Below are 57671 nucleotides of genomic sequence, written 5' to 3'. Positions count from 1 at the left end.
CGTTTATAGGCGTATGCTTAAACTGAAATTCCGCCGGGCAATAGAACTGACAGATATAATCCGACTTCAATGTCCCGTACAACGGATCGTAGAACTCACCCAACAGGCCCGTATCCGCCCGGGCATAAACAGACTCCATAAGAACGGTAGAAGCTTCGATATAGAAACTGTCTACGGAGACCGAGATTTTATCACTGTCACCCTGAATACTCGTTCCAACCCTTGTCAAATCATCATCACAACTTCCCAGGCAGAATATAAACGCCAGAAAAAGTCCAAGTACTATACGTTTCATACCCATCTTTATTTGTTACTTCTTAGGTTCTAACACGACATCATAAAATTCATTAAAAGCATCCATATAAGATTCCGGCGACCGATAGGAAAGGAAAGGGGTTTCCTTATTTTGCGCATACTCCAGCAACGCCGGATCAATCACTTCACTGCCCTGGATAATGCCATCGGCAAAGTCCATCGCCAGTTTGGAGATACCAACAAAGCTGGTATCTTCTTTTATGCCTTCCACATCAGCTTCCAAAGCGCCATCCATCATCAGTTTCTTGGAGAAGTCTTTCCGGAAGGGCGTATTGAATTCATCATTATAGATCGAATACACAATCTTTGCATCTTTCAAGCACGGATCATCCGCATACATTCTCTTTATATAAAGGGCTGTCGGCGCCGCGATCCAGCCGTGGCAATGAATCACATCCGGGATCCAGCGCAATTTCTTTACCGTCTCCAATACCCCGCGCACATAAAAGATCGAGCGGTCATCGTTATCTTCATATTCAACGCCGTTATCATCCATGACGGTGTTCTTGCGTTGAAAAAAGTCTTCATTATCGATAAAATAAACCTGCATACGTGCAGATTGAATGGATGCCACCTTGATTATCAGGGGATGATCCGTATCATCGATAATCAGGTTCATACCGGAAAGACGGATTACCTCGTGCAACTGATTACGTCGCTCGTTGATATTCCCGAATTTAGGCATAAATGTTCTGATTTCGCGACCGCGTTCCTGTATCCCTTGAGGTAAGTTTCTACAGATTGTTGCGATCTCTGATTCTGGAAGGTAGGGAGTGATTTCTTGAGTGATAAACAAGATTTTTTTTGCGTCCATTCTATACGTTTCAATAAATTTAGTCGTTTTGTGTGACCTGACATCATCCTAAGTAAATTGGGTTTCTGCGCTCACTACTTAAAACATTACATTTTGTAAAAACGATACAAAGATAATAAATTTCTTTCATTTACCGTAATTATTTATTTGCTTTGCACCTTCATTTAAGCATCTTTCAGATGAAAGTCATACATACGATCGCTGATCTTAAGAATTATTTGCTAAAAGAAAGGCAAAATAAGAAGTCCGTCGGTTTCGTTCCGACCATGGGCGCTTTACATGCGGGACACCTGAGTTTGGTCCACGCCTGCACAAAAGAAAACGACATTTGTGTCGTCAGTATCTTCGTCAATCCGACCCAGTTCAATGACCCGCGCGACCTGGAGACCTACCCGCGCACGTTGAACAAAGACCTGGCTCTGCTCGAGCCGGCCGGGTGCGACTATGTCTTCGTCCCCCGCGTCGAAGAGATGTACCCCGAACCGGACACGCGCGTCTTTGACTTCGGCACGATCGCCGAGGTGATGGAAGGTGCACACCGGCCCGGGCATTTCAATGGCGTAGCCCAAATCGTCAGTAAGTTATTCACCTTTGTCGAACCCGATGATGCGTATTTCGGTGAGAAAGATTTCCAGCAGATCGCCATCATACGCGCCATGGTCAGACAGTTGCAGATGAACGTGCGGATCCACGCCTGCCCGATCTTGCGAGAACCGGACGGCCTGGCCATGAGTAGCCGCAATGTACGTTTATCCGACGAACAGCGTCAAAAAGCACCGCTGATTGCGCGCACGTTAAAAGAAAGTATTAACTTTGTGCCCGGTAAAAAGGTGCAGGAAGTCATCGACTTTGTCGTTACGACATTGAATGAAGAGCCTGTGATGCGTGTAGAATACTTTGAAATTGTAGATGGATACTCGTTAGAGTCGGTGCGTGACTGGTCGGAATCGGATTACATCGTGGGATGTATCACGGTCTACTGCGGAGAAGTCCGACTGATCGATAATATGACATATAAAAGGTAAAGGCGATTGCAAAACAAAACAACAATGTTTATAGAAATAGTCAAATCAAAAATTCACCGGGTGACGGTAACGGAAGCGAATCTGAATTATATCGGAAGTATCACGATTGATGAAGATTTGATGGACGCTGCCAACCTGATTCCTTTTGAGAAAGTATCCATTGTCGACAATAATAACGGAGAGCGCTTTGAAACGTATGTGATCAAAGGTGAGCGCGGATCCGGTGTGATCTGTCTCAATGGAGCAGCCGCCCGCAAAGTCCAGGCCGGCGACATCATCATCATCATGTCGTACGCCTCCATGGATTTTGAAGAAGCGAAAGGATTTAAGCCTTCCGTCATATTCCCGGATACAGCGACAAACAAATTGATATAATATCGGTTATTTTACTCGGAAAGAACAGAAACAGTAAAGCCTGCCGATAACATTCGGTGGGCTTTTTTGGCTTTTTATCAGCTAAACAGAAACAAGTAGACGCGATGTACAACAATAAACAAATCTGGCAGGTAAGCTATCCCATATTCCTGAGCCTGCTGGCACAAAATCTCATTAATGTAACGGATACCGCCTTCCTGGGGCATGTCGGCGAAGTGGAATTAGGGGCATCCGCCATGGGTGGATTGTTCTATATCTGCTGCTTTACGATCGCATTCGGCTTCAGTATCGGTTCGCAGATCATGATTGCCCGGCGCAACGGCGAGCGGCAGTACCCGCAGGTCGGCCCGGTCATGATCCAGGGCGTTTTGTTCCTGTTTGTTGTCGCCGCTTTCATGTTCAGCTTCTCCCGTTTCTTTGCCAGGGACATCATGCAACTGATGATCTCTTCCGATACGATCATGGAGGCGACGTTGGAGTTTTTGGACTGGCGGATCTTCGGTTTCTTCTTTTCATTTATCAATGTGATGTTCCGCGCACTCTTTATCGGTATAACCCGGACAAAGATCCTGACCTTGAATGCGCTGGTCATGGCCGTCACCAACATCATACTCGACTACCTGTTGATCTTCGGTCATGCCGGCTTCCCGCAGATGGGATTGCAGGGGGCTGCCGTTGCCTCGGTGATTGCCGAAGCGGCTTCGACATTGTTCTTCCTGATCTACACCCGGTTTACGGTCGATACCGAGCGCTACGGATTGAACCGCTTCCGGTCGTTCGACTTCAAACTGCTCGGGCGCGTACTCAGCATTTCCATCTACACGATGCTGCAACACTTTATTTCCATGGCCACCTTCTTTATGTTCTTCGTCGTTGTCGAGCGTCTGGGACAAAAAGAACTGGCAGTGGCCAATATCGTGCGCAGCATCTACATTGTGATGTTTATCCCGGTCAATTCGTTGTCGACAACGACCAACTCCTTCGTCAGCAACGTCATCGGAGCCGGCCAGATCCAACAGGTGATCCCGATCATCCGGAAGATCTCCCGGCTATCCTTTCTGATTATGGCCGGCTTCGTACTTGTATTATGCTCGTTTCCCCGGGCGATCATCTCGGTCTACACCAACGATCCGTCGCTTATCGCCGCTTCGATCCCTTCGCTGTATGTGATCGCCGCCGCCATGCTGTTGAGTTCGGTCAGCAACATCTTCTTCAACGGCGTTTCCGGCACAGGCAATACCCGTTCGGCATTAGCCATGGAACTGGTCACGTTGTTCTTCTATTGCATTTACCTGTATTGGATCGGCATGATCATGAAAATGCCGGTACAGATCTGCTTTACCACCGAATTTATCTATTATGCCAGCCTGTTGATCCTGTGTTTCTTCTATCTGAAGAAGGCAAACTGGCAGAACAAAAAGATCTAAACGCGAGCGCTAAAGAGTTATAAGAGATTTGCCGCCATCTCCGCCAATGCGCTGCGTTCGCCTTTGATCAGGTTGATGTGGGCAAAGATCTCCTGCCCTTTCATCTTATCGACCATATAGGCCAGGCCGTTACTCTGGGCATCGAGGTAAGGCGAGTCGATCTGCTGGATATCGCCGGTAAACACCATCTTGGTGCCTTCGCCGGCACGGGTGATGATTGTTTTGATCTCGTGCGGTGTCAGGTTCTGCGCTTCGTCGATGATACAGAAGGTCTCCGACAAGCTGCGCCCACGGATAAAGGCAAGGGCTTCGACCACCAGTTTGTTTTCTTTCTGCATCTCATCGATGCGTTTCACTTCGGCGCTGGTGGCTACGAACTGCGACTTGATCACGTTCAGGTTGTCGAACAACGGTTGCATATACGGCGCCACTTTTTGTTTTTCATCACCGGGAAGGAAACCGATATCCTTATTGGCCAAAGAAACGATCGGGCGGGCCAGGAGTACCTGTTTGTACATTCCGGCCTGTTTCAATGCCGAAGCCAACGCCAATAGGGTCTTTCCCGTACCGGCTTTACCAGTGATGCCGACCAGTTTCACATCCGGATCGTTCAACACTTCAAAAGCAAAGCTTTGCTCCGCATTGCGCGGGGTGATCCCGTAGTTATTGCCTTTTTCCACCCGTTCGATCTTGTCGGTGAACGGATTATAGCGGGCCAAAACGGAATTGCGCATACTCTTGAGGATAAAACAATCATTGGGTTCCAGCTTGGACTTGATCTCCAACAGATCGGCATCGATGCCTCCGGGCGTGGAATAGAGTTTATCGATCAGTTCGGGATCCGTTTCATCATAGATATCCTGTGCCCGTTCGAAGATATCGACATTGACTACCTTGTCGTTGATATAATCTTCCACCGCAATGCCCAATGCGCGAGCTTTCATCCGCAGGTTGATGTCTTTGGTGACCAGAATGGTTTTCATCTTCGGTTTCGTCTCCGCCACCCAGGTGGCACACGACAGGATCCGGTTGTCCGGCGTTTTATCCGGAAAAGAGAGCGACACCTTGTCCGTATGTTTATCGCCCGTCACGATATAAAGCGTGCCTTTCCCCTCGCCCAGCGAAGCCCCTTTGAGAAAGAGATCGTTACTGGTCAATGCATCCAATTCGCGCACGAATTCCCGCGCGTTATAATTGATCTGATCGCTTCCTTTCTTGAATTTGTCCAACTCTTCCAACACAACGATCGGAAGATAAATATCATTCTCTTCAAACTTCTCAATACATTTATAGTCGTGTAAGATCACGTTCGTATCCAACACAAAATTTTTCTTTCCCATGGCACTTCATCTTTAATGTTTATCGCTTCCAAGATAAGAAGAATTCTTTTTCGTTCGTCCTTTTCACCGGATAATTATCATATTCCGACCAAAGATCTCCGTGTCTGAACCAGTCAGTCGGACACATAAAAGTTTCGCCCCCCCTTCCACCTTTCACCCGGCAGCCAGATCCCTGTATTGATCCGCGTTTCGGGTGAAGGCTTGGAGAAGGATGGCGGCTTCCCGAAAAAGGCCGGCAGGGTTTTCCAAAAGGCCGGCAGGGTTTTCCAAAAGGCTGCCGGAGTTTTAGAAAAGGCCGCCGGCCTTTTTCGGAAAGTCGCCAGGAGGTCTGCCGTTTTTGTAAGGCACTCCTTTACCTTTCACCCGAAACGCGGATCAATACAGGGATCTGGCTGTCGGGTGAAAGGTGAAGATCGGGGTAAAAACTTTTATGTGGTAAAAACTATTTCCCCAAGCGGGAAGTGTCGACTGCTTTATGTTGTTTCGCCTTGTAGCCGCCGAATTTATAGGAGAAGGCGAGCTGCACGTATCGCAGGTTATTCATATCGTTGATTCGGCTCCACTGGTTGCCGTGGTTGATCTCAATGGTTTTGGGGATACCCGTTTCGAAGATATCATAAGCCGTCAGGGTCAGCGAGGCTTTTTCGCCGGCAAAGATATATTTCAACCCGGCATCCAACCGACGGATAGCGCCCAGGTCGTAAATGCCCTGAATACCGCCGGTGACATACAAACCGTCAAACGTCAGTTTCAGGTTCGGCCGGCTCGACAGATTAAAGGTATTCTGCGTAACGATGGCTCCGACATAATCTTCTTTATTGAAAGACATATCGTGGAAATGATCACTCTTCTGCTGCATACGAAAGCCTTGTACCGTCCAACGGCTATCCCAGACCCTACCGACCTTGAAAGGAATGATAGCCACCAAGCCCGTTTTCAGACTGTAGTCGAAGTTTTCATAGCGAAAGACATTCTTCACCGTCTCATTGCTTTGATAAGGCACCTGCGTGAAGAAGTCCGGTTCGTACGTAGCGAATGCCATCAGGACATACTTCTGCCGGTGGATATACATCAACTGCATATCGTAGGAACGATACGGTTTCAACTGCGGATTACCCACCATCTCCGAATAGGAGTTCAAGGGATGACGCTGCGGGCTGAGGGTCCAGTAGCTCGGATAGGTCTTATCGCTGGTGACGTTGAATTGCAGGATATGATAAGGCGAGAACGTATAACTCAATGAAGCGGTAGGCAATAGGGTCCAATCTTCCCAAAGCGTAAGCTCTTCCGTCAGCGATTGGTAGTCGGAGCGAAAATAATCCGCTTTCAAAGCGACCGTAGCCGAAAAGCGAGAGCCAAACCGGGTCGTTACCTCAACAAACCCGTTCGCATTATAGTCTTTCTGCGTATTATCGACCCGTTCATCCGGCGCTTCCACATAACCGTTGCCCGTATCATAGGCGTAATCGACCCGGTTATCCGACAGGCTGTATCCACCCTGCGCGCCGTAATTCAATCGCCATCCACCCAACGTAAGGGTATGGTTAAGGAAAAGGGATGCGCGGGATACATCCTGCCGGGAATCGTTGAACATATGGGTTTCTTTCGTAGCATCGTTCCACAGGCTACTGTAGGGCAAGGCGCCATTATCGAATTGAAGCGTCGACGGGGCATGGTAATAGGTATAATCGGCACCGGCCATCAGCCCTTTGTGTCCGTCGTATTGCAGGCGGATATTGTGCAACACACTGCGCATATCACTCCGCGACTCGCTTTGTTCGTCTCGGAAGTCACCGTCGATCATATCATCCATCGGCCGATAGCGTGTGGTCGACGTACGTGTTGTTTCCCGATCATCCCAGGCCACATAATAGGCACCGGAGAGTTTATCCTGATTGGAAAAGGTATAATCCATTCCCAACCGGGCGGAAGAATCATAACCCTCTCCGCGCGAACGTCCATACTGCTCGATATGAATAAGCCGGTTGTCCACCGTATGCCGCGCCTCCATATCTTCACCGGTATAGGAACGGCCGGCAGTTGGTTTGACCATCAAGTCTACCGCCAGCTTCGGCGTGGTATATAAAAGGTTGGCATAGACCGATCCGCTGGCGTAATGCTTCTGTTTATAACTTGCACCGACCTCGCCTTGGAAGACAGGCTCTTCCGATTCACTCCCACTCAATACCACATTGATCAATGAGCCTTTCACATTGTAGCGCGCCGGGGCGTTATACATCACTTCGACTTTCTCGACGCGGGAGGCCGGCATAGTTTTCAACAACTGGATCAACTGTTCCATCGACATGGTCGTCAACTGCCCGTTAATCACCAACCGCAACGAGCGGGCACCAACCAGTTCCAATGACGCATCTCCGCCGATCACGCCCGGGATCTCCCGGACCGCCTCGAAAGCATTCGTGGAGGTCTTATTGGCAATCAGTTGCGGCACGTCGTAACTCAACGTGCCCCCTTCGACCCGCACGACCGGACGTTCGCCTTTGACCACAATCTCTCCTAACGCATAATTGCGGGGCGTCAGTTGAATAGTCCCGACATCACCCGAACGGATCTCCATCGCTTTAGGTTCAAATAAGATATGCTGAAACAAAAGACGATAGGTTTGATCCAACGGTCTGGGTATAACAAAAAGACCGGTACTATCGGTCATCACCGCACTCACATAGATTGAGTCCATCGTTTGCATCACGACAGCAACGGCCTCTACCGGCTGCAGCTCATGGTCGAATACAAATCCTTTGATTTCCTGTGCCTGGATCATACCTGGCAAGCATAACAACAAGGTCAAATATAAACAAGTGGTTCGTTTCATCCTTCTATTGCTTTACACTTCGCTAAGCGATTTCCGCTTTGCTCCAATTCTTTATTCTTCATTCTTCGTTCTTCATTTCCTAAGTGCAAAGAAAGAAATATTATCCCAAAAAGTATGTTATTCCGGCCTTACGAAGTGTTACCAAGTCTTACCAAAAGCGCAAATTCCCTTCCTTTTATTAGGTAAGCCCCAAAGGAGATTGTACTTTTGTTGGAATCGAACGCAAAAGAAGACACGCAGTATGGGAAGTCGCTTGCATTTCAGGATCATCGGGATATTGATCGCCCTTGCGTTGGGAGGCATCATCGCTTTCCAGGCCTTCTGGCTGAATGGGTTGTATCATACCTTATACAACCAGATGGATAGCCACATCAAGGAAGCCATGCGCCTGGCCGACTACAAAGAGTTGTTCTACCGGATGCAGGAACTGAAGGAGAAGAACGAAGAAGGGGAAAAAGGACTTACACAGTCTACTCACTTTGACAATCAGACGGAGAAGAACGAGCTACAGGAAGAGAACAGCAATTTTATCCAGAACGACATCAATCTCAACCTGCAGGGCGTCGACCTGCACACACAGATCGAAGAGGTCTTAGCCGAATTGCTGCAAACCCTGGGTAATATGGAAGGTTATCTCCTGCAAGGGATGCACGACGAGATCGACCCGTTGGTGCCGATCCGCTACCACCGCTACGACAGCCTATTGGCCGGCGAATTGAAAGCCAAGAACATAGACACCCGCCACCAGCTCAACCTGGTGTACGAACCGAATGAGAAACATACCGTATTTCAGACCTTAGGCAAAAACCATCCGGGCATGGAAACGGATACAACCGCCGCAGCCTTAGATTGGAAAGGGGGCGTATACTATGATTATCCGGTCAGGCTGAACAGGCACAAGGAATATACGTCTCAATCCCAATCGGGTGAAACCATCGGCGATCCGTACTACTACCGTTTGTATATCAAATCACCCGCAACTATCGTATTGAACCAGATGTTGGGCATACTGACGTCCTCTTTCCTGGTATTCGTCATTATCGTCGCCACCTTTATCTATCTATTACGCACCATCATGCGCCAAAAGACCGAGAAAGAGTTGAAAGAGGACTTCACCAACAATATGACTCATGAACTGAAGACGCCGATCTCCGTTAGTTACGCCGCCGTCGACTCCCTCTTGTTTTTCAGTGATCAGGTCGACGATAAACAGCGCAAATACCTGACCATCGTCAAAGAGCAACTCACCCACCTGACCGGCCTGGTCGAGCAGATCTTAACGCTCTCGATCGAAAACCGGACCTCCTTCCGCCTGCGCCTCGAACCCATCCGGCTGGCTGGATTTGTCGGCCAGCTGATCGAGCAATACAAGGTAAAAGCCAACCAAAATGCCCATTTCACCGTAGATATCCCGGAAGAGCTAACCGTCAATGCCGACAAGACACACCTATACAATATCTTCATCAACCTGATCGACAATGCCATTAAATACACCGATAAAGAGGTTACTGAAATCAAACTACAAGGGGAACAAACAGAGAAAGGCATCTATATTCACCTGTCGGACAATGGCTCAGGAATCAGCCCGACCCATCAGGCACGGATATTCGATAAGTTCTACCGCATTCCCAGCGGTAACCTGCACAATGTGAAAGGCCACGGACTGGGCCTGTATTACGTCAAAGATATCATGCGCAAACATGAAGGCGATGTGACCCTGGAAAGTGCACCCGGCAAGGGTACTACTTTCCACCTAAAGTTTAAAGGATAAGAGATGGAAAAGATTAATGTACTATTAGTAGAGGATGAAGCCACCCTGGCAATGATTATCAAAGACACGCTGGAGGGTCCCGAGTTTACGATCCATGTCGCGGAAAACGGACGGGAAGGACTGCGGCAGTACATAAAGGTCAAGCCCGACATTATCGTGACCGACGTGATGATGCCGGCATTAGACGGCTTCTCGATGGTCAAAGAGATCCGCAGGGCCGATCCGGACATCCCGATTCTTTTCCTCTCCGCCCGTTCATCGGCCAGTGATGTGGTGGAAGGCTTCGAGCTCGGTGGCAATGACTACCTGAAGAAACCGTTCGGCATGGCGGAGCTCATCATCCGCATCAAAGCGTTAGTCCATAAGGTGAACTACCGCAAGCCGGATCAGTCGGTCTTCACTTTAGGCTTTTTCACCTTCGACTCCGTAGCACAGACCCTCGCTTTTCACGGTGAAAAGGAGCAATTAAGCAACCGGGAGTCGGAAATCCTCAAACGCCTGTGCGAGAATAAAGACCAGGTGATGTCGATGAAAGACGTATTGCTCGACCTCTGGGGAGACGATTCGTTCTTCAACACACGAAGCCTGCACGTGTTTATCACCAAACTACGCCATAAACTCGAAAGAGACCCCTCAATCAAGATCCTGAATATACGGGGGATAGGATATAAATTGATAATGGATAATTGAGAGTTGAGAGTTTCAACTTTCAACTTTCAACTTCTTAAGCGCTTGCGCCAACTGATCCGGGCACGAAGTCTTCTTTGAGCCGCAGGTAATACCTTCCAATCGGGAGATCGCTTCATCCACAGCCATGCCTTTGATCAAAGCAGCTACACCTTGCGAATTACCCTGGCAACCTCTTACGATCTCAAGGTTGGTTATCACATCATTCTCAATATCAATAATCATCTGGCGGGAACAGACACCTCCCTGAGGGATGTACGTAAACTGACGTTTATTCATTCTTAATTGCTTTACGCTTCGTTAAGCGAACGTTGTTTCTGAATTCTGAATTCACAAAGGTATAAATAATTTTACTGCTTTTACGAAAAAGTACTATCTTTGCGTTAGTACATAAAAGACAACGCTATGACAACGCTGATAGTGAACATAAAAGACAGTGCCGATGCAAACAAGATCGCTGAAGCGATGCGCTTGATAAAAGGTGTGGTAAAGGTCGAGAACAAAAAACAAACCTTTGAAGAAGCAGCTACCAATTGCAACGCCGTGTCACTGGATACATTCAATCAGATGTTTACCGACGAAATCCGAAAAGCCTACTCTATATGATGCGAAAGATAGTCGTATCGGATACCGTCCAAAATCAACTCGCAGAGCTGGTCGGTTATCTCAAAAACGAACTGAAACTCTCCGAAAAAGCAGCCACAGAATATCAAGGTCGTTTTTTGACCTTCATTGCCTCGTTTAGCGCAAACGTGGATTATCCGCTTTGTCGTTTTAAGCAGTGGCGGGCTTTAGGCTACCGATGTGCGGTGTTCGAGAAAGACTGGATAATAGCCTACGAAACTTTCGGCAAAAACGTCATCGTTCGCGACATGAGCCACGCGAAACTGTTAAAAGAATAACGCTCATAGGATAAAAAAACTTCAATTCACAATATGACCTACGAAGAAACACTGAATTATCTCTATACCAGCACTCCTGTCTATCAACACAGCGGTGCTTCCGCATACAAACCGGGTCTTGCTACGTCTATTGCTTTAGACAACCTGTTAGACCATCCGCACCAAGCGTATAAAACCATCCATGTGGGAGGAACCAACGGCAAAGGTTCCGTCTGTCATACCCTGGCGGCAGTCTTGCAAACGGCTGGTTACAAAGTAGGCCTATACACCTCTCCACACCTGGTTGATTTCCGCGAACGGATACGAGTCAACGGCGAGATGATCTCCGAATACTATGTCGTGGAGTTCGTGCAAAAATACAAAAAGGCATTCGAGCCGCTCCATCCTTCTTTCTTCGAACTGACCTCTTCGATGGCGTTCGACTATTTCCGCGCCATGGAAGTCGATATCGCTCTTATCGAAGTGGGGCTGGGCGGTCGGCTGGACAGCACGAATATCATTACACCTATCCTGAGCATTATCACCAATATCAGTAAGGACCATACCCAGTTTCTGGGCGAGACCATAGGCGAGATCGCCTACGAGAAAGCCGGTATTATCAAAGAGGGAGTACCGGTGGTCACCGGTGAGATGAATCATCTGGTGACTGAAGAGGTCTTTCGCAAGAAAGCAAATGAGATGCATGCGCCTTTGTACACCTCCTACTTCGAAGAGATATTCAATAGCGATGCCCACCTCTCGGAGAAAGGAGAATGGTATTACGACTCGAAAGACTACGGTATTTTCTTCGGCGAACTGATCGGTTTGGTACAGATCAAGAATACCTTAACGGTATTAAGTGCTCTGCGTGTACTCGACGGTTTAGGGATCAAGGTGACGAAAGAGCAAGTGCGCACGGGCTTTGGTCAGGTGACCGAACTGACGGGCTTGCAGGGACGTTGGCAAGAGGTATTATTCACCCCGTACACCGTATTAGACACCGGCCATAACCCCGACGCGTGGGAGTTTCTGGCTCAACATATCAATGCCGAATCACAATCTCGGCCGGCCTTACACATGGTTATCGGCCTGTCCAACGACAAAGACGCCGATGCGATCCTGCAGTTGATGCCGACCAGAGCAATCTATTATTTCACTCAGGCCCGTACCGACCGGGCGATGCCTGCCGAGGTATTGGCGATGAAAGCGAATAAATACGGGTTGAAAGGCGAAGTCTATCCCGCCGTAGTCGATGCCGTCTACCAGATTATGCATACGGCCTCCGACCACGATATGGTCTTTATCGGCGGCAGCAACTTCATCGTGGCCGACGCCCTCCCCCTGTTCAAAGAAGAAGAAGACGATAACTTACATTTAATATCTTTATCATGACAGAACTAATTAAACAAAAACTGAACGATTCATTCGTTGTACGGTGGACAGCGTTAATCCTGATCTCCTCCGTCATGTTCTTCGCCTACATGTTTGTAGATGTACTTTCACCCCTTCAGAGTATGCTCGAGAAAGCGCCGCTCAACTGGAGCGCCGACACCTACGGCACGTTTGCCGGCTCGGAGTATTTCCTGAATGTATTCGCGCTCTTCCTGATCTTTGCCGGTATTATCCTGGATAAGATGGGCGTGCGCTTTACCGCGATCCTGTCGGCTACGGTGATGGTGATCGGCGCCTCGATCAAATTGTATGCCATCAGCCCGGTATTTGCCGAAAGCCAGAACGGGCTTTATACGTTCCTCGACTCTTTCTGGACCTCTTTTCCGGCAACCGCCAAACTGGCTTCGCTGGGCTTTATGATCTTCGGTTGCGGGGTGGAAATGGCGGGTGTAACCGTTTCCAAAGGCATTGTGAAATGGTTTAGCGGCAAAGAACTGGCATTGGCCATGGGACTTGAGATGGCGATTGCCCGTCTGGGTGTGTTTGCCGTCTTCCGTATGTCGCCCTGGCTGGCTGAGAAATATACCTTTACCACGCCGGTAACCCTGTGTTGTATCCTGCTCTGCATCGGTCTGCTCAACTTTATTATCTACTTCTTTATGGATAAGAAGCTCGACCGGCAACTGGGCGAGATGAACGAAGAACCGGAAGAGCCGTTCAAGATCAGCGATATCGGCAAACTGTTGACCAGCAAGACCTTCCTGATCGTTGCTTTCCTTTGCGTATTGTATTATTCCGCGATCTTCCCATTCCAGAAGTTTGCCACCAATATGTTGGAAAACCGCCTGGATATCTCTTCGGCCGATGCGGCGGGTATCTTCTCCTGGTTCCCTATCGGTGCGATGGTATTGACACCACTTCTGGGCTGGTATCTCGACCATAAAGGGAAAGGTGCTTCCATGTTGATGTTCGGTGCAATCCTGATGACGGTCTGTCACCTGATCTTTGCCCTCTTCCCGTTGAGTGGCGATACGAAATGGGTAGCATACGCGGCAATCGTGGTATTGGGTATCTCTTTCTCACTCGTACCGGCAGCGCTCTGGCCTTCTGTTCCCAAATTGGTGGAAAACCGTTACCTGGGTTCTTCTTACTCCTTGATCTTCTGGATCCAGAATATTGGTCTGATGCTTTTCCCGATCATTATCGGTAAGGCGTTGGTATGGTCGAACCCCGGCGTAGCCGAAGCGATCCAGGCCGGACAGGAAGTGACGTATAACTATACCGTGCCCATGCTGATCTTCGCCAGCCTCGGTGTCTTCGCCTTCTTCCTCGGCATCTGGCTGAAAGTAGAAGACAAGAAAAAAGGATACGGATTGGAACTGCCGAATATCAAGAAGTAAAAGAGAAGGGAATTTGAAGGTCTTTTAGGTCTTTAAAGTCATTAAGGTCTTTTAGGTTTTTTCACTGACCTAAAAGACCTTAATGACCTAAAAGACGTCAAAGACCTATGAGTCGCAAATCTTCCAATTTCACACTATTCACATACAATCATAACAAACAACTCCATGCTCTCTTTCCCCAACGCAAAAATAAACCTCGGACTAAACGTTGTCAGTAAACGTCCAGACGGTTATCACGATATAGAAACAATCTTTTATCCTATACCGGTAAAAGATGCGCTCGAGATTGTTTTTTGCGGTGAAAAGGACGTTTTCCACTCGGAAGGCATCCCCGTGGAAGCCGCTCCAGCGGATAACCTGGTCATGCGCGCCCTGCGCCTGTTGCGCGAGCAATACGAGATCCCGCCATTGGAGATCTACCTGATGAAAGGCATCCCTTTTGGCGCGGGACTGGGCGGTGGCTCTTCCGATGCCGCGTTTATGCTCAAATTGGTCAATACACTTTGCGCTTTGCATATCCCGGACGAACGCCTGGAAGAATTGGCGGCATCGATCGGTGCCGATTGCCCTTTCTTTATCCGTAATACCCCCGTATTTGCCGGTGGAATCGGCAATATATTCAGTCCGGTAAGCCTTTCCTTAAAAGGTTATCACCTCTGCCTGGTCAAACCCAATATTATGGTCTCCACCCCCGAAGCCTATGCCCAGGTCACCCCCCAAGCCCCATCAATCAGCTTGAAAGAGATCATCCGGATGCCCGTCAGCCAATGGCGCGAATGGATGGTAAACGATTTCGAAGCGAGCGTCTTCAGTCGTTATCCGCTGATCGGCGAAATCAAAGATTATTTCTACCAGTGCGGCGCCCTCTACGCCTCCATGTCGGGCTCCGGTTCTTCCGTTTTTGCCCTTTTCACCGAAGATCCCGGCCTCTGCCTGCAAGAACAATTCCCCGATTGTTTCGTCTGGCAAGGAAACTTACCTTAAAAAAAGGAACGTCCAACCGGAAATACCCCATATCGATCGAGTTGAAAGACTTGGTAGAATCAGCACTTTTTTGCCTGATTTTAAAAGTGCTGATAATTGTCGACACTTGTGCCGATAACTGTCGACACTTGTGCCGATAACTGTCGGCACTTGTGCTGATAATTATCGGCACTTGTGCTGATATATATCGGCACTTGTGCCGACAATTATCAGCACTTTAAATTCTCGGCATATATATTATTTATAGACGGCATTTTCGGGTTTGAAATAATGAAGTTACCTTTGCCCCTATGAAAACGTATCGTCCGACAGACTGGCTACCCACAACAAAGAAAGAGATGGAAATGCGGGGATGGGATTACCTGGATGTGATCCTGTTCTCGGGGGATGCCTATGTGGATCATCCGTCGTTTGGCGCGGCGGTGATCGGACGGACATTGGAGGCGGAAGGGCTTCGCGTAGCCATTGTGCCGCAACCCGACTGGCGGGGCGATTACCGCGACTTCAAGAAACTGGGCGTTCCCCGGCTCTTCTTTGGGGTCTCACCCGGGGCGATGGATTCGATGATCAATCATTATACGGCCAATAAACGGTTGCGCAGTGACGATGCCTATACCCCCGACCGACGGGCAGGGATGCGGCCCGACTATCCGTCGATCGTCTACACCCGCATACTGAAAGAGCTTTATCCCGATACGCCGGTTGTATTGGGTGGTATCGAAGCGTCTCTGCGCCGGTTGACGCATTACGACTACTGGCAGGATAAGCTCCGGCCGGGTATCCTGACGGAAAGTGGCGCCGACCTCTTGATCTACGGCATGGGCGAATTGCCCATCAAAGAGCTGGTACGCCGCCTGAAAAAGGGCGAGTCGTTCCATACGATCAAAGATATTCCGCAAACGGCTTACCTGACAGACAACATCACTCCGCAGCCCGAGGATATCGAGCTTTTCTCACACGAGGAATGCCTGAAAGACAAACTGAAACAGGCAAAGAACTTCCGCCATATCGAAGAACAATCAAATCGCTACCAGGCGCAACGGATCCTGCAACGGACCGACCGGCAGACCACGGTGGTCAATCCTCCCTACCCGCCCATGTCGGAACAGGAGATCGACGCTTCGTTCGACCTGCCCTACACCCGCCTGCCACATCCGAAGTACAAAGGGAAAATGATCCCCGCCTTCGAGATGATCCGTTTCTCGGTGAATATCCACCGGGGCTGTTTCGGCGGTTGCGCGTTCTGCACCATCTCCGCGCACCAGGGGAAGTTTATCGCTTCGCGTAGCCTCAACTCTATCCTCAAAGAGGTCAAAGCCATCACAGAGATGCCCGATTTCAAAGGTCATCTGAGTGATCTGGGTGGTCCTTCGGCGAATATGTACCGGATGAAAGGGAAAGACGAAAAGATCTGCCGTAACTGCAAAAAGCCGTCGTGCATCTCTCCCGTGATCTGCAAGAACCTGAATGCCGACCACAACCCTTTGCTTGAAGTGTATAAAGCAGTCGATCAGTTGCCGCAAATAAAAAAATCCTTTATCGGCAGTGGCGTACGTTACGATCTCTTATTGCATCGCTACGCCGACGAAAAAGTCAATCAATCGACACGTACCTATACGGAGGAACTGATCAGTCGTCACGTCTCCGGCCGGTTGAAAGTCGCACCCGAGCATACGCAGGACAACGTCTTGAAGGTCATGCGCAAACCACCTTTCGAACAGTTCTATCAGTTCAAAAAGATCTTCGACCGCATCAACCAGCAGGCGGGATTGAAACAGCAACTTATCCCCTACTTCATCTCGAGCCACCCGGGCTGTACCGAAGCGGACATGGCTGAATTGGCCGTGATCACCAAAGGCTTGCATTTTCAACTCGAGCAGGTGCAGGACTTCACACCTACGCCTATGACCCTAGCCACCGAGATCTATTATACCGGCTACCATCCCTATACGCTCGAAAAGGTCTATACACCCCGTACCAAAGAGCAGAAACTCGACCAACGCCAGTTCTTCTTCTGGTACAAACCTGAATTTCGTCGGCAAATCATCAATTCGCTTCAGAAAATCGGCAGAAAAGACTTGATAAATAAACTTTTCGGGGCAAAACAGTAGGCACTCTCTCTCATTTTTATTTACTTTGTAATCGAAACCAGAAAACAATATTATGAAGTATAAACTATTAGTATTAGACGTCGACGGAACCCTACTGAATGAGAATAAAGAATTAACACCCGGGACTACTGCGGCCCTGATGAAAGTGCAGCAAATGGGTATGCATCTCGTATTGGCTTCAGGTCGTCCCACGCATGGTTTACTCCCAATAGCCAAAGCGTTGGAACTGGATACCTATAGCGGATATATCATGTCGTACAACGGAGGGGAGATCCTGAATATGCAATCCGGGGAAGTTTTTTATGAGAAAAAGATCAATCAGGAGCTTATTCCGTACCTGAACAAAAAAGCAAAAAAGAATCAATTTCCCCTATTCACCTATAAGCAAGATAAGATCATAACCGATTCTCCGGATAATATCCATATCCAGGAAGAAGCGCGGATCAATCACCTGGAGATAGTCGGGGTGAATGATTTCCCGCAGGCCATCGACTTCGATCCGCATGAATGTATCCTGGTCAGTGACGATCAGGCAGCGTTGACCGATCTGGAAAATCACTGGAAAAGAAGACTAAACGGGGTATTGGATGTCTTCCCTTCCGAGAGTTATTTCCTGGAGGTCGTTCCTCCGGGCATCAACAAAGGCAATACGCTTGCCTTCCTGATGGACAAATTGAAGGTAGACAAAGAGGAAGTGATCGCCATCGGCGAAGGCATCTGTGATATACCGATGTTACAGTTGGCCGGTATGGGTATCGCCATGGGCAATGCGCAGGACTCGGTGAAGAGTTGTGCCGACTATATCACCCTGTCGAACGAAGAAGACGGTGTCGCCGCCGCCCTGGAGAAATGGGTATTGGCAGAGATCCGGGAGACATTTATCCCGATCGACGAATTGAACGCCCGCGCCCGCCATGCCTTGATGGGCAACCTGGGGATTCAATATACGTATGCCTCACAAGACCGGGTGGAAGCCACCATGCCGGTGGATGTGCGTACGCGTCAGCCGTTTGGCATCCTGCACGGAGGAGCGACCCTGGCATTGGCGGAGACCGTTGCCGGACTGGGTTCGATGGTGATCGCCAAGCCCGATGAGATTGTCGTCGGTATGCAGGTCAGCGGCAACCATCTCTCTTCGGCACACGAAGGAGATACGGTCAGAGCCGTGGCCACCATCATCCACAAGGGACGCTCTTCGCATGTATGGGATGTGAACATCTATACATCGACCGACAAACTGGTATCCTCTGTTCGCGTAGTAAATAGTGTAATAAAGAAAAGATAAAATGATTAGTTATGGAAAGTGTTTATTCAGCCATTGATACGGCTATTTTGGAAAACCGCAACATCGTGGTTTATCGCAACCCGGGCGAGAATACACTCCATTTTGTGGGGGCCGAAGACGATGCGGTAGAGATTTTTTATGAAGTGGAAGCGCTCAATGGGATGGATGGGTATGTCATCGCGCCATTTGGTGTATCCCGCAAATGTCCTATCCTTTGTCTTCATGGGGAAGAAACAACCTGGGAACTGCCGGAAGACTTTTTCACCAATGAGAGTAGCGGTTGCCCGGAGATACCAACGATCTCTCCCCGGTACAAGAAACGTTTTCATAAGTTTATGGAACCGTTACTGTACAACGACTTAGACAAAATCGTTCTCTCGCGGGAACTGAAGCTGCAACGGCCGGAGGACTTCTCACCGGCAGCGACCCTCCGGAAAGCTTGCGAACGCTATACCCGTTCGTATGTCTACCTGTTCCATACCCCGGTCACAGGCACCTGGGTCGGCAGCACACCGGAAGTCTTACTCTCCGGTGAAGGCGGCAACTGGCATACGGTAGCCCTGGCTGGTACACAACCCTTGATCAAAGGAGCTTTACCCATGGTCTGGAGTGAAAAGAACTACTACGAACAGGAGTTGGTGGCCAATTATATCCGCCAACAGCTCGAAGCGGTAGGTATCGAATCTCAACAAAAAGGTCCTTATGCCATCAAAGCCGGAGAACTGTCCCATCTGCGTACGGACTTCGACTTTACCTTATCGGATGCCGATTATATTGGCGACCTGTTGAAGTTACTGCATCCGACACCGGCGGTCTGCGGACTGCCCAAGCAAGATGCCTTCTGGTTTATCATTGATAACGAAGGATACAACCGGCAGTATTACTCCGGATTCCTGGGCTGGCTGCGGCCGGAAGGTAAGACCGATCTCTATGTCAACCTGCGTTGCGTAGAAATCGGAGAAAAGATCCTTACCTTGTTTGCCGGCAGCGGATTGTTGAACAATTCCATCGTCAACGAGGAATGGCAGGAAACGGAAGAAAAGATGTGGACGATGAAATCCATCATCTCATAATTCATAATTCAGAATTAAGATTCGTGTTTACAGACAAGAATTCCATCCTTCAGCTTGTAGCTTTGCTGAAAGAACATGAAGTAAAAAACATTGTATTGTGTCCGGGGAGTCGAAACTCCCCGATCGTACATACGTTTGTTTCGCATACGTATTTCAATTGCCATTCGGTGACGGATGAACGGAGCGCCGGCTTCTTTGCTATGGGGCTGGCGTTGCACGGCGGCAAACCGGCAGCGGTGGTCTGCACCTCTGGCACGGCCTTACTGAATATGCATCCGGCCGTAGCGGAAGCCTTTTACCAACAGATCCCTCTGATTGTCATCTCTGCCGACCGGCCACAAGGAAGGATCGGACAGATGGACGGGCAAACCATTCCCCAACCCCAGGTATTCGGTTCACTGGTCAAGAAATCCGTCAACCTGCCCGAAGGCAATACCGAAGAGGACAGATTGTATGGCAACCGCTTGATCAACGAAGCCTTATTGGCACTCAGTCACCACGGCAAAGGACCGGTACATATCAACGTTCCATTGAACGAACCGCTGTTCAGTTTCACTACCCCGGCGTTACCGGAAGTACGGACAATCACCCGTTACCAGGGACTGAATGTGTACGACAGGGACTACAACGAACTGATCGCCCGATTGAATAAATACAACCGCCGCCTGATGGTGGTCGGGCAGATGACGATGATCTACCTCTTCGAGAAGAAGATCAGCAAATTGATATACAAACATTTCGCCTGGCTGACGGAACATCTGGGCAACCGGACCATTCCCGGCATGGCGATCCGCAACTTCGACACCCTCCTCTATACCCTCTCGGAAGAGGAAAAGGAGAAACTGAAGCCGGAACTGGTCATCACCTACGGTGGGCATACCGTTTCCAAGCGATTAAAGAAATTTCTGCGCAACCACCCGCCCCAAGAGCATTGGCATATCTCCCTCGACGGAGAAGTGATCGATCAGTTCGGTTGCCTGACAACAGTGATCGAGATCGATCCTTTCGAGTTTATCGAGAAGGTGGCTCCCCTGATGGAGAACCGGCCTTGTCCGTATCCCCAACTCTGGGAAACGCTCTCGCGCAATATCTCCGCGCCGGAGTTTGCCTATTCCGAGATGGCTGCCATCGGCGCATTGATCCATTCCTTACCCGTGCCTTGCGCCCTGCATCTGGGCAATAGCTCCCCTATCCGTTACGCGCAACTCTATACCGTGCCCGAAGAGGTGGAAGTATTGGGCAACCGGGGCACGGCCGGTATCGACGGTTCCTTATCGACGGCATTGGGTTATGCCTATGGCTCGGACAAGCTTAACTTTATCGTGTTGGGCGACCTGAGTTTCTTCTATGATATGAACGCCCTGTGGCACGCCCATATCCGCCCGAATGTACGGATCCTGTTGATCAACAACGGCGGCGGTGAGATCTTCCAGGCGATCCCCGGCTTCGATATGCCGGAAGAGACCCAGCGTTTTGTGACTGCCACCCATTCGGCCACCGCCAAAGGCTGGGCTGAAGAACGTGGCTTCCTTTACACCGCCATACGGAACGAGGAAGAGCTGACGGCAGCCCTGCCCGCATTTGTGCAAACAGAGAGTGAAGCCCCTCAATTACTGGAGGTCTTTACCGATAAAGCCGAAGACATACGCCTATTGAAAGCATACTATCATCAGTTGAAAGTTGAAAATTGACAATTGCTTTACGCTTCGCTAAGCGATTTTCAATTCGTAATTCGTAATTTTTAATTCGTAATTAATATATGAGAGACTGGACTACAATCAAAATATACGAAGAGATTCTCTTCGACTATTATAACGGCATTGGCCGTATCACCATCAACCGTCCGCGCTACCGGAACGCGTTCACGCCGACTACGACCGCTGAGATGAGCGATGCCTTGCGTATCTGCCGGGAAGAAGCGGATATCTGCGTGGTGGTATTAACAGGCGCCGGTGATAAAGCCTTTAGCTCCGGGGGTGATCAGAACGTGAAAGGACATGGGGGGTATATCGATAAAGACGGTATTCCCCGTTTGAGTGTATTGGATGTGCAAAAGCAGATCCGTTCGATTCCCAAGCCGGTGATTGCCGCGGTGAACGGCTATGCTATCGGGGGCGGACATGTACTGCATGTGGTCTGCGACCTGTCTATCGCTTCCGACAATGCGATCTTCGGACAGACAGGCCCACGGGTGGGTAGCTTCGATGCCGGCTTCGGTTCTTCTTATCTGGCGCGGGTCGTCGGACAGAAGAAAGCCCGCGAGATCTGGTTCCTCTGCCGCCAGTACAACGCGCAGGAAGCCTTGGATATGGGCTTAGTCAATAAAGTCGTTCCCTTGGAACAGCTCGAAGACGAATATGTGCAATGGGCGGAAGAGATGATGCTCTTAAGTCCGCTGGCCCTGCGCATGATCAAAGCCGGATTAAACGCCGAACTCGATGGGCAGGCCGGTATTCAGGAGTTGGCCGGCGATGCCACCATGCTCTATTATATGACCGAGGAAGCCCAGGAAGGCAAACAGGCCTTTCTGGAAAAGAGAAAGCCCAACTTCAAACAATATCCTAAGCTCCCTTAAAGCCCTTAAGCCCCTTATTCCCCTTTAGGGGCTTAAGGGGAATAAGGGGTTTAAGGGGTTTAAGGCTAAGGCGGCACTACTTTTATGAAAGCATTCCCTCTTCTCCTCAAAGAATTGTCAATTGTCAAACAACGTTCGCTTAGCGAAGCGCAAAGCAATTGTCAATTGTCAATTATCCCTTACACCCTGCCTTTCCGGCAGCCGGCAGGGACTTCGCGTGGTGTCTATACCGTCAGGAAGGGTTATTATGTGATTATCCATTCATTGGATGATCCGGCGCGTTGGGGTATCGGGGAATGCGCGCCATTGCCCGATCTGAGTATCGATGCGATGGCGGACTACGAATATGTCCTGGGGAAGATGTGCCGGGCGTTGGAGAAAGAAGGTGTACTCGATCCGGAATGTTTCGGTCCCTACCCTTCGATCCTGTTTGGGTTGGAGACGGCTTTATTGCATTACCACCGGGGGAGTTATGCCTTATGGGATACACCTTTTGCCAGAGGAGAAACAAGTATTCCGATCAACGGCTTGATCTGGATGGGTGATTTCCCGACCATGCAAGAGCAGATCAAAGCAAAGATCGACGCCGGCTTCGAATGCATCAAACTAAAGATCGGCGCGATAGACTTTGAAGAAGAATTACGTTTACTCAAACAAGTCCGGCAGGAATTCAGCGCGCAAGACATCCAACTGCGGGTAGATGCCAACGGCGCCTTCACGCCCGAAGAAGCATTAAATAAACTCTTCCGTCTGGCGGATTACGATATCCATTCCATCGAACAGCCGATCCGCGCCGGGCAGTGGGAAGAGATGGCGCGCCTGACCGGGATCAGCCCGATCCCTATCGCGCTCGACGAGGAATTAATCGGCAATTACACTTTAGAAGAAAAACAAAAACTACTCGATACGATCCAACCTCAATACATTATCCTCAAACCAACGCTTCACGGCGGACTGACCGGCTGCCAGCAATGGATCGAAGAAGCGGAACAAAGAAAGATCGGCTGGTGGGCTACCTCGGCATTGGAAACGAATATCGGCTTGAACGCCATTGCCCAATGGACCGCCACATGGGACAATCCGTTACCGCAGGGATTGGGTACCGGACAATTGTTTACCGACAATATGCAAGTGCCTATCGATGTCCGTAACGACCAACTGCGATTTGATCCAAAGAAAAACACTGCCCTGCCTTCCTATCATCAGCTTTATTTTCCGGCGCAAAGAGACCGGAAGAACCCGTATGGCAACTACTATTCGTTTGCCGAACAAAGCTTGTCGGTCATTACAGAGGAGGTCCCCGATGAACTATCCGCTTTTACCGCTGAATGGCATAAAGACAGTCCTTATGTTCCCGTGCAGACCTCCGGTTCGACCGGAACACCCAAACAGTTTCAAGCCCGCAAGGAGTTTATGAGGCAAAGTGCACGTATGACCTGCGACTTCTTCCACCTCAAACACGGGGATCTCATCCTCCTATGCCTGCCTCTGCAATATATCGCCGGCAAGATGATGGTCGTCAGATCAGCTATTGCCGGTTTACGTATATACCCTGTAAAACCTTCTGCCCACCCGTTGGCTGCCGAGATCAAACCGACAATCACCTTTGCCGCGATGACGCCCATGCAGGTGTACAACAGCCTTCAAGTATCCGAAGAGCGGAAACGATTAAGGAAAATCAAGAAGTTACTGATCGGCGGCGGACCGTTAGATCCCGCGCTCGAAAAGGAGCTGCGTAAGTTCCCCCGGGAGATCTATATGGGTTACGGTATGACGGAGACCCTCTCGCATATCGCCCTGCGTCGGATCAACGGACCGGAAGCCTCGGAGTATTACACGCCTTTCCCTACGGTCAAGCTCTCCCTGTCGGACGAAGGTACCCTGGTGATCGATGCCCTTTTGATCTGCGAAGAGATCCTGACGACAAACGATCGGGCGGAGATTCGTCCGGACGGTAGTTTCCGTATCCTGGGACGAATAGATAATGTGATCAATAGCGGCGGTATAAAAATACAGATCGAAGAGCTGGAAGATACGCTTCGTTCCGTTATTTCTACTAATTTTGCGATTACGTCGGTATCTGATCCGCAGTTTGGCGAGGCAGTCGTACTGCTTATGGAAGAAGAACCGGACGGCAAATCGTTGCCGCTGGATAATCTGCCGGCTTACCAGCGTCCGAAGTTCGTCCTGCGAACCGAAGCGATCCCCCTGACGGGAAACGGGAAGATAGACCGGAGGGGTTGTAAGCGGTTGGCAATGCAGTTGATAAACCGATAAAAGAATGACTCTTTGCAAACGAAGACTAAACAATACATAAATATAATCATTATGAAGAAAATCTTATTATCCCTATGCTGTGGTCTGTTGTTCTCTTCTTTCCTTTTGGCACAAAGTGGAGAGAGCTGCCAGTTCCCGCAGGATCCGACGTTAGAGGTGCTCGAACGCTACAAAGGGTTCGACAGCCTGGTCCTTTTGGACAGTATCTCCGTATCGGTCGAGCCGACCGGTTCAGGTTCATTCGCGATTTATCAAAGCATCAAAGTGCTGACGCCCAAAGGGGCACTGGCCAATCGCGTGATCAAGTATGATTACGATCCACTGACCGCCTTTGCCGAGTTCCGGCAAGTGACGATCTACCGGGCGAATGGGGATATCATCAACCTGGATGTCACCCAGGCGTGCGACTACGCCGCTCCCGCACGAGCCATCTATTGGGGCGCCCGTCAGATCATGATTGAAGTGGGACGCCTCGAACCGGGCGATATCATCGAATATCAGATTGCCAAGAAAGGCTTTACCTACGCTTTATTGACGGGCAGTGCCGACGAAGACAGCCGTTTCATTCCACCCATGCGGGGACATTTCTACGATATCGTTCCTTTCTGGGTTAATGATCCGACCCTGCGCAAGGTCTATAAGGTCAGCCTACCGGTCGAGAAAGAACTGCAATTCAAATTCTACCAAGGTGAATGTGCCTCCTCGATGTTCTTCGAAGACGGGAAGAAAGCCTATACTTTTGCCTTGGAGAACGCATTGCCGACACCTCGGGAGCCAAATATGGTCGATCTGTTCGACGCAGCACCGAAACTATTCATGTCTTCCACCCCGAGCTGGGTCGACAAATCCCTTTGGTTCCATAAGGTGAATGAAGATTACGATAGCTTTGCTCCCCTGCCCGAAGCACAGAAGAAAGTGAATGAGATCATCAAAGGCAAACACACGGAGATGGACAAGATCGCAGCCCTGACGCATTGGGTAGCCGATAACATCCGCTATTCGGGCATCTCGATGGGCGAAGGCGAAGGCTTCACCTTGCACAATACGTTGATGAACTTCACCGACCGTTGCGGGGTATGTAAAGATATCGCCGGCACCTTGGTTTCTTTCCTGCGCATGGCAGGCTTCGAGGCTTATCCGGCCATGACCATGGCGGGCAGCCGGGTGGAGAAGATCCCGGCGGACCACTTCAACCATTGCGTAGCAGTAGTCAAACTCTCCAACGGTACCTATATGCCGCTCGACCCGACCTGGGTTCCTTTTACCCGTGAGTTGTGGAGCAGCGCCGAGCAACAACAGAACTACCTGCCGGGCGTTCCCGAAGGTTCCGATATCCTGGAGACACCGATCTCTCCGCCGGAAGATCATTACCTGCGTATCAACGCAACGAACCGGATCGATGCCAAGGGTACGCTTCACGGACAGTTCACCATCACTGCTGAAGGACAGACCGACCGGGGTGTTCGCCGCATCTTCACCTCCGGCTGGCAGACCGATTGGGAGAACTCGCTCGAACGTGAGCTCTTAGTGGTCTCTCCTCTGGCGAAACTGAAAAAGGTCGACTACGGTAAGAACCCGAAAGACTACCAGGCAGGTCCGATCCGCATCAGTTTCACCTATGAGATTCCCGGATATGCCGTCGCCGGAAAGGATGAATTGGCATTCAAACCCCTGGTGATGACCAACCTCTACGCCGCCTTGAAGTCTTACCTGCGTATCGACACCAACCTGGAGACGCGGAAGTACGGCTTCAAAGATGCCTGCTCCCGCCTGGTCGAGCTCAACGAGACGATCCAGCTTCCCAAAGGCTATCAGTTGGTGAACGCGCCGAAGGCCGATCAACTCCAAAGCCATGCTGCCGACTTCAAAGGCGCACTGCAGCAGGAAGGCGATAAGATCCGCTTCTCGAACACCCTGGCCTTGAAGAAAAGAGTCTATGAGCCAAATGACTGGGTCGGCTTCCGCTCGGCAGTGAACACGCATAAGGCGTACGGAGACTACCTGATTGTAAAGAAATAACCGCTAAAGATTAATCGTATGACAACACTACATAAACTTATCGGGCTGATCGCCCTCCTGACATGGACTTCCGCAGCGTATGCCGCCCCGGAAGCAGAATACGGCAAGGTCTCGAAGAGCTGGACGCTTCAGACCGACGGTAGCCAGGAATACCGCTACGCCATGGAACTCACACTCTTTACCCATACGGCAATGAACAGCACCTACGGGGAAAGCTTTATCCTTTATAACCCGGAATACCAGGAAGTAAAGATCCATCACTCCTATACCCGCCAGGTAGACGGCACGATCATTCAGACACCGGACAATGCGTTTGTGGAAGTATTGCCTCGCTTCGCCGCCGATGCGCCGGCATGGAACCACCTGAAAGAACTGGTCGTCGTGCATACCGGATTGGAACTGGGGGCTACGATCTATCTGGATTATTCGGTGCAGACCAAAGCAGGATACTATCCGGCATTGGATATCTATGAGTTCCTGCAAGAGACTTCACCGGTCAAAGAATACCGGGCAACGGTAAGTGTTCCGGAGAACGCTCCCTTCGAATGGCAGCTCACCGGCTCCAATGCCCAGGTGAATGAGACCAAGCAACCGGGGACGAAGACCTTCAGTTATACCTTGCGGAACGTGCCCGCTTCTTCCCGCGAGCCTTTCCAGCCGCAGAACAAAGAGAATGTCCCCTGCCTGGCGGCAACGACTTACGGTTCTCCCGCCCAGGCGTTGGCTGTACTGAACAAAGAGCTAAATAAAGGCCAGCAGTTGGAAGCCATCGGTTTTGCCGAGTACATCACCGAACAGGGGAAAGACGACCAGGAGAAAGCCGACCTGATCCGCAAGCATCTGGTACAGAATATGGCAACCGCCGCCATCCCCCTGGTGCAGACCGGTTACCGGATGCGTGATATGGAGACGACGCTGCGCAGCGCTTACGGTACGGTGGTCGAGAAGACCGGCCTCTTACAGGTGATGCTCAAAGCCGCCGGCCTGCCTGCCGAGATCCTTGTACTCTATCCGGGCAACCTGCAGGAGGAAGTGCATGGCTTGGCTGCCATCAAGCAGTTGCTTGTCAAGACACGGATCAATCGGGAAGATATCTACCTCTCGCCACTCAGCCTCGCTGCGGCGACACCCGCTTACCGCGGCGATCTGGATAAAGCCTACAAACTCTCCGGCGAAGAATGGGCGATCCTACCTTCCCCGATGGAGATCAGCGAAAAGAAAGAACTCACCGTCAATGCCAAGCAGGCCCAAAACGGCTATGTCGTCTGCACTTTGCCGACTATCCCTTCCGGCATAGATACTTGGGGCATGCAAGCTCTGAACAGCAAACGAAACGGTGTATTCGAGATCCCGGCACCGCTCCGGGAGGAGATCACCTATACGATCAAGGTTGAAGACGGCCTGCAACTGCAAACGCCGGCACAAAACCAAAGTATCGAGAACGCTTTCGGCCGCTTCACGCAAACGATCACTCCGCAAGGCGATCAGATCGAAGTCAAGCGAACCATCGAATTGCGCCAGAGCCAGTATACGCCGAAGGAGTATTCGGAGTTGAGGGAACTGGTGAATGGATGGATGAGCCCGGCGGGGAGGACGCTGTTGTTTAAGAATTAGAAGGTTAGGAACTCATAAGAATTCATAGGAACTCATAAGAACTCATAGGATTTCCAAGCTTCTTATGAGTTCTTATGAGTTCCTATGAATTCCTATGAGTTCTTATGAGTTCTTAAGCCCTCCCCTTGCCCAATAAAGAAAATCCCTTACCTTTGCCCCAGTATTCACCAACAAACACTCAGATGTAGGATTCTAAGTAACTGTCAGTCAATAAACCTGTTTATTCACTTCGCGCAGCGGCTCTCGCCCGAAAGCCTGTTGCCGGCAATTATTTAGTACATCATGAGTTTAGCTATTCAACAGATATCTTATATCCATCCGGATAACGAGACGTTATTCCGCGACATCCACCTGATCGTGAACAAAGGCGAGAAGGTCGCCCTTTTGGGACCCAACGGCTGTGGCAAATCCACCCTGTTACAGATCATCAGAAAAGAAATTCTTCCCACGGAAGGAGAGATCATCTCTTCTTCCGCCCCCTATTACGTGCCTCAGCACTTCGGACAGTACGATACGCTTTCGGTTGCCCAGGCCTTACGGATCGACCGGAAGTTAAAGGCTCTCTACGCCATCCTGGCGGGGGATGCCGCTGCCGAATACTTCGATCAGTTGGACGACGACTGGAGTATCGAAGAGAGAAGCCGTGCCGCCCTCAGCGGTTGGGGATTGGAACATATCGCCTTCGATCAACCCTTCGCCAGCCTCAGCGGCGGGGAAAAGACCAAAGTATTCCTCGCCGGCCTGCAAATCCATACGCCTGAGATCATCCTGATGGATGAGCCCAGCAACCACCTGGACGCGCAAAGCCGACAGAAGTTATATCAGTTTATTTCCAGCAGCCCGGCGACGATCCTCGTTGTCAGCCACGACATCACCCTGCTTAACCAGTTGTCATTCATGGTTGAATTGGGGAAAGAAGGCATCACCGCTTACGGCGGCAACTACGACTTCTACAAAGCGCAGAAACAGTTGCAACTCGAAGCCCTGCAATCCTCCCTGGAAGAGAAAGAGAAAGAGCTTCGCCTGGCGAAGAAGATCGCCCGCGAGACTGCCGAGCGCAAGCAGAAGCATGAGGTGAGAGGCAAGAAGCAGAAAGAGAAGAGCGGCGTGGGCAAGATGGCGATGGACACCTTGCAGGACAAAGCCGAGAAGAGCGCCTCCAAGCTCAAAGACGTGCACGAAGAGAAAAATGGACAGTTGCAGAAAGGCATCGAAGAATTGCGCAAAGCTCTGCCCGACAACCGGGCGATGAAGGTCGACTTCAATGCCTCCGCCCTGCATACGGGTAAGATCCTGATCAAAGCGGAAGCGATCCAATTCGGTTACAGCGAGATACCACTCTTTATCAATCCCTTAAGTTTCACTATCCGCAGTGGCGATCGCTGGGTGATCAAAGGCAATAACGGCTCGGGCAAGACTACGCTGATCAAGCTGATCACCGGACAGCTCTCTCCCACCGGAGGAGAGATCGAGCGGGCGGACTTCACCTATCTCTATATCGACCAGGAGTATTCCCTGGTCCGGAACGAATTGACGGTCTACGAGCAAGCCGAGCAATACAACAGCCGCCACTTCGCCGAACACGAGGTGAAGATGCTGTTAAGCCGGTACCTCTTTCCATACGGCAGCTGGGACAAACCCTGTGCGAAGCTGAGCGGTGGAGAGAAGATGCGCCTGGCATTCTGCTGCCTGATGATCGGCAATCAGAAGCCCGACATGATCATCCTCGACGAGCCGACGAACAACCTGGATGTGCAGAGCATCGAGGTGATCACGGCGGTGATTAAGGAGTATAAAGGGACGGTTGTGGCGGTTTCGCATGATGGGTGGTTTGTGGGGGAGATTGGGGTGAGGGAGGTTTTAGAACTCATTAAGAACTCATAGGAACTCATAGGAACTCATAAGAGCTCATAAGAGCCATAAGAACGAAAGAACTCATAGGAATTCGAGCAATCCTATGAGTTCTTATGAATTCTTATGAGTTCCTATGAGTTCCTAATTCCCTCCCTACTGACAATGCTCCCTTATCAGCCGACCAGCCAGTGGGTCGCCCAGTTCTTTGGCTTTTTCGAAGAGGGGGCATGCTTCCATTTTCTTGTTCTGGCGGACCAGGCAGACACCTTTCAGGCGGTAGCAGGAGGCGAAGTCGGGCGCCAGGGCCAGGGCTTTATCCAGGCTTCGGATCGATTCGTCGTATTTCTCCTGGCGCAGGTAGATCGAAGCTTCTTCCGCCAGGTAGTTGGGTTCCTGCGGTCGCATCTTGAGGGCCGCCTGTATATCTTCGAGCGCACCGGCGATATCGCCGCCGCGGAAACGCGCCTGCTGACGGTAGTAATAGAAACTATCGTCGACATGACCGTTCAACATGTCGTAATATAGATTGTAGTCGGCGATGGCTTCGTCGTACATCATCAGTTTCATCTTGTAATCGATCCGTTCCAGGAGATAGGCCAGCGTTTCGTTGGTCGGCTCGGGGCCGGTACGCACAATGGCGCTGTCCAATAAGACGATCAGGTCGCTGATATTCGTGCCCGGAATCTGCTCTTTCGCTTTAGCCGCCCAGTAGAAAGAGGAAGGCGAAGCGATCTCGCTTTCATTCACCTGCGCATAGCTTTCGTAAGCCTGCTCGTAGATCCCCATCGTGAAGTAGATATCCCCTTCCAGCTGATGATAAAGCGGTTGATCCTTTAGCTTGATCGCTTCCTGAAGGGTTTTCATCGCATCGGTCAGGCTCCATCCCTGATCGACGAAGGTCGTATCATGACTGGCCACGTCGAAGATCACTTTGGCCTTGGCATAAAGGATATCATTCTTCTCTCCTGTGCCCAACTTCAGGGCCGCTTCGTAATCTTTCTTCGCCAAATCCAGAAAGCTATTCGCCGGCTGAGCTGTTGCTTCGGCCAGATCCGTATAGCGATAAGCATAATGAGAGGCACGACTCAGGTAGGCATCGAGGCTATTCGGGAAGGTGGCGATATAATCATTCAATGTTTCCAGATAGGTCGTGGCATCCTGTGAGCTCGACAACAGATAAAGCGCCACCTGCGCCTGCTCGGGATCTGCCGGCCAGGCTTTCCGGATACCGATATCGGTATAGGTCTTACTCAACAGGTCGACAGACGAAAGCGTCAACGAGCGGATATAACCCGCCGAGATCGCGTAAGAGATCGCCTTGTCGCCCCCCGCATCATCCTGCATCAGGCCCAAAGCCAAACCGTCTTCCGTCAAGACCGGCACGTTCATGGCCTGGGGAGAGTCGAACGGGATCGTCGTCTTGTAGTAACCGTAAGGCGCCGTGACCGTACTGACTTCGGTGATCGTTCCCTGACTGAAAGCCGTACTCTTGCCTTTGGCATAAGGAAGCATATAAAGGGCAGCCCCTACCGCTTGGGGTTCATTGGCTACGGTCAGGTAAACCACTTTCTTCGGCACATTCGCCTTCACCCGGATCACGTCGTACAGATCGTTGGCGCCCAGGATGGAGACGACCGGATAGGTATTACCGTCGGTATCCGTGACGGTGGCTTTCTCCGCCCCTTTGAAAAGGGTATAACCGGTAAGCACTTCGCCGGTCTCGGTCACAAAGAAACCCGTTCCGGTATGGAGCGTCTTATTCTCTTTTCCGTAAGTCGTGATCGTCACCACTGCCTTACGCTGCTTCTCCAACCATTTGGGCGCTTTCTTCTGAGCCGCCAGCGCAAACGTCAGGCAACACATCATCACCAATAAGCCTATTCTTTTCATTCCTATCTGTTTGTTAATGACGCAAAAGTAATTATTTATCTTTATTGCCGGGCTATTTCCGGTTATTATTGTCTGAATCAGGATTCTCAGGATTTAATAAATTCACAGGATCCGGGAATTCAGAGACTAACTATATCCTGTAAATTTATTAAATCCTGAGAATCCTGATTCAGACCTTCTTCTTTAGATTGGGTAGGAACCAAGTCACCAACCCCAGGAGCGGCATATAGGCGCAAAGATGGTAGACCGCTTCGATTCCATAGACATCCGCCAGGCGTCCGAGGATGGCAGAGGCGATACCGCCGATGCCGAAAGCAAAACCAAAGAAGAGTCCGGAGACCAATCCCAATTTATACGGCAAAAGTTCCTGTGCATACACCAGGATCGCCGGAAAAGCGGAAGAGATAATCAGTCCGATGCAAAACGTCAGGACGACGGTCCACGTCAGTCCGACGTAAGGCAGTATCAGTGTGAAAGGCGCCGCCCCGAGGATCGAGAGCCAGATCACATATTTCCGTCCGATGCGATCGCCCAGCGGTCCGCCCAAGAGCGTGCCGATCGCCGTGGCCACGAGATAGACAAAGAGCAACACCTGCGAATGGGAGATCGTCACGTCGAACTTCTCGATCAGATAGAAAGTATAATAACTCGACAGACTTGCCGTATACACATATTTGGAGAAGATCAGCAACAATAGGACCCCGATGGCAAAGACCGTCTGCCGCAGTGGCAAGGGCATGACGACGGCAGTTTTCGCTTCGGCCCTCTCCCGTTTGATACGGGTCAGGTAACGCTTATACCATTGGGTGATGGGGATCATGATCAGGATCGCCACGAAAGCGAAGATCGAGAACCAGGCGATGTTTTGCCTGCCGTAGGGTGCCACCAGAAAAGCCACCAACAGCGGTCCCAGCGCTCCACCGAAGTTACCGCCCACCTGAAAGATCGACTGCGCCAATCCGCGTCGGCCGCCGGAAGCCAGCGAAGTGATGCGCGACGCTTCGGGATGGGTCACCGACGAGCCGATCCCCACCAGAAACACCGAGATTAAGATGCCATAGAAAGAAGTCACCTGCGAAAGGCTCACCAGCCCCACCAACGTAAAGCTCATGCCGATCGGCAAGGCGCGGCTCACAGGGTATTTATCGAAAAACCAACCGACAACGGGTTGAAACACGGAAGCCGCCAACTGATATGCCAGCGTAATAATGCCGATCTGCGTAAAGCTGATCAACAGTTCCTCTTTGATCAACGGATACGAAGCGGAGATCACCGACTGCAAGGCATCGTTGATCAGATGCACCATACTCAAGGCGATCAATACCCGGAAAGAAGTCTTATTCATCTGCCGTATGCAAGATAAAGGTGGTCGCCCCGATCGTTACGATCGCGCCCGTTTCGATATTCACCCGTTCGTTCTTGCCCAACAGGGTGTTGAAAAGGAAAGTGCCCGTCAGGCTGGGGAAGTCGCGCAACGAATAGATGTATTTCCCTTCGGTATCGGCCTTCACCTGGATCACACAATGCTTGCGTCCCATGCTCGGATCGCTCGTGATGATCGGCACATCCACGCCGTCGGTATCTTTGTTGCGCCGTCCGATCACGTTGTCGCCTTCTACCAGCGGCAGTTCCTGCTTGTAGCCGAAGCTATTCTCGATCACCGAGATATATCCTTTGGAGAAATCGGCCTCTTTCACCTCTTCCAACTCACCGTCTTTCGTGCGGACGACCTTCCGTCCCAGACGGATCTTAAACTGGTGCCCACATTGCGGACAGACAAACGCCAACACCTTCCCTTGCGGGAAACGGGTCTCATCGAATGCCATTTGATTGTCGCACTTGGGGCAGAATATTCGTTTCATCTCTTTGGGTCTGCTGTTTCGCGCACAAAGATACGGCTTTATCCCTATTTTCCGCTTTATTACGGGCGCTTTTCCGAAAAGCAGGCTTTGCTTTTCCGGTACGCCGCCGGGAGTTTTGGGTAAGAGGTACGTCAAAAATATTTTTGAGGTACGTCAAAATCATTTTTGAGGTACGTCTAAATTCGTTTTGAGGTACCTCTAAATTTGTTTTGAGGTACCTCTAAATAATAAAGCCGGGCGGCTGTTGAAAAAACGCCGGTATAGCGTGCCCAAAAAAGCGCAGGAGAACGAGAAATATTCACTACATTTGTCTGCCTAAAAAGTAAACTGCCGAATGATCGATCAACCCACCATAGACCGGATCCTCGATGCGGCGAATATCGTCGACGTGGTATCCGAATTCGTCACGCTCCGTCGACGGGGCGTCAACTATGTGGGACTCTGCCCGTTCCACTCCGACAAGACGCCGTCTTTTTATGTCTCACCGGCCAAGAATATCTGCAAATGTTTCGCTTGTGGCGAAGGCGGCACGTCGGTGCATTTCGTGATGAAGCACGAGCAATTGGGTTACTTCGACGCCTTGCGCTTCCTGGCCAAGAAATACAATATAGAGATCCAGGAACGGGAGTTGACCGAACGCGAGAAGCAGGTACGCAACGACCGCGAGAGTATGTTGATCGTCAATACCTGGGCAGGGCAGTACTTTTCCAAGCTCTTGCACGAAAACGAAGAAGGACGCAACATCGGCTTGCGTTACTTTAAGGAACGCGGGTTCCGCGAAGACACGATAAAGAAATTCCAACTGGGCTACAGCCTCGACAAATGGGACGCGCTCTATCAGGAAGCGACCCAAAGTGGTTACAAAAAAGAATACCTGGAGAAAACGGGGCTGGTGATTGCCTACGAGAACGGCAAGGTGAACGACCGGTTTCGCGGCCGCGTGATGTTCCCGGTGCATACCTTGAGCGGCAAGGTGGTGGCTTTCGGCGGACGTATCTTGAAAAAAGACGACAAGACCGCCAAGTATGTCAACTCGCCCGAGAGTGAGATCTACCACAAAGGCAACGAGCTCTACGGCATCTTCTTTGCCAAGCAACAGATCGTCAAAGCCGACCGTTGTTACCTGGTCGAAGGCTATACCGATGTGATCTCCATGCACCAGGCGGGCGTGGAGAATGTCGTCGCCTCGTCGGGCACGGCATTGACGCAGGGACAGATCCGGTTGATCCACCGCTTTACCAACAATATCACCGTGCTCTACGACGGCGACGCCGCCGGCATCAAAGCAGCCCTGCGCGGGATCGATCTGCTGTTGGAAGAAGGCATGAATGTCAAAGTCGTTCTCCTACCCGAGAACGAAGACCCCGACTCTTTCGCCCGCAAACACAATGCCACGCAGTTCGCCGAATATATCCAAGCCAACGAAACGGACTTTATCCGGTTTAAAACCAAACTCTTGTTGGAAGAAGCCGGAGAAGACCCGATCAAACGCTCGGCATTGATCAGTGATATCGTGCGCTCGGTGGCCATTATCCCCGATAACATCGCCCGCACGGTATATATCCGCGAATGCAGCGGTATGCTGGAGATCGACGAACGGGTATTGCTCAACGAAGTCAATAAGATTCAACTGGCCAACCAGGAGAAGCGGGCGACCGCTACCCCACCGGCGCCTCAGGTTCCGGACTATCCCGGCTATCAAACCCAGGCAGCGGATCCGAATACGCCACCGCCCGACTTTCCGCCTCCGTTGCCCGACAACTACCTGCCGGAAGAAGGCGAAATGCCTCCGCCCCCACCCGAAGAGCATACACCCGTTGCCCCGGTGCCGCCACGTTCACCTTTCGAGATGTACGAGGCCGCCCTGTTGCGCTATGTCGTGCGCTACGGCGAGCAGGAACTTTACCACTATAAAGACGAAGAGACCGGCGAGGAAGAATCCTGTCTGGTGATCGACTATATATATAATGAGTTGGCGCAAGACGATCTCTCTTTCCAGAATCCGCTCTACAAAGAGATATTGGAAGAAGGCATAAGTCACCTGAACGACGAAGGCTTTATCGCCAGCCGGTTCTTCCTGCACCACCCCCACCCTGGCATCAGCCGGATGGCGGTCAACCTGATGAGCGACAAATACCAGTTGAGTAAGTATCATTCCAAATTCCGCGACCTGGAAAAGGAAGAAGACAAGCTGCAGACCTATGTCATCAAAGACCTCTTCGCTTTGAAAGACGCGTATATCAATCACCGGATCAAAACCGTTCAGAGTAAACTCAAAGAAGCCCAGCAGGCAGGCCAACACGAAGAAGTGATCCGGCTGATGACCCGGCTGACGGAACTGAACAAGATCAAAAACCTGCTCTGCAAGCAGCTGGGAGAAAGAATCGTGATAAAAATGTAAAGAAATAACCCGCCGCTGTGATTTATCCGGCGAACGGGCGACTAATAAGAAAGACTACTAAATAATAAAAAAACAAGTGTGTATGTACTTCTTAGAGACTGAGGATGTGGTGAAGCAGTTTGCCCATCACCGTGCCCTGGATAAAGTAAGTATTCAGGTTCCTCAAGGAAAAATATTCGGCCTCTTAGGCCCGAATGGAGCAGGAAAGACCACCCTGATCCGTATCATTAACCGGATTACCGCACCCGATAGCGGTAAAGTATTCTTCAACGGAAGAGAATCGCAGCCCGAGGACATCTATCAGATCGGCTACCTGCCGGAAGAACGCGGCTTGTACAAAAAGATGAAAGTCGGCGAACAAGCCGTTTACCTCGCCCAGCTCAAAGGCCTCCCCTATATGACGGCGCGCGAACGATTGATCCATTGGTTCGAGAAATTCGATATCATGCCCTGGTGGAACAAAAAGGTAGAAGAGCTATCCAAAGGCATGCAGCAGAAGATTCAATTCGTTGCCACCGTGATCCACGAGCCGGCACTGTTGATCTTCGACGAACCGTTCAGCGGCTTCGACCCGATCAACGCCGAATTGTTGAAAAAAGAAATCCTCGAACTCAAAGAAGCCGGACATACGGTGATCTTCTCGACCCACAATATGGCGTCGGTCGAAGAGATCTGCGACGATATCGCATTGATCAACCGTTCGCAGGTCGTGCTCTCCGGACAGGTCGACGCCGTACGCGAACGCTACAAGACCCACAACTACACCCTGCGCATCAAAGGAAACCCCGGCACACTGCCCGCCTGGTGCACGGTGCTGGATGAGAAGGAACGCAACGGCATCACCGAACTGCGGATCCATAAAGCGGAAGATGTGGGCAATTCCGAACTATTGACCACCCTGGCCGGTCAATGTGAGTTGATCTCTTTCATGGAAGAAACGCCTTCGATGAACGATATCTTTATTAAAGTCGTATCCGAAAGTAACAGTCAAGAATCATGAATAAGATAGGATTAATTATCAAAAGAGAATACCTGCACAGGGTGAGTAAAAAGTCATTTATTATCATGACTTTATTGATGCCTCTGTTGATGGTGGCATTGGTGTTCGTGCCTCTGTGGCTGGCCAGCATCAAAGGCAGCGAGATCCGCAACGTGGTGGTGATCGACGCCACGGGTAAATACGCACCGTTGTTCGAAGATACGGAAAACTACCACTTCAGTCAGAGCCAGCAGTCGCTCGACGACTACCGCAACAACCCCGACAAAGAAGTCTATGCCATCCTCAATATCACCGGCGACCTCTTAGCCAATCCCAAAGCGGCCACCCTGTATTCCGAGAAACAGGTGCCCGGCGAACTGAGCCGTATCGTCAACCAGACGATACGCACCCAACTGGAAGACGACAAATTGGCGACTTTCGATATTGCCAATCTGAAAGAGATCATCGAAGAGAGTAAGGTAAGCTTTGATGTTCAGACGATCAAATGGAGTACGGACGGCACCGAGCAGGTTTCTTCGGCCGAGGTGGCGTCCATCGTGGGGATGATCTTTACGATGATCGTGTATATGTTTGTGATGATCTACGGCGCGATGGTGATGTCGAGCGTAGTGGAAGAAAAGACCAGCCGCATCATGGAGATCATGGTCTCCTCGGTACGTCCGTTCGATCTGATGATGGGAAAAATCATCGGCATCGGCATGGTTGGGCTGACGCAGATCTTTATGTGGGGCATCCTATTGGCCGTCTTCTTCGCCGGAGGCAGCTTCTTCTTTGGCGGAAGTATGGGTATGGATGCCGAAGCCTTGCAACAAGGCATGCAGATGGGCGCGGCATCGGGTGTCGAGATGGAAGCGATGAACCAGCCGGGCGCGAAGATCTTTGCCATGATCCATACGGTCAACTTCACCGAGATCGGTATCTTCTTCGTGATCTTCTTTATCGGAGGTTATATGCTTTATGCTTCACTCTTTGCGGCAATCGGCTCGGCGGTGAGCAATGCGGAAGATACCTCGCAGTTTATGGCGCCAATCACGATCCTGATGGTCTTTGCGCTCTATGCCGGGATCTACAGCATGGATAATCCCGACGGACCGCTGGCGTTCTGGTGTTCGATGATCCCGTTTACCTCGCCGATCGTGATGATGGTGCGCATACCTTTCGGTATTCCGATTTGGGAGCAACTGCTTTCGGTGGTCGTCCTGTATGCCTCGTTTATCGGCATGATCTGGCTTTCAGCCAAGATCTACCGGGTAGGAATTCTGATGTACGGGAAGAAGCCCAGCTTCAAGGAGATGGCGAAATGGTTGAAGTATAAATAAGGATTAAGGGGCTTAAGCCCCTTAATCCCCTTAAGCTCCTAATTACCCCATCTTACTAATCTTCCTTAACCGCTCTTCATCGATCAGTTTGATCTTACGGCCGTCCAGAGCAATGATATGCTCAGAGACAAAGGTGGATAAGGTGCGAATAGCATTGGAGGTCGTCATGTTCGACAGATTCGCCAGGTCTTCCCGGGCCAGGTAAATGCTCAGGGTAGCTCCGTCTTCTTCCAGTCCATAGCTATCTTTGAGGAATAACAGGGACTCAGCCAGACGCCCCCGGATATGTTTCTGCGTCAGATTGACCGTACGCTCGTCGGCCACCCCCAGGTCGATCGACAATTGACGGATAAAGAACATCGCTAACTGGGGATTCCCCATTAACAACTCCTCCACCACCGCCATAGGGATCATGCAGACAACCGAAGATTCAAATGCTGCCGCATTAGTCAGGTATGACTCCTGCGCAAAGGATGCCCGATAAGCAAAGTACTGGATGGGTTTGATCATGCGGATGATCTGGCTTCTGCCGCCTACCCCTTCTTTAAAGATCTTGACTTTGCCTTTTAATAAGCACATCATGTCCTTTGGTTCGTCGCCCTCACAGTAGATCAGTTCGTTACGCTTGAACTGCTGGATCGTCGAATTTTGCCGGAGAATCTCTCTTTCCTTTTCAGTCAAGACTCTCCATAACTCTGATAAACTAGCCGAAATATCGACTTCTACATTCTGTTGTTTAACCACGACTGCTGTATAACATACTTATGAAGCACAAATATAGAACATTATTTCCAAAACAATAACAGTTTTTCTTTGTTTTAATACGTCAGCCTATGACAATTGATACAAAAGAGTCGTATCTTTCGGGTAATAAATCAGTAATTTTGTCGTAAAGACCGTTTTAATATTGAACAGATATAGCGTCATATTATTCTTACTACTCCTCTCTGTAAGCCTCCGGGGCAAGACCCCAGACACTTATGGCGAGAATTTCATGTCTTTCCCTTATGCGACGGCGGAGTCCCGGTATCAGGCCGATTCGATCATGCAATACGTCATCGAACACTCCATTGAATATGCCAATGCGATCTCCCGATACAAAGCGGGCATCTACATCAAAGGGCGGACGGAGATTCTGAAAAACAATTTCCTCATCCAATATGCCAACCATCTCTTCCCGGTCGAACGCAAGAAGCCGGATGTGATCTTCGAGATGTTCAGCGAGTCCGAATACGAAGCGCCCAACCTCTACAAACATGACTTCAAGGCGGTAAATGGGAATACCATCCCCAGCCGTAGCAAACAGCAGGAGCTTATCTCGTTCCTCAACCTGAATGTCTATGCGCCGACGATCTACGACGAAGCGATCATCACCCCGGTTGGCCGCAAAGCCTTCAGATATTATGAGTTCAATCTGGAAGAGATCATCGAAGAAGACGACAGCCGGGTGTTCCGTATCCGTTTCCTGCCCAAGCAATGGAGCCAGAAGCTTACCAGCGGCGACCTCTACATCCGGGACAACGAATGGCGCATCGAAAAGATAGAGATGAACGGAAGAAATGACTTCGCGGAGTTCAATCTGGTGGTGAACTTCGGGCATAAATACGGACAACTGATATTGCCCAACACCTCCGATCTGTCGCTGCGCTACAAAGTATTGGGCAATGTGGTCGTAAGCACCTATCATTCGTCTTTCCACTACACCGAACTCGAATGGGTCAAACTGGAAAAGCTCAAAGAGAAAAAGAATGGCAAAAGGGAATGGAAAGCGCTCGACCTGTCGAACTACTATACGATCCTGTCCGACTCGATTCCTTTTGTCCGGGAAGATGACTATTGGGAAAACAAAAGAGATATCCCTTTGACCGATGAAGAAAAAGGCGTCTACGCGATCAATTACATCAAACCCAAAGCGAATGAGAAAGATACGACGGACGTGAACCACATGAAAGTGGCGGAACAGTTGATGAGCGACGCTACGTTCGACTTCTACTCGACGCGCGTTCGCTATTCCGGTTTGTTGAATCCCTTCCAGTTGAGTTATTCATCGCGCAACGGTGTAACCTACAAACAACGCCTGCGCATCACGAAGACCTTCAAAAACGATCGTCAACTGGTGATCCGCCCCGAGGTCGGTATCGTTTTCAAACGCAAAGAACTCTTTTACAAGCTCCGGAGCCAATGGCACTACAAGCCGGAGAAGATGGGTTCACTCGAGTTCGTGATCGCCAACGACAACCAGACGTATTCGTCCCAGATGATGCGCGACATCAACGATCATCTGAAAGACTCCCTGTTCAATTTCAACGATCTGAACCTGAATTACTACCGGCATTACTATGTCGACCTGAAGAATACGATCGAATTGTCGAACGGTTTCCTCTTTGAAGCGGGCGTCGGCCATCACAAACGCGTACCGGTCAAAGCGAAACCGGCCAAAGATCCCGGCGAGGACGTCGAAGAGATCATCAATGAGACCTATTACGACTTCATCCCCCGGATCAGTTTTACCTATACGCCCCGGCAATTCTACCGGATGAACGGCAAACGGAAAGAATATGTCTACTCCTACTATCCGACGATCTCACTGACCTTCGCCCGGGGGATTCCCGGTGTGATGAAAAGCACGGGTGACTATGGCCGGTTGGAGATGGATGTGCATCAAAGCCTGAAAATCGGCTCTTCCCTCAAGCGGATCAATTATCACGTGAGTGGTGGGCTTTATACGAAACAGAAATCGACCTACTTCGCCGAGTTCGAATACTTCGCCCGCCGGAACTTCCCGGAGTCGTGGGAAGAGCGCATCGGTGGGGTCTTCCATACCTTGCAAAGGGAATGGTTCAACGCCTCCGACAAGTACGTGCAATCACACATCATGTACGAGAGTCCTTTTATCCTGTTTAACCTCTTCGACAAGAGAGCCACCAAGCACGTACTCTCCGAACGCCTTTACCTGGGCCACGTATGCACGCCGGCATTGAACAACTATACGGAAGTAGGCTATGGCTTCGGTAATTCAATCTTTAACGTAGCTATCTTTGCCGGCTTCCACAAACACGAATACAATCGCGTGGGCTTCCGGTTCACGTTCGAGATTGAATAAGGGGAGTAAAGGCTTTAAGGGGATTACGGAAGAAGCCTGACAATCATCACCCCTTTATTGCTTTTGATGCGCTTGACGTAGGCGGATAAAGATTCTTTATTGATGATCACTTGCTTGGCAGCCGAAGAGGAGGCGTGGATAAAGATCAGTTCATCGTTTTGCCAATAGGCGATGCCGACATGGGAGAGATCCAGGCCGTTGATGGTAGTAACAAATCCGATCATATCGCCACTCTTGATCTCCCTACTCCGCGCGTCGATCTCTTCTTCCGGAATATAGAAATAAGAACGGGAACTGATCTCTTTTTCTTTCATTTCAATCCGCGCGATTCGTTCGGGGTTGCCGTTCAGCTGTTTGTAGCTCTCCGGATGGGTAGACATAAAAGAGAGATTCAAATCCAACGGCTTCCCTCCTATTTCTTTCGTTACATCCTTCACCAGCCCTTTACGTGCATTGACGTAGATCCAGTCCGACGTATAATGCAGGCGGTCGGTATAGTCGGTGATCCGCCCTTCCCGGTAACGCAGGTGTTGCAGGTTCCGGCAAAACGTATCAAAAGAAGGATCTTCGCTTTGAAGGGTTTGCGTCAGGCTGATCACATTCTCCACGAAGGTGGAGCAGTCCATCTCCCGCAGGTTGATCACCAGGCCTTCCGGTTCTTTCTCCAGGGTAGCGCCCACATAGGGCGTGCCGAGAAAGAAAAGGGCCGCTTCAACGATCAATTGATCCGTCGGCAGGTCCTTTTTCGCTTGCATCGTGGAGAGATAACGGGCGAAGATCGCCTGATCTTCCGGAGAGTAGTAACGTTCTTCTGCTTTGCCTTTCGCACAAGCACCCAGGAAAACAAGGCAGAGGGCGAGCCAAAATATAGGGTATGTATTCCGTTTCATATCTTATTCCTTTTTCGTAGCCAATTGATCCTGTAGTTTGATCAATTCATCCCGGTATTGTGCCGCTTCGATAAATTCGAGTTTCTTGGCAGCTTCCGTCATCAGTTTCTTCGTGCGTTCGATGGATTTCTCCAACTGCGGACGTGTCATATATCGGATCACCGGATCAGCCACCAGGCTGGCTTCCGGTTCGATATACATCCGTTGTTCCGCACCCGCAGACTTATCACTACCCAGAAGAGAGACACTTGTCTTGACGATCTGCGTAGGCGTAATACCATGCATCTCATTGTAAGCCAACTGCTTCTCGCGCCGCCGGCTGGTTTCTTCCATCGTCAGACGCATACTCTCCGTGATCTTATCGGCATAGAAGATCACCTTACCGTTCACATTACGTGCCGCACGTCCGGCAGTCTGCGTCAACGAACGATGCGAACGCAGGAATCCCTCCTTGTCGGCATCCAGGATCGCAACCAATGAAACCTCGGGCAGGTCGAGCCCTTCCCGTAAAAGATTCACCCCGATCAACACATCAAACAAGCCTTTGCGCAGGTCTTCCATAATCTGTACGCGCTCCAATGTTTCCACATCGCTATGGATATAGTTACACCGTATGCCCATCCGGGTCAGGTAAGCCGTCAGTTCTTCGGCCATGCGTTTGGTCAGGGTAGTGACCAGGATGCGTTCGTCCTTGGCGGCACGCAGGGTTATTTCTTCCATCAGGTCATCGATCTGATTCAAGGTCGGGCGCACATCGATGATCGGATCCAACAGTCCGGTCGGGCGAATCAGCTGATCGACCACTACCCCTTCGCTCTTCGCAAGTTCATAATCCGCCGGAGTAGCACTGACATAGATCGCCAGGTCGTTCAACGATTCAAACTCATCGAAGGTCAGCGGACGGTTATCCATCGCCGCAGGCAGGCGGAAACCATATTCCACCAGGTTCTTCTTCCGCGAATAGTCGCCGCCGTACATCGCACGGATCTGCGGAATCGTCACATGGCTCTCGTCGATCACCAAGAGGAAGTCTTTCGGGAAGTAATCCAAGAGACAGTAAGGCCGCTCCCCTTGTGCGCGTCCGTCGAAGTAGCGGGAGTAGTTCTCGATACCTGAACAATGTCCCAGTTCGCGGATCATCTCCAGATCGAAGGTGACCCGTTCGTAAAGTCGTTTGGCTTCAAAAGGTTTACCGATCTGCTTGAGGAACTCCACCTGGGTACCCAGGTCGACATCGATCTGACCGATGGCGTTGTTCAAGCGTTCCTGGGTGGTCACGAACAGGTTCGTCGGATAGATATTCAGTTCGTCCTGCTCGTCGATCTCTACACCCGTCTGCGGATTGAAAGAAGAGATGCGTTCGATCTCATCGCCCCAGAACTCGATGCGGTAGGCCACCCCATCGTAGCTTTCGATCGCCGGGAAGATATCCACCGTATCGCCGTTCACCCGGAACGTGCCGCTCTGGAAGTCGATCTTATTATTCATATACAAGGCATCGACAAACCGGCGCAACAGGACGTCACGGTCGATCACCATGCCCCGCCGGATATTCGTCACCTTCTCGGCAAACGCCGTCGGATCCGCCATACCGTACAGGCAGGAAACGGAAGAGATCACGATCACATCCTTCCGGCCCGACAAGAGCGAAGCCGTCGCCCGCAAGCGCAACTTATCAATCTCGTCATTGATCTGAAGATCTTTCTCAATATAGGTATCCGTCGTAGGCAGATAGGCCTCCGGCTGGTAATAATCGTAGTAGGAAACGAAATACTCGACCGCATTGTGGGGAAAGAAAGCGCTGAACTCACTGTAGAGCTGCGCCGCCAGGGTTTTGTTATGGCTCAATATCAATGTCGGCCGTTGGATCTCTTTGATTACATTGGCAATAGTAAAGGTTTTGCCCGAACCGGTCACACCTAACAGGGTCTGAAAGGGCACACCGGATCGGATCCCTTCGGTAAGCGCGGCAATGGCTTCCGGCTGGTCACCTGTAGGACTGAAAGCAGATGTTAATTCAAAATTCATTCGTTAGATTGTCTCTTCAGGCATAATCATCCAAAGGATGAGATAAACAATGGCGCCGGCAAAAACCGTAAAAACGGACAACAAGACGTAAGCCACACGTGCTATCGTCGGATCGATATCCAGATACTTGGCAATCCCGCCACACACACCGCCGATCATCTTTTCTGTTCTCGAGCGCATTAATCTTTTCTTTTGTTCCATGGTTGTTTCTTTCTTTGTAATTACTTTACAAAAGTAGTGATTCGCCTACACAATTACAAATTGAACCAGTAATTCAGTTTGACCATAAAGACATTTGTCGCCGGCAAGCCGAACATCCGGTTCAGGTTGTCGTTCCATCCACTCTCCCAATACGGATCGCGCTGCGACATGGAATGTTCCCAGACAAAGTACAAGGTAGATCCCGGTCGGTATTCCCAACGGGCCACCAGGTTGGAGCGAAACTCATTGAAGCTGAAATCCGGATCTTTGAAACGGTAGGCTACTTCCCCACTGCGCACTACGGAGTAGATCCCTTCCGAAAGTGAAATCTCCGCCGAAGTAAAGGTATGAAAACGCTCATCCGGCTGACGTGACTTCGGATCCATCGCCATCTTGAACGTATCGAACTTCCCGGTGGAAGTAAAAGGTGAGCCATAGAACTGAAGTGAGATATCGGGCGTGACATTCACCTGCACCTTCATCGTCAGTCCGTAAGTACGTTGCTCCAGATGTCCCACGATATAGGCGGGAGGAAGATAATCGTAATCTTTGACCGTCGCCACATATTCCATGTGATCCGTATTGAAGACATAGTTAAACTCGCCCGACAGGTAGACATGGTTTCCCCACTTATACGTCAGGCTGGGCGTCAAGGTATTGAACCGGTAATCGCCCCGCACATTATGATCGGCCGAATACTTCAGGGTGAAAGCCATGCGCTTTGCCTTATCCGTATTAAAAGAAGCGACTGTATTGTTCCATCCGCCGAAACGGATATCCGGCCCACCCCGCAGGCGGCGCGTATGCACCCAGTTCCAACCTCTCGTCTGCGCCACGGATAGTTCATAGCGGTTAATAAACATTGTCTTCCATTGCAAAGCGAGACTGTTTCCGTAGGAGCTGCCGCCATAATCCCATTGGTTGCCTTGCGTCAGGGTAAACGTATTGTTGCGAAAGATCTTCCAGGTATCCGTCTGCTTGAACTCAATCGTCGTCTCATTGGACAACTTATCCGCCTGCTTCAGGTAGCCGACATTGTTCAGGTCGAATCCGGGCGAAAGCCAGTTGAATGTCTCCGAGAACGACCAGCGCGCATTGCCTTTGCGCCCGACCTTCAGGTAACCGCCCGTACCATTCAGTGCCGTCCGTGTAGGATCTACTCCCAGATAATTCTGTGCCGAAGCCCGTTGATAATAATGTACCGGGCTTTGCTGAAGCAGTTGAATGGCTTCTTCGCTCCCCTGCAACGAGCTAAACATCGCTTTCAGGTCGATATAATACAAGCGGTTATTGAAATACTGCGTAAAATCAACGCCGGCCGTAAATGCATTCCGTACGATCCGGTCTTTCAGGTGCTGTTCGTTCAAGGCGCGGTTTACGGAAGTCAGCATCCCGCCCAAGAGGGTATTCCCTTTCCAGTTTTTCTGCACCCGGGCAACGGAATAGTTTGTCAACGGCTCCACGACCACCTTATCCTCCTGTCCGCCGGTAGTCACCCGGGCTGAGGAGCGTGCCGTCAAGCTCTGTACAATGCCCAATGTCAAGCCGTTCCGGTTCGTACCCGTCAGCTTCAAAGCGCCGATAATCGGCACATTCTCCTTCGTTTCCACAAAGTCGCCTCCCGGCGTATACGAAGGCATGGCCCCTATCCGGCGCGTATAAAACATCATATCGCTTCCGTTATTGAAATCCATGATATGCTTCCCTTCCAGGAAAAAAGGGCGTTTCTCGTCGTAGAAGGTCTCGTAAGCTGTCAGGTTCATCACCGAAGGATCGAGCTCAACCTGCCCATAGTCCGGATTGATCGTGATATCCAGGGTAAAATCGGAGAGCGCCACCTTGGCATCCAAGCCGGCATTCCCATTCCAGTCGTTTCCTTTCTGGTACGGGCTTCCGGCAACCTTCGGGCTGCGCTGGTATTTCCCCATCACATAAGGTTGCAATTCGATGCCGCGCGGTTTGGGTAAGTCGTGCATCCCGTGCATCTCACCGAAAGAAAAGACATGCCCGTTATTCTTCAGGGGAATGATACTCCAGTTCTGCACTTCATTGTTGCGCCGGATAATGCGCCGCACATGCAAGCCCCAGATCCCCTCTTCGGATAGCTGGTTGTAACGAAGTTGACTGAAAGGGATGCGCAGTTCCGCCGTCCAGGAGGAATCGGCTTTGTTGATATGGGTACGTCCTTCCCAGACGGCATTCCAGCTCCGGTTGATATCCAGTTTATCGGTCACGATCAGGTCCGTCCGGTTCCCGCCCAGGTTCAGGTTGAACTCCGGCGCGGCACGGTAGTCATGATACGTATCGAAAGCAATACTGATCAGGTCGCCCAGGCTATTATCATCGCGGTTGCCGATAAACGCGTTCATGCCCTCCGGCACTTCATCCTTGCAATAGATCCCTACATATATATATCGGTCGTCGTACAACAGCTTCATCCGTGTCGGCGAGGGAGAAGGCTGGCGTTCATAGGGACTGACTTGCACGAAAGGCTCCGACCACTGCCCGTTCTCCGTCCAGAACGGCTCATCGATCCGCCCGTCCATCAACGGACGAATACCTTGTACACGGGTAATCGTATAGTTTCGTTTGTAGGCTTTATCCAGAGGAATAACCGAATCTTGCTGTGCCCAAACCGAGAAGTAACTGCATAAAAACAATATGGCGATGTAGTGTTTCATAATCGTATCAGATGAATATTCAAAAGTACGCATTTTCGCCGATTTATAATTCTATAACGTCCGGAACTTCTTGAATTCTTCAAAAAGTTCCTATCTTCGCAGCCATTAATATTCACTTAATTAACAGGATTATTATTATGAAGAGAAAAAGTTTTAACTTACTGATGGTTGCCGCACTGGCAAGTAGTGTTTTATTTTCATCTTGTATCGGATCTTTCAGCTTGAGCAACAAACTGTTGGACTGGAACCGGAATATCGACAGCAAATTCGTGAACGAATTGGTATTTATCGCTTTCTGGATCGTACCGGTGTATGAAATCTCTATGTTAGCCGACGTATTGGTGATCAACTCTATCGAGTTCTGGAGTGGAAGCAACCCGGTTGCCGACGCCGGTAAAGTAGAAACTATCGATACAAACAATGGCGTATATACCGTAGAAACGAAAACCGACGGATACCATATCCAGAAAAACGGAGAAGACAAAGCGATTGAGTTGGTATTCGATGCTTCCGACAAGAGCTGGAGCGTAGAAGCCGAAGGCGAAAGCACCAAACTGTTGCGCTTTGAAAACGAAGACGAAGTGGTCATGTTCTTACCTGACGGACAGGAAATGAATGTTGAATTAAGCCAGGCCGGCGTATTGGCATTCAAACAGGTAGTCGACAATTATACGTTTTACGCTGCACGCTAAGTCACTACAAACCTCCCGCTGCGGAGGCTTTGCATACTGAAAATATTTACACGGCCCTATTAGCCTCCCCAGCCGGGGAGGTTGGTGGGGCTTTAACACATAAAATACATGAAATACTCAATCACAAAAGCCCTCCTCTGTGCCTCCTTTTGTCTATTCACATGCGGAGCCGCCCAAGCAGAAAAGAAATTGCCCTATTGGCAAGACATCCAAACTGTAGCCGTCAACAAAGAAGCGCCACGTTCTTCTTTTATGACCTACCCCGACCGGGAAACAGCGCTGACCGCGCGCTTCGAGAACAGCGATTTCTATGAACTGTTGAACGGGACGTGGAAGTTTTACTTCGTCGACTCGTATAAAGACTTGCCCGAGAACATCACCGATCCTTCGGTCAATACCTCCTCCTGGCATGATATCAAAGTGCCGGGCAACTGGGAAGTGCAAGGTTTCGGCACGGCCATCTATACCAATCACGGTTATGAGTTCAAAGCACGCAATCCGGAGCCACCGTTATTGCCCGAGGCCAATCCGGTGGGTGTCTACCGCCGGGACATTGAAGTGCCTGCCGGCTGGGACGGACGCGATATATACCTGCATATCGCCGGAGCCAAATCGGGCGTATATGTCTACCTCAACGGCAAAGAAGTGGGTTATAGCGAAGACTCCAAGAATCCTGCCGAGTTCCTGATCAACCCGTATCTCCAACCGGGCAAGAACACACTCACCTTGAAGATCTTCCGCTGGAGCACCGGCTCATACCTCGAATGCCAGGACTTCTGGCGTATCAGCGGGATCGAGCGCGATGTGTTCCTCTGGTCGCAACCCCAAACCGGACTGCAGGACTTCCGCGTTGTCTCTACCCTCGACGACACGTACACCGACGGGATCTTCCGCTTAGCGATCGATCTGAAGAATAAAACAAAAAAAACGCTGCCTCTGACTATTGGCTATGAGTTACTTGACGCGAAAGGAAAAATAGTCACTTCCGAAGAAAAGAACATCTTCGTCAGCCCTTTCAATGCGCATACCGCTGCTTTCGAAGCGACTTTACCTAATGTTGCCAAATGGAGCGCCGAGTATCCGAACCTCTATAAATTATTGATGACCGTCAAAGATAACGAAGGTAAAGTACTGGAAGTCATCCCTTACAACGTAGGTTTCCGCCGAATGGAGATCAAACCGATCGATCAGATCGCCGGTAACGGCAAGCCTTACACCGTCTTCTTATTCAACGGTCAGCCGATCAAACTCAAAGGAGTCAATATCCACGAGCATAACCCCGAAACCGGTCACTACATGACCGAAGAGTTGATGCGCCGCGACTTCGAGATCATGAAACAAAACAACATCAACTCCGTACGCTTGTCACATTACACCCAGGATCGCCGGTTCTACGAGCTTTGCGACGAATACGGATTGTATGTCTACGACGAAGCCAATGTCGAGTCGCACGGTATGTATTACAACCTGCGCAAAGGAGGATCTTTAGGAAACAACCCCGAATGGCTTGTGCCGCACCTCTCGCGCTTCGAGAATATGTTCGAACGCAACAAAAACTATCCTTGCGTCACCTTCTGGTCGCTGGGTAACGAGGCGGGCAACGGTTACAACTTCTACCAGGGATACCTCTGGCTTAAAGAGAAAGACAAGAACCTGATGCAGCGCCCGGTCAACTACGAACGTGCCTTGTGGGAATGGAATACCGATATGTACGTGCCGCAATACCCCAGCGCCGCCTGGCTCGAGCAGATCGGTGCCGAAGGGAGCGACCGTCCGATCTGTCCGTCGGAATATGCCCACGCGATGGGTAACTCCACCGGTAACCTCCGGGGACAATGGGAAGCGATTTATAAATATCCGAACCTGCAAGGCGGGTATATCTGGGACTGGGTTGACCAGGGTATCCTCGAAGTCGACAAGAACGGACGCCCCTACTGGACGTATGGTGGCGACTACGGTGTGGATCAGCCCAGCGACGGTAACTTCCTCTGCAACGGTCTGGTGAACCCCGACCGCACCCCGCATCCGGCTATGGCCGAAGTGAAATACACGCACCAGAACATCTGGTTCGAACCGATCGATCTGGCCGCCGGAACGTTCAAAGTTCTCAACCGTTTCTACTTCACCCGCTCGGGTAAGTTCCAGATGTCGTACGCCATCAAAGAGAACCATAAAACAATCCGCACCGGCAAGTTCAAACTTGATATCGAGCCGCAAGGCACAGCTGAATATACCGTACCAATGGGAAATCTCAAACCTAAAGCGGGAGTGGAATACTTCATTGAATTCCGCGTCCATACATTGGCCGCCGAGCCATTGATTCCCGTTGGACATGAGATCGCTTACGAACAGTTCCAACTGCCCGTCGAAAGCCAGAAAAAGGCGTATAAGACCAGCGGTTCCAAGCTGTCACTGAACGAACATGGCGATAACCTGGAGGTGAACTCACCGAAAGTGAAGTTTGTCTTCAATAAGAAGAGCGGTCTGGTCACCTCCTACCAGGTAGACGGAACAGAATATTTCGCCGAAGGCTTTGGTATTCAACCAAACTTCTGGCGCGGTCCGAACGACAACGACTATGGTAGCGGCGCGCCCAAACGCCTGCAGATCTGGAAAGAAAGCAGCCGTAACTTCAAGGTGACCGATGCCTCGGCTACGATGGATGGGGACAACGCGCTGTTGAAGATCAGTTACCTATTGCCTGCCGGCAACCTGTATATCGTGCAATACAAAGTCTACCCCAGCGGTGTAGTCAACGTAGCCGCCCGCTTCACCTCTACCGAGATGGAAGCCACCGAAGTCGAGATGTCGGAATCCACCCGTACGGCCACCTTCTCGCCCGGCTCGGATGCCGCGCGCAAAGAAGCTTCGAAACTGATTGTTCCCCGTATCGGTGTGCGTTTCCGCCTGCCGGCCACGATGGAGAATGTGCAGTATTTCGGACGCGGACCGGAAGAAAACTACTGGGACCGCAAGGCGGGAACGGTTGTCGGTCTGTATAAGACAACTGCCGAAGCGATGTATTTCCCTTATGTTCGCCCGCAGGAGAACGGACACCATACCGATACGCGTTGGGTTGCCCTGACCGCCGGTAAAGGCAAAGGGCTGTTGATCGAAGCCGACGAACTGATCGAATTCAACGCCCTGCGCAATTCGATTGAAGACTTCGACTCGGAAGAAGCCCTGCCGCATCCGTACCAGTGGAACAACTTCTCACCCGAAGAGATCGCCAAGCGCAACGATGCCGACGCGAAGAACAGCCTGCGCCGCCAGCATCATATCAATGATATCACGCCGCGCAACTTCGTCGAAGTATGTATCGACTACAAACAAACCGGTGTAGCCGGCTACAACAGCTGGGGCGACCGTCCGCTGCCCGAGTACAGCCTGCATGCCAACCAGGAATACAACTGGGGCTTCACCCTGATCCCTGTATCCGGCGAAAGCAATATCCCCGGCAAAACCGGCTTCGAATACAAATAAGAAGGTCATTCCTTCCACCATACGACAAAGGCAGTCCCCAACGGGGCTGCCTTTGTTTTTGTAAAGAAAAAAACGGAACGTTTGAAGTAGCGAATGCAGAAGCCGTGCTTGCATGGATTATGCCGAGTCACGCCAAACGACTAATTTTAATGAAGATTTCAGATCATCCCGAACCGAAGGTCGCTTAGCGAAGCATAAAGCAAATCTTGTGACCACAGCCCCTTTTTTCAAACTACCGGTACTTTGCGCGCAAACTACTAATATTTTGTCGACAAACTACTGGTATTTTGTTCGCAAACTACCGGTAGTTTCTGAAGAGAATATTAATATCTCATTTTCAAGAACTTAGAAGTTTGGCATTATTCGTTACTTCGTAGGTCGTTGAGCTTTGTGAAATCAATCCCAAACGAAGTTCTCCACAATAATACGGGGGGATCCAAGGAAGGTATAAAGGGGTAAAAAACAGACAGCTATTTACGGCATGCCGGGAGCGGGGAAATCTTTCAATAAATCGAGTAACATCCGCAAGGCTGCCCGGGAGGATTGTTCGATAACTTCCAGGCGGTTTCCTTCGAAGTGGAAAAGATTGGATTGGATCCGGTCTTTATAGAGGGCGGCAATCCAGACGGTGCCCACCGGTTTGTCGGGCGTACCTCCACCGGGACCGGCAATGCCCGAAGTAGCCACAGCGCAGTCGGTATGCAACAACCGGCTGACGCCTTGCGCCATTTGTTCGACAACCGCCTGACTTACGGCACCGTATCGTTCGAGATTTTCCGCCGAAACGCCCAGGACTTCCTGTTTGACCCGATTGCTATAGGCTACGACACCACCCAGGAACCAGGCGGAGCTACCCGCCACGGAGGTGATCCGGTGGGCGATATGCCCACCCGTACAGCTTTCCGCCGTCGCCAGGGTCAGGCCTGCGGCAGATAGGCGTTGGGCAAGCTGTTCTTCGATCATATTACGACACGGGAGAAAGGGACGGCATCCATCGGACAGAAGTCGCCATCGAGGTATTTATAATAGCCGGTGATCGCGACCATCGCCGCGTTGTCCGTCGTAAAAGCAAACTTAGGGATATACACTTTCCAGCCGTAACGCCGGGCATGATCGAGAAAGGCATCGCGCAACCCGGAGTTGGCAGATACCCCTCCGGCGACGGCCACCTCCCGGATGCCCAGGTCTTTCGCCGCTTTGCGTAATTTATTCATCAGGATATCCACCACGGTCGCCTGCAGCGAAGCACAAAGGTCTTTTTTGTGTTGCTCGATAAAATCGGGATCCTCTTTCAACCGGTCGCGCAGGGTGTAGAGAAAAGAGGTTTTCAGTCCGCTAAAGCTATAGTTATACCCCGGGATATGGGGTTTGCTGAATGGAAAAGCATGCGCATCGCCTTCATTGGCTAAACGGTTGACCACCGGTCCACCGGGATAACCCAAGCCCATCACTTTGGCACATTTATCAAAAGCTTCTCCGGCCGCATCGTCGATGGTCTGGCCGATCACTTCCATCTCCCGATAGCCATTGACCTTGATGATCTGGGAATTCCCACCCGAGACCAACAGGCATAAAAACGGGAACGAAGGCTGAGCGGCATCTTCCGGTGTCTCTTTGATGAAATGCGCCAGGACATGCGCCTGCAGGTGATTCACCTCGATCATCGGGATATCCAGCGACAACGCCAATCCTTTGGCAAAAGAGGTACCCACCAGAAGCGACCCCATCAAACCCGGCCCACGGGTAAACGCGACCGCCGACAGTTCCGACCGGTCGATCCCCGCCCGTTTGATCGCTTCGGCCACCACGGGAATAATATTCTGCTGATGTGCCCGCGACGCCAGTTCGGGCACCACTCCCCCATATGCCTCATGCACCGCCTGACTGGCAATCACATTGGAAAGCATCACCCCATCCCGAATCACCGAAGCCGACGTATCATCACACGAAGACTCAATACCTAATATTGTTACAGACATTCTATTCTAAATTTGAGTGCAAAATAACGAAATAAATTCGTATCTTTGTTTATCTGATGCGACTGTTATGACAATATTAGAGTTAAATGCAAAGAAGAAAGCTCCCAACCAATACTCTCCCGAAGAATTAAAAGAAAGGGCAATACTTGCCATTGAACAAATGGAAAGAGGAGAAGGCACCCCCCACGAAGAAATGACAAAGAAATTTACCGCTAAGCCATTACCCCGCCAGGAGTAAGTCTGGATCAAGTGGTTATAACGGCGATCGTCCTGAAAGGACAGAGAGCGCTGTAAGCGCGTTAGAACCCAGCCCGGGGTAAGAACCTTGAAAAGGTTCGCCACCCCGGGTTAATGGATGAATAATCAACAGAGCTCTGTAAGAGCGAAAGAAAATCTATCGCGCTTACAGCGCTCGGTTGTGTGTGTGCTGTCTACCCTGGGTGGCGCAGACCTAACGGCCTGCTGACCCAGGGCTAAGTGCTAACGCGCTTTCAGCGCTCTCTGTCCTTACAGGACGACTGATGCTACTACTTGATACTCCAAAAGAGGTGTATAGAGTATAGAATGGCGGACATTTAAGCAAGATTTACATTGCAATTGAAAAATCTATTGCGATATTATTGTAGTTTTGTGGATTAAAAGATAGAGAGGTAGAAAGATATCAGAGGACTCAAATACATAGTCATTACTTTACTTGTCTTATTCTGGATATTTTACGCGGTGCCGGCCATTATGTTGAACATTCCGTATGTACAACGCCAGGTTTCTCAGACCACAAGTGAAAAGCTATCCGAATATCTGGGCGTACCGGTCCAGGTAGACAAGATCCGGATCAGATGGATTAACCGCCTGGTGATGGAAGGGGTTTATCTGGAAGATCAAAAAGGAAAACCTTTACTCGAAGCGACGCATGTCTCCGCGGGCTTCAAATTACTACCTATATTGCGGGGACAATATGTGTTTACGACCGTGCGCCTGTTCGGCTTCGACCTGCATCTGGAAAAAGAGACGCCACAGGATAAACTGAACCTGCAGTTCGTGATCGACGCGTTCGCCAGCCGCGACACACTCAAGCAACAACCGGAGATCGATCTGCGCCTTAACTCCGTTCTGTTGCGCAGAGGGAACATCACCTACCATGTTCACAGCGAAAAGCTTACGCCCGATCGCTTTAACCCCAAACATATCGACATCGAGAACATCAGCGCGAATATCTCCCTGAAAGCGTTCAACAAAGACAGCGTCAATGCGAACATCAAGAAACTCAGTTTCGATGAACATTCCGGATTCCGGTTGGATAAACTTTCCATGAACCTGGTGAGCAACCGGGACAGCGCCTATATCGACCATTTTGAGATTCGCCTGCCGACCACCCAATTGAAGATCGACAAAGCCCTGATGGACATCTCCCGGGTAGACGGACTGACCACCCTGTTCAACGACGCGCCAATGGAGCTCGATATCCACTCCTCTTCTATCGGGCTCAAAGACCTGTCGCCTTTTATCCCCGCATTCAGCCATTTCACCGACAGGATCCAGTTGTCGGCCAAAGCATCCGGCACGATCAACAACATCAACCTCAAACAACTGACGGTCAAGCAAGACAACCACCTTTTCTTCGACGGTCAGATGGAGATGAAAGGCATTACCACCCCGGAGGATACGTATGTCTTCGGAAAGGTGAACCGGATGTTCGTCACCAAAGAAGGCCTCCACACCCTGGCCAATAACTTCAGCAAGGAGCCGTTGGTATTGCCCGCGCCGGTGATGCGCCTGGGCACGGTCAACTTCAAAGGGGAGATCTCCGGATTCTTCGATAACCTGGTGGCCTTCGGCGAATTATCCTCCGATATCGGTTCGTTGCAGACGGATATGATCTTCGGTCGGGACAAAGAAAAGAATATCGCGGCTTACGTCAAGGGGCATGCGGCAACGTCCAACCTCTCCCTGGTCGACCTCTTCGAAGAGAATAACCCCTTCGGCAATGCCCGCTTCTCATTGACCGTCGATGCGATCCGTCCGGTCAAAGGCAATGCCAAAGTGAACGTACAGGGAGAAATCGGCGAGTTCGAATACAAAGGATACACCTATGAGAATATACTCCTATCCGGCAATTTCAACCCCAACGGAGTCGATGGTTTTATCGAGATCAACGACCCCAACGGAGCCCTGCGCGCCGAAGGGATCCTGCAGAACGAAGGCAACAACTCCGTCTTTAATTTCACCGCCGACCTGCAACATTTCCGGCCGGACCGGCTCAACCTGAGCGACCGGTTTGAAGAGCCGGAGCTCTCCCTGCGGTTGAATGCCGACTTCACCGGAAACAATATCGACTACGCCCAGGGACAGATCATCCTCGACAGCCTTTCGTTTCGGACCCGCCCCAGCGACTTCTTCCTCGAGAAGATGAAGATCGAAGCGTCCGGCCATGCCGAAGAGCGTCGCCTCACCCTGTCGTCCGACATCGTGAACGGGGAGATCGTCGGCGCTTATTCTTTCCACACGATCATCCCCAGCCTGATCCATACCTTCGAAGCCTATCTGCCTACCCTGATCAAAAACCGGAAGAGAGAAGAGAAGATCGAAGAAAACAACTTCTCCATCCTGCTTACGGTAGAGAATACGGAAGAGCTGTCGCAAACCTTCAAACTGCCGGTGACGATCGTAGAACAGGCACGGATCAGCGGGCATTACAACAACCGTTACGATAAATTCCGGATAGAAGCCTGGCTGCCTCAGTTCAACTTGCAAAACTCGACCTTCCAATCGGGTTATCTCTCCTGTGAGAACCCGAAAGACAAGGTGAACCTGCAATTGAAAGCCATCAATTACAACAAAAAAGGACTCGAGAACCACCTCAGCTTCCAGGCCGACGCCGGAGAAGACCTGATCAATACCCTGATCGCCTGGGAAAACAACAAAGAGCAGGAATACAAAGCGGAGTTTTCCGCCTCCGCCTTGTTTATCGAAGATCTGAATGAAGAGGAAAAACCGGAGTTACGCACGGAGATATCGATCCACGAAAGCCCCGTGGTCGTAAACGACAGCCTCTGGCTGATCGATCCGTCATCGGTGACGATCAAGAACCAGAAGGTGAATATCGATAACTTTATGGTGGCCCACAACCAGCAGTTCCTGCACCTGGACGGCACCGTATCGCCCGACCCGACGGATACCCTGTACATGAACCTGCAGCAGATGGAGCTGAGCTATATCTTCGAGATCCTGAATATTCCCGTCTTGCAGTTCGGCGGACAGGCCACCGGCGCCTTTGTGGTCAACGACCTCTACCACAGCCGCATGCTGCATACCGATCTGATGGTCGAGAACTTCTCTTTCAACAAAGTGCCTTTGGGGCTGTTGAACCTCTACAGCGAATGGGACGATAGCCAGCAGGGAATCCTTATGCTGGGCTCGATCTACAAGAACGATAGCACCTGGACGGATGTGAACGGCTATATCTTCCCGATCAAACCCAAAGAAGGGCTATCGCTTCATTTCGATGCGAACGATATCGATATCTCTTTCCTGCAGCCCTTCCTCAACAATGTCGCCCAGAACGTCAAAGGCCGGGGATTCGGGCATGTGCACCTGTTCGGCCCCTTCCATGAACTGACGGCGGAAGGCGATGCATACGTGGAAGAGGGTGGCCTGGGCATTGAATTCCTGAATACCTACTATACCTTCTCCGATTCGATCCACCTGGATCCTTCCCAGATCCAGATCAAAGAGGTGACGGTCTATGATAAGTTCGGCAATACGGGAAAGGTGAATCTCGACTTCAATCATAAATACTTCCATGATTACGACTTTACCGCCACGATCCAGGCGAATAAGATCCTTTTGTACGACCAAACGGAGAAGAACAGCCCCATGATCTACGGTACGGCGTTCGGCAGCGGTAGCGGTACGATCCAGGGGAATGAGAACCTGATCAACTTCGATATCAGCGTACGCAGTGAGCCCGGCACATTCGCCGGATTCAACTTTATGACCAATTCGGCATCTTCCGAATACGATTTTATCACCTTTATCGACAAAGATCGTTTGCCCGAGGCAACCACCCCCACCGCTCCCGACTCCATCCGGC

General features: G+C 50.6%; 42 protein-coding genes and 1 pseudogene (2 of these 43 running past the window's edge). 28 read left to right on the top strand and 15 right to left on the bottom strand.

The annotated features are described in order from the left end of the window. Together M2133_RS10445 and M2133_RS10440 are read right to left on the bottom strand one after the other, a co-directional pair. A protein-coding gene (locus tag M2133_RS10445) for a DUF4270 domain-containing protein (protein ID WP_346843240.1) crosses the window boundary here: on the bottom strand, positions 1–295 show its beginning. Its footprint begins 1073 nt before the window's first position; the window shows 295 of its 1368 coding nt (coding positions 1–295); its start codon is at positions 293–295; the stop codon falls past the left edge of the window. A gap of 15 nt (positions 296–310) precedes the next feature. Then, positions 311–1129, bottom strand: a complete 819-nt coding sequence (locus M2133_RS10440; protein WP_277466066.1) for a glycogen/starch synthase — start codon at positions 1127–1129, stop codon at positions 311–313. Between the two features lie 179 nt (positions 1130–1308). On the opposite strand from M2133_RS10440, the gene panC reads away from it, so the two are divergent. From panC to M2133_RS10425, 3 genes are all read left to right on the top strand, one after another. Continuing rightward, entirely contained in the window at positions 1309–2154 is an 846-nt protein-coding gene (gene panC, locus M2133_RS10435) for a pantoate--beta-alanine ligase (protein ID WP_277466065.1), read from the top strand. 24 nt (positions 2155–2178) lie between these two features. Next, the gene (gene panD / locus M2133_RS10430) at positions 2179–2529 is read left to right on the top strand and encodes an aspartate 1-decarboxylase (protein WP_277466064.1); all 351 of its coding nucleotides are present in this window, start codon (positions 2179–2181) and stop codon (positions 2527–2529) included. Between the two features lie 104 nt (positions 2530–2633). Beyond that, positions 2634–3956 (top strand): MATE family efflux transporter, encoded by a 1323-nt coding sequence (locus M2133_RS10425; protein WP_277466063.1) that lies wholly within the window; start codon positions 2634–2636, stop codon positions 3954–3956. Between the two features lie 17 nt (positions 3957–3973). On the opposite strand, the gene M2133_RS10420 is transcribed toward M2133_RS10425, so the two are convergent. Together M2133_RS10420 and M2133_RS10415 are read right to left on the bottom strand one after the other, a co-directional pair. Beyond that, the gene (locus tag M2133_RS10420) at positions 3974–5296 is read right to left on the bottom strand and encodes a PhoH family protein (protein WP_277466062.1); all 1323 of its coding nucleotides are present in this window, start codon (positions 5294–5296) and stop codon (positions 3974–3976) included. Between the two features lie 442 nt (positions 5297–5738). Continuing rightward, a complete protein-coding gene (locus M2133_RS10415; RefSeq protein WP_277466061.1) occupies positions 5739–8129 on the bottom strand; it encodes an outer membrane beta-barrel family protein in 2391 nt (796 codons plus the stop codon). 241 nt (positions 8130–8370) lie between these two features. Between M2133_RS10415 and M2133_RS10410 the strand changes: the two genes are divergently transcribed. Both M2133_RS10410 and M2133_RS10405 read left to right on the top strand, forming a co-directional pair. Next, positions 8371–9900 (top strand): HAMP domain-containing sensor histidine kinase, encoded by a 1530-nt coding sequence (locus M2133_RS10410; RefSeq protein ID WP_277466060.1) that lies wholly within the window; start codon positions 8371–8373, stop codon positions 9898–9900. 3 nt (positions 9901–9903) lie between these two features. Then, positions 9904–10590, top strand: coding sequence for a response regulator transcription factor (locus M2133_RS10405; RefSeq protein ID WP_277466059.1), 687 nt, complete (start codon positions 9904–9906; stop codon positions 10588–10590). 12 nt (positions 10591–10602) lie between these two features. Here the strand turns inward: M2133_RS10405 and M2133_RS10400 are convergent, their stop codons facing one another. Next, a complete protein-coding gene (locus M2133_RS10400; protein WP_277466058.1) occupies positions 10603–10866 on the bottom strand; it encodes a TIGR03905 family TSCPD domain-containing protein in 264 nt (87 codons plus the stop codon). 126 nt (positions 10867–10992) lie between these two features. Here M2133_RS10400 and M2133_RS10395 point away from each other — a divergent pair, with 126 nt between their 5' ends. The 15 genes and pseudogenes from M2133_RS10395 (at position 10993) to M2133_RS10330 (ending at position 30082) form a co-directional block, all read left to right on the top strand. Further along, the gene (locus M2133_RS10395) at positions 10993–11193 is read left to right on the top strand and encodes a hypothetical protein (protein WP_277466057.1); all 201 of its coding nucleotides are present in this window, start codon (positions 10993–10995) and stop codon (positions 11191–11193) included. Then, positions 11190–11489 carry a hypothetical protein gene (locus tag M2133_RS10390; RefSeq protein WP_277466056.1) on the top strand — a complete coding sequence of 100 codons (300 nt, stop codon included), beginning with the start codon at positions 11190–11192 and terminating at the stop codon, positions 11487–11489. Before M2133_RS10395 ends, M2133_RS10390 begins: the two co-directional genes overlap by 4 nt. 33 nt (positions 11490–11522) lie before the next feature. Beyond that, a complete protein-coding gene (locus M2133_RS10385; protein ID WP_277466055.1) occupies positions 11523–12860 on the top strand; it encodes a folylpolyglutamate synthase/dihydrofolate synthase family protein in 1338 nt (445 codons plus the stop codon). Then, positions 12857–14260, top strand: a complete 1404-nt coding sequence (locus M2133_RS10380; protein ID WP_277466054.1) for an MFS transporter — start codon at positions 12857–12859, stop codon at positions 14258–14260. The genes M2133_RS10385 and M2133_RS10380 overlap by 4 nt, the downstream gene beginning before the upstream one ends. 165 nt (positions 14261–14425) lie before the next feature. Further along, positions 14426–15244, top strand: a complete 819-nt coding sequence (gene ispE, locus M2133_RS10375) for a 4-(cytidine 5'-diphospho)-2-C-methyl-D-erythritol kinase (RefSeq protein WP_277466053.1) — start codon at positions 14426–14428, stop codon at positions 15242–15244. Positions 15245–15534: 290 nt separating this feature from the next. Then, entirely contained in the window at positions 15535–17355 is a 1821-nt protein-coding gene (locus tag M2133_RS10370) for a YgiQ family radical SAM protein (protein ID WP_277466052.1), read from the top strand. Positions 17356–17407: 52 nt separating this feature from the next. After that, on the top strand, positions 17408–18640 hold the full coding sequence (locus M2133_RS10365; protein ID WP_277466051.1) for a Cof-type HAD-IIB family hydrolase: 1233 nt from the start codon (positions 17408–17410) through the stop codon (positions 18638–18640). A gap of 11 nt (positions 18641–18651) precedes the next feature. Beyond that, a complete protein-coding gene (locus M2133_RS10360) occupies positions 18652–19713 on the top strand; it encodes an isochorismate synthase (protein ID WP_277466050.1) in 1062 nt (353 codons plus the stop codon). 23 nt (positions 19714–19736) lie between these two features. Beyond that, entirely contained in the window at positions 19737–21404 is a 1668-nt protein-coding gene (menD, locus tag M2133_RS10355) for a 2-succinyl-5-enolpyruvyl-6-hydroxy-3-cyclohexene-1-carboxylic-acid synthase (RefSeq protein ID WP_277466049.1), read from the top strand. A 68-nt stretch (positions 21405–21472) separates the two neighbouring features. Continuing rightward, positions 21473–22288, top strand: a complete 816-nt coding sequence (gene menB / locus M2133_RS10350) for a 1,4-dihydroxy-2-naphthoyl-CoA synthase (protein ID WP_277466048.1) — start codon at positions 21473–21475, stop codon at positions 22286–22288. 120 nt (positions 22289–22408) lie between these two features. Beyond that, a pseudogene (locus M2133_RS15595) lies at positions 22409–23437 on the top strand (o-succinylbenzoate synthase); the annotation flags it as partial. Further along, a complete protein-coding gene (locus M2133_RS15590) occupies positions 23414–24565 on the top strand; it encodes an AMP-binding protein (protein WP_346843242.1) in 1152 nt (383 codons plus the stop codon). The pseudogene M2133_RS15595 and the gene M2133_RS15590, both read left to right, overlap by 24 nt. 51 nt (positions 24566–24616) lie before the next feature. Continuing rightward, positions 24617–26584 carry a DUF3857 domain-containing protein gene (locus M2133_RS10340; protein WP_277466046.1) on the top strand — a complete coding sequence of 656 codons (1968 nt, stop codon included), beginning with the start codon at positions 24617–24619 and terminating at the stop codon, positions 26582–26584. Positions 26585–26602: 18 nt separating this feature from the next. Continuing rightward, entirely contained in the window at positions 26603–28198 is a 1596-nt protein-coding gene (locus M2133_RS10335; RefSeq protein WP_277466045.1) for a DUF3857 domain-containing protein, read from the top strand. 282 nt (positions 28199–28480) lie between these two features. Beyond that, positions 28481–30082: an ABC-F family ATP-binding cassette domain-containing protein gene (locus M2133_RS10330; RefSeq protein ID WP_277466044.1), complete on the top strand. Its 1602-nt coding sequence runs from the start codon at positions 28481–28483 to the stop codon at positions 30080–30082. Between the two features lie 123 nt (positions 30083–30205). Here the strand turns inward: M2133_RS10330 and M2133_RS10325 are convergent, their stop codons facing one another. The 3 genes from M2133_RS10325 to M2133_RS10315 all read right to left on the bottom strand — a co-directional run bounded on the left by M2133_RS10325 (position 30206) and on the right by M2133_RS10315 (position 33804). Beyond that, on the bottom strand, positions 30206–31942 hold the full coding sequence (locus M2133_RS10325; RefSeq protein ID WP_277466043.1) for a trypsin-like peptidase domain-containing protein: 1737 nt from the start codon (positions 31940–31942) through the stop codon (positions 30206–30208). Positions 31943–32111: 169 nt separating this feature from the next. Continuing rightward, positions 32112–33287 carry an MFS transporter gene (locus M2133_RS10320; RefSeq protein WP_277466042.1) on the bottom strand — a complete coding sequence of 392 codons (1176 nt, stop codon included), beginning with the start codon at positions 33285–33287 and terminating at the stop codon, positions 32112–32114. Continuing rightward, entirely contained in the window at positions 33280–33804 is a 525-nt protein-coding gene (locus M2133_RS10315) for an FHA domain-containing protein (RefSeq protein ID WP_277466041.1), read from the bottom strand. Before M2133_RS10315 ends, M2133_RS10320 begins: the two co-directional genes overlap by 8 nt. A 334-nt stretch (positions 33805–34138) precedes the next feature. Between M2133_RS10315 and dnaG the strand changes: the two genes are divergently transcribed. The 3 genes from dnaG to M2133_RS10300 all read left to right on the top strand — a co-directional run bounded on the left by dnaG (position 34139) and on the right by M2133_RS10300 (position 38524). Further along, positions 34139–36205, top strand: a complete 2067-nt coding sequence (dnaG, locus tag M2133_RS10310; protein ID WP_277466040.1) for a DNA primase — start codon at positions 34139–34141, stop codon at positions 36203–36205. 82 nt (positions 36206–36287) lie between these two features. Next, complete coding sequence (locus M2133_RS10305) at positions 36288–37205, top strand: ABC transporter ATP-binding protein (RefSeq protein ID WP_277466039.1); 918 nt, start codon at positions 36288–36290, stop codon at positions 37203–37205. Continuing rightward, positions 37202–38524 (top strand): ABC transporter permease, encoded by a 1323-nt coding sequence (locus M2133_RS10300; protein WP_277466038.1) that lies wholly within the window; start codon positions 37202–37204, stop codon positions 38522–38524. The genes M2133_RS10305 and M2133_RS10300 overlap by 4 nt, the downstream gene beginning before the upstream one ends. 42 nt (positions 38525–38566) lie before the next feature. Here M2133_RS10300 and M2133_RS10295 read toward each other — a convergent pair whose 3' ends face one another. Beyond that, positions 38567–39268: a Crp/Fnr family transcriptional regulator gene (locus tag M2133_RS10295; RefSeq protein WP_277466037.1), complete on the bottom strand. Its 702-nt coding sequence runs from the start codon at positions 39266–39268 to the stop codon at positions 38567–38569. Between the two features lie 250 nt (positions 39269–39518). Here M2133_RS10295 and M2133_RS10290 point away from each other — a divergent pair, with 250 nt between their 5' ends. Then, positions 39519–41627, top strand: a complete 2109-nt coding sequence (locus tag M2133_RS10290) for a DUF5686 family protein (RefSeq protein ID WP_277466036.1) — start codon at positions 39519–39521, stop codon at positions 41625–41627. 23 nt (positions 41628–41650) lie between these two features. Here the strand turns inward: M2133_RS10290 and M2133_RS10285 are convergent, their stop codons facing one another. Genes M2133_RS10285 through M2133_RS10270 form a run of 4 tightly spaced genes read right to left on the bottom strand, consistent with a single transcriptional unit; the run spans position 41651 to position 47427 of the window. Next, the gene (locus tag M2133_RS10285) at positions 41651–42517 is read right to left on the bottom strand and encodes an N-acetylmuramoyl-L-alanine amidase-like domain-containing protein (RefSeq protein ID WP_277466035.1); all 867 of its coding nucleotides are present in this window, start codon (positions 42515–42517) and stop codon (positions 41651–41653) included. Between the two features lie 3 nt (positions 42518–42520). Beyond that, positions 42521–44545: an excinuclease ABC subunit UvrB gene (uvrB, locus tag M2133_RS10280; protein ID WP_277466034.1), complete on the bottom strand. Its 2025-nt coding sequence runs from the start codon at positions 44543–44545 to the stop codon at positions 42521–42523. A gap of 3 nt (positions 44546–44548) precedes the next feature. Beyond that, positions 44549–44746: a PspC domain-containing protein gene (locus tag M2133_RS10275; RefSeq protein WP_277466033.1), complete on the bottom strand. Its 198-nt coding sequence runs from the start codon at positions 44744–44746 to the stop codon at positions 44549–44551. 53 nt (positions 44747–44799) lie between these two features. Continuing rightward, positions 44800–47427: a DUF5916 domain-containing protein gene (locus tag M2133_RS10270; RefSeq protein WP_277466032.1), complete on the bottom strand. Its 2628-nt coding sequence runs from the start codon at positions 47425–47427 to the stop codon at positions 44800–44802. A gap of 137 nt (positions 47428–47564) precedes the next feature. Here M2133_RS10270 and M2133_RS10265 point away from each other — a divergent pair, with 137 nt between their 5' ends. Both M2133_RS10265 and M2133_RS10260 read left to right on the top strand, forming a co-directional pair. Then, the gene (locus M2133_RS10265) at positions 47565–48119 is read left to right on the top strand and encodes a DUF3332 domain-containing protein (RefSeq protein WP_277466031.1); all 555 of its coding nucleotides are present in this window, start codon (positions 47565–47567) and stop codon (positions 48117–48119) included. Positions 48120–48227: 108 nt separating this feature from the next. Further along, entirely contained in the window at positions 48228–51602 is a 3375-nt protein-coding gene (locus M2133_RS10260; RefSeq protein ID WP_277466030.1) for a glycoside hydrolase family 2 TIM barrel-domain containing protein, read from the top strand. A gap of 474 nt (positions 51603–52076) precedes the next feature. Here M2133_RS10260 and M2133_RS10255 read toward each other — a convergent pair whose 3' ends face one another. After that, a complete protein-coding gene (locus M2133_RS10255) occupies positions 52077–52565 on the bottom strand; it encodes a CinA family protein (RefSeq protein ID WP_277466029.1) in 489 nt (162 codons plus the stop codon). Beyond that, complete coding sequence (tsaD, locus tag M2133_RS10250) at positions 52562–53581, bottom strand: tRNA (adenosine(37)-N6)-threonylcarbamoyltransferase complex transferase subunit TsaD (protein ID WP_277466028.1); 1020 nt, start codon at positions 53579–53581, stop codon at positions 52562–52564. The genes M2133_RS10255 and tsaD overlap by 4 nt, the downstream gene beginning before the upstream one ends. Before the next feature lie 67 nt (positions 53582–53648). On the opposite strand from tsaD, the gene M2133_RS10245 reads away from it, so the two are divergent. Further along, positions 53649–53819: a hypothetical protein gene (locus M2133_RS10245; protein WP_277466027.1), complete on the top strand. Its 171-nt coding sequence runs from the start codon at positions 53649–53651 to the stop codon at positions 53817–53819. Between the two features lie 494 nt (positions 53820–54313). Continuing rightward, positions 54314–57671 carry the 5' portion of a translocation/assembly module TamB domain-containing protein gene (locus M2133_RS10240; RefSeq protein WP_277466026.1) on the top strand. The gene runs 1049 nt beyond the window's last position, so the window shows 3358 of its 4407 coding nt (coding positions 1–3358); it begins with the start codon at positions 54314–54316; the stop codon falls past the right edge of the window.

Origin of the sequence: Parabacteroides sp. PF5-6 (assembly GCF_029504695.1) — a bacterium.
Taxonomy (GTDB): domain Bacteria; phylum Bacteroidota; class Bacteroidia; order Bacteroidales; family Tannerellaceae; genus QVMG01.
Note: the sequence above shows the minus strand (reverse complement) of the source record. Positions and strands in the feature narration are given on the sequence as shown.

Excerpts from the sequence above, each read along its gene's own strand:
- M2133_RS10440 (WP_277466066.1), bottom strand. The coding sequence starts at position 1,129 with ATGGACGCAAAAAAAATCTTGTTTATCACTCAAGAAATCACTCCCTAC.
- panC (WP_277466065.1), top strand. The coding sequence starts at position 1,309 with ATGAAAGTCATACATACGATCGCTGATCTTAAGAATTATTTGCTAAAA.
- panD (WP_277466064.1), top strand. The coding sequence starts at position 2,179 with ATGTTTATAGAAATAGTCAAATCAAAAATTCACCGGGTGACGGTAACG.
- M2133_RS10425 (WP_277466063.1), top strand. The coding sequence starts at position 2,634 with ATGTACAACAATAAACAAATCTGGCAGGTAAGCTATCCCATATTCCTG.
- M2133_RS10420 (WP_277466062.1), bottom strand. The coding sequence starts at position 5,296 with ATGGGAAAGAAAAATTTTGTGTTGGATACGAACGTGATCTTACACGAC.
- M2133_RS10415 (WP_277466061.1), bottom strand. The coding sequence starts at position 8,129 with ATGAAACGAACCACTTGTTTATATTTGACCTTGTTGTTATGCTTGCCA.
- M2133_RS10410 (WP_277466060.1), top strand. The coding sequence starts at position 8,371 with ATGGGAAGTCGCTTGCATTTCAGGATCATCGGGATATTGATCGCCCTT.
- M2133_RS10405 (WP_277466059.1), top strand. The coding sequence starts at position 9,904 with ATGGAAAAGATTAATGTACTATTAGTAGAGGATGAAGCCACCCTGGCA.
- M2133_RS10400 (WP_277466058.1), bottom strand. The coding sequence starts at position 10,866 with ATGAATAAACGTCAGTTTACGTACATCCCTCAGGGAGGTGTCTGTTCC.
- M2133_RS10395 (WP_277466057.1), top strand. The coding sequence starts at position 10,993 with ATGACAACGCTGATAGTGAACATAAAAGACAGTGCCGATGCAAACAAG.
- M2133_RS10390 (WP_277466056.1), top strand. The coding sequence starts at position 11,190 with ATGATGCGAAAGATAGTCGTATCGGATACCGTCCAAAATCAACTCGCA.
- M2133_RS10385 (WP_277466055.1), top strand. The coding sequence starts at position 11,523 with ATGACCTACGAAGAAACACTGAATTATCTCTATACCAGCACTCCTGTC.
- M2133_RS10380 (WP_277466054.1), top strand. The coding sequence starts at position 12,857 with ATGACAGAACTAATTAAACAAAAACTGAACGATTCATTCGTTGTACGG.
- ispE (WP_277466053.1), top strand. The coding sequence starts at position 14,426 with ATGCTCTCTTTCCCCAACGCAAAAATAAACCTCGGACTAAACGTTGTC.
- M2133_RS10370 (WP_277466052.1), top strand. The coding sequence starts at position 15,535 with ATGAAAACGTATCGTCCGACAGACTGGCTACCCACAACAAAGAAAGAG.
- M2133_RS10365 (WP_277466051.1), top strand. The coding sequence starts at position 17,408 with ATGAAGTATAAACTATTAGTATTAGACGTCGACGGAACCCTACTGAAT.
- M2133_RS10360 (WP_277466050.1), top strand. The coding sequence starts at position 18,652 with ATGGAAAGTGTTTATTCAGCCATTGATACGGCTATTTTGGAAAACCGC.
- menB (WP_277466048.1), top strand. The coding sequence starts at position 21,473 with ATGAGAGACTGGACTACAATCAAAATATACGAAGAGATTCTCTTCGAC.
- M2133_RS15590 (WP_346843242.1), top strand. The coding sequence starts at position 23,414 with ATGCAAGTGCCTATCGATGTCCGTAACGACCAACTGCGATTTGATCCA.
- M2133_RS10340 (WP_277466046.1), top strand. The coding sequence starts at position 24,617 with ATGAAGAAAATCTTATTATCCCTATGCTGTGGTCTGTTGTTCTCTTCT.
- M2133_RS10335 (WP_277466045.1), top strand. The coding sequence starts at position 26,603 with ATGACAACACTACATAAACTTATCGGGCTGATCGCCCTCCTGACATGG.
- M2133_RS10330 (WP_277466044.1), top strand. The coding sequence starts at position 28,481 with ATGAGTTTAGCTATTCAACAGATATCTTATATCCATCCGGATAACGAG.
- M2133_RS10325 (WP_277466043.1), bottom strand. The coding sequence starts at position 31,942 with ATGAAAAGAATAGGCTTATTGGTGATGATGTGTTGCCTGACGTTTGCG.
- M2133_RS10320 (WP_277466042.1), bottom strand. The coding sequence starts at position 33,287 with ATGAATAAGACTTCTTTCCGGGTATTGATCGCCTTGAGTATGGTGCAT.
- M2133_RS10315 (WP_277466041.1), bottom strand. The coding sequence starts at position 33,804 with ATGAAACGAATATTCTGCCCCAAGTGCGACAATCAAATGGCATTCGAT.
- dnaG (WP_277466040.1), top strand. The coding sequence starts at position 34,139 with ATGATCGATCAACCCACCATAGACCGGATCCTCGATGCGGCGAATATC.
- M2133_RS10305 (WP_277466039.1), top strand. The coding sequence starts at position 36,288 with ATGTACTTCTTAGAGACTGAGGATGTGGTGAAGCAGTTTGCCCATCAC.
- M2133_RS10300 (WP_277466038.1), top strand. The coding sequence starts at position 37,202 with ATGAATAAGATAGGATTAATTATCAAAAGAGAATACCTGCACAGGGTG.
- M2133_RS10290 (WP_277466036.1), top strand. The coding sequence starts at position 39,519 with ATGTCTTTCCCTTATGCGACGGCGGAGTCCCGGTATCAGGCCGATTCG.
- M2133_RS10285 (WP_277466035.1), bottom strand. The coding sequence starts at position 42,517 with ATGAAACGGAATACATACCCTATATTTTGGCTCGCCCTCTGCCTTGTT.
- uvrB (WP_277466034.1), bottom strand. The coding sequence starts at position 44,545 with ATGAATTTTGAATTAACATCTGCTTTCAGTCCTACAGGTGACCAGCCG.
- M2133_RS10275 (WP_277466033.1), bottom strand. The coding sequence starts at position 44,746 with ATGGAACAAAAGAAAAGATTAATGCGCTCGAGAACAGAAAAGATGATC.
- M2133_RS10270 (WP_277466032.1), bottom strand. The coding sequence starts at position 47,427 with ATGAAACACTACATCGCCATATTGTTTTTATGCAGTTACTTCTCGGTT.
- M2133_RS10265 (WP_277466031.1), top strand. The coding sequence starts at position 47,565 with ATGAAGAGAAAAAGTTTTAACTTACTGATGGTTGCCGCACTGGCAAGT.
- M2133_RS10260 (WP_277466030.1), top strand. The coding sequence starts at position 48,228 with ATGAAATACTCAATCACAAAAGCCCTCCTCTGTGCCTCCTTTTGTCTA.
- M2133_RS10255 (WP_277466029.1), bottom strand. The coding sequence starts at position 52,565 with ATGATCGAAGAACAGCTTGCCCAACGCCTATCTGCCGCAGGCCTGACC.
- tsaD (WP_277466028.1), bottom strand. The coding sequence starts at position 53,581 with ATGTCTGTAACAATATTAGGTATTGAGTCTTCGTGTGATGATACGTCG.
- M2133_RS10245 (WP_277466027.1), top strand. The coding sequence starts at position 53,649 with ATGACAATATTAGAGTTAAATGCAAAGAAGAAAGCTCCCAACCAATAC.